This is a genomic window from Streptomyces luteosporeus, from assembly GCF_039532865.1.
Lineage (GTDB): Bacteria > Actinomycetota > Actinomycetes > Streptomycetales > Streptomycetaceae > Streptomyces > Streptomyces luteosporeus.
Genome location: NZ_BAAASL010000001.1, coordinates 168,009 through 223,677 on the forward strand (window position 1 = coordinate 168,009; position 55,669 = coordinate 223,677).

Here is a 55,669-nt window from a genome sequence, read left to right on the forward strand (position 1 = left end):
CGCGCCCGTGATCAAGGGCGAGACGTCCAACGCCCAGCGCGAGAAGCTCTTCGACGCCTTCCGGGCGGGGGAGATCTCGGTGCTGGTCGTCTCCAAGGTCGCGAACTTCTCGATCGACCTGCCGGAGGCGACCGTCGCCATCCAGGTGTCGGGCACGTTCGGCTCCCGCCAGGAGGAGGCCCAGCGGCTCGGACGGGTGCTGCGGCCCAAGGCCGACGGGCACGAGGCGCGGTTCTACTCCGTCGTCGCCCGCGACACCATCGACCAGGACTTCGCGGCCCACCGCCAGCGCTTCCTGGCCGAGCAGGGCTACGCGTACCGCATCGTCGACGCCGACGAGCTGCGGGCAGGCGACGAGACCGGCTGAGCGCCCGCGTGTGCGCGGGTGCAGTCGCTACCCTGGCGGGTGAATTCCGCGGACGAATTCACGCCACGGCGCGCGGCGGTACGGCGAGGAGGGCGCTTTGCCTCATCAGGAGATCTACGAGGTGCTGTACACCGAGCCGGCGGCGCGCGACCGCGACCGGCTCGACCCGGTGCGCCGCGCCGCGTTCGACAAGGCCGTCGAGATCCTGGCGCGTGACCCCTACACCGAGCTCTCCCGGCCCATCGGGCTGGGGGAGCACGACCGCGAGGTGCGGCTGACCTCGCAGATCGTCGCGGAGTACATGGTCTCGCGCGGGCGGCTGCTGCTGGTGGTGCTGCGCATCTTCGACGACGCGGACGTGCTGCTGCCGGAGTCGTAGGCCCGGCTGCTGCGCGTCAGCCGTCAGCCGTTCGGCAGGTTGGCCAGGACGGCGAAGGTCAGCACGCCGGCGGCCAGGGAGAGCGCGGCCATGGTCGTACGGGCCGAGGAGAAGCGGGTGCGCGAGGGCAGCGCCCAGGAGGCGATCAGCAGGACGACGGCCGTCAGCCACAGGACGGGGGCGGCCGCCAGGGCGTTTGTCAGCTCCTGGGAGCAGTGGTCGGGGCCGCAGCTGTCGGTCGCCATGGGCGACAGGCCGATGAACACGAAGTCCAGGGCCAGCAGCGGCAGCATCACGAGGGTGGTCAGGGAGCGGACCAGCCAGGCCCGCCCGTCCCTCGTGGAGTTCGCGGAGTTCGTGTTGTTCATGTCCCCAGCCAACCGGCCGGCAGGCCGCCGGAACACCGCCGGCGTACTCAGCTCCCGCCCGGTGCACGTACTTACAGGGCGGGGCGCTCCTCCGCGTGGCGGCCCAGGAGGACGACGCTGACGGCTGCGCCGGCGAAGGCCTTGAGGGCGCGGAGAGCGGCGTTGAATGGTGTGGTCGTGTTCATGCCCTCCATGATGGTTTCCGCGCGCCCGTGCGGCATCGGCCTGCCGGTGTAACTGCGCAGGTCCGGGCGTACGACTTGAGCAGCACGGCGTCCCCTACGGGAGAGGGACGGCGCCCCCGGGGGCGTCCCCGAGGGCGCGCCGGGGGCGCGGAAAAATGCTTCGCGCGCCCAGGGGACGGGTGACTACAATCCCCCCTTCTCGCCGCCTCCCGCCCCTCTCGTCGCGGGTGCGCTGCCGTCCGGACGGAAACCGGCGGCCGACCGCTCTTCCGCCGTACGTCTGGAGGCTCCGCCGTGCCCGCACAGCAAGTGACCACCCACGCCGACGACCCGCTGGAGCGCGAGCGCACCCACCTGGCCGCCTCCCGGGCGGCCCTGCGGGCGATGCGGGCCGACGTCGAGGCGCTCGACATCAAGGACGTCGCCGCCAACTGGGTCAACGCCCAGGTGCTGGAGCGGCAGATCGAGGAGCGCATCGCGGCGCTGGCGGACCTGGCGCACACCCCGCTGTTCTTCGGGCGCCTGGACTATCTGCACGCGCCCGGCGCGGACCTCGCGGAGGGCGCCGGCGGGGAGCAGTTCTACATCGGGCGGCGGCACGTGCACGACGCCGACGGCTACCCCATGGTCATCGACTGGCGCGCGCCGGTCTCCCAGCCGTTCTACCGGGCGTCGAAGAAGGAACCGATGGACGTGCGGCTGCGCCGCCGCTTCGGCTACACGGGCGGGGAGTTGACGGCGTACGAGGACGAGGACCTCACGGACGCGGAGCCGGCCGCCGGCGAGCGGCCCGGGGCCCTGCTGCAGGCCGAGATCGAGCGGCCGCGCGTCGGCCCCATGCGGGACATCGTGGCCACCATCCAGCCGGAGCAGGACGAGATCGTACGCGCCGGGATCGCCGGCACCGTGTGCGTGCAGGGCGCCCCCGGCACCGGCAAGACGGCGGTGGGCCTGCACCGCGTCGCGTACCTCCTCTACGCCCACCGCGAGCGGCTCGCGCGCACCGGCACGCTCGTCGTCGGGCCGAACCGCTCCTTCCTGCGCTACATCGAACAAGTACTTCCCGCACTGGGCGAGTTGAACGTCGCCCAGGCCACCGTCGACGATCTGGTGGCCCATGTCGAGGTACGCGGCACCGACACCCCCGCCGCCGCCCGCATCAAGGGCGACGCGCGCATGGCCGAGGTGCTGCGGCGCGCGGTGCGCTCCGGCGTGACGATGCCGGCCGAACCGGTCGTCGTCGTGCGCGGCGCCCGGCGCTGGCGGGTGCCGGCGTACGAGATCGAGGAGATGGTGCGCGAGCTGCTGGCCCGCGACATCCGCCACGGCGCCGCGCGCGAGGCGCTGCCGCAGCGCATCGCGCACGCGGTGCTCGTCCGCATGGAGGAGTCCGGCGAGGCCCCCGACGACCGGGTGCAGGACGCGGTCGCCCGCAACCCCGCGGTGAAGGCGGCGGTCAAGGCGATCTGGCCGGCGGTCGACCCGGCGAAGCTCGTGCTGCGCCTGCTGTCCGACGCGCAATTCCTTGCGGAGCAGGCGGCCGGGCTGCTCGACGAGGACGAGCAGCGGCAGATCCTGTGGGACCGCCCGCCGCGCTCGGTGCGCTCGGCCAAGTGGTCCGCGGCGGACGCGGTGCTGATCGACGAGGCGGCCGACCTCGTGACCCGTACGCCCTCGCTCGGGCACGTGGTGCTCGACGAGGCCCAGGACCTCTCGCCCATGCAGTACCGCGCGGTCGGCCGGCGCTGCACCACGGGCTCGGCGACGATCCTCGGCGACCTGGCGCAGGGCACGACGCCGTGGGCCACGCGCACCTGGCAGGAGGCGCTGGCCCACCTCGGCAAGGCCGACGCGGTCGTCACGGAGCTCACGCAGGGCTTCCGCGTGCCCCGCCAGGTGATCGCCTACGCGTCCCGGCTGCTGCCGGCGATCGCGCCCGGCCTGAAGGAGGCCACCTCGGTGCGCGAGTCGCCCGGCGACTTCGCGGTGCGCGCGGTGGGTGCGGAGGCGCTCGACGAGGCGGTGGTGGCGGCCTGCCGGCAGGCCCTGGGCCACGAGGGCTCGATCGGCCTCATCGCCGCCGACGCGCGCGTACCGGAGCTGGCCCGGGCCCTGGACCGGGCGGGCCTGGCGTACCTCGCCCCGGGCGAGGAGACGAGCGAGGGCGCCCGCCTGACCCTGGTGCCGGCGACGCTGGCCAAGGGCCTGGAGTACGACTACGTGGTCCTGGACGAGCCGGCGGCGGTCGTGGCCGGCGAACCGGACGAACGGACGGGCCTGCGGCGCCTGTACGTGGCGCTGACCCGAGCGGTGTCGGGCCTGACGGTGCTGCACGCGCAGCCGCTGCCGGCGGAACTGGAGCGGGTCGAGGGCTGAGGACCGCCGACCGGCAGCGGCGCCCCGTAGGGGCGCGGGGAACTGCGCGATCAGCCACCGACGGCCCGCAGCCGACGCGCCACCGGCAGGGCCCGGGCGAAGCACGACACCCTGTCTGCGGGCGCGTCGTGGCTTGTCGCGCAGTTCCCCGCGCCCCTTTGGGGCGCCGTGGCGCCGCTGCCGCGCCGGAGCCGGCGGAGGCCGGCGGACGCCGTTGCCGGTCGGCGAGTCCGTGCCCACCCGGGCCGGCGCGTGAGGCCATTGGGCGGGCCGGGCCGGCGTGCGGAGCCGCCGGGTTCCGGGGCGGTCCGGGCGGGGCGGGGCCGCCGGGATCCGGTGTTGTTCGAGGGGCGGCCCGCCGCAGGCGTTACGCGTCGAGCGCCTCGCGCCAGACGCGGACCGCGGCCGGGTCGACCGGGGACGTCCAGCCCGCCGGGCGGGCCGCGGAGCCGATGTGGAAGGCCGAGATGCCCGCCGCCCGCAGCGGCGGCACGTGCTTGAGCTGCAGTCCGCCGCCGGCCATGATGCGCGGCTCGTAGCCCGGCTCGTCCGCGCGGCCGGCCTCGGCCAGGAGCGTGGGCAGGCCGTCGTCGACGCCGGAGGGGGAGCCGGCGGTGAGGTAGGTGTCCAGGCCCGGCTGGTCGGCGAGCTGCTTGCGCAGCGCGTCGCGGTCGGCCGCGCGGTCGACGGCGCGGTGGAAGGTCCAGCGGGCGGCCGGGCCGGCGGCCTCGACGAGGGCGCCGACGGCGGCGAGGTCGGCGCGGCCGTCGTCGGTGAGGAAGCCGAGGACGTACTCCCGCGCCCCCGCGGCCCGCAGGGCGGCGGCCCGGGCGCACAGGGCGTCCAGCGCGGCGGCGTCGCCCGCGGCGAAGCCGTCCGTGGCGCGCAGCATGACGCGGACGGGGATGTCGACGGCGTCCCGTACGGCGGCGAAGGTCTCAAGGGGAGGGGTGAGGCCGTCGGCCGCCATGTCGCAGACCAGTTCCAGCCGGTCCGCACCTCCGGCCTGCGCGGCCGCCGCGTCCTCGGCGTCGAGGGCGATCACCTCAAGAATTGGTCTAGACATGTAGTCAAGCGTGCCACACGCCGCGCCCGCCCGTCGACGGGGCCTCGCCGGGGGCGGGCGCGGCGGCGCGCGTGACGGCGGCGGTCAGCAGGTGATCAGGCTCTTCGCGTCGGTGACGCCGCCGAGCGAGTAGTACGTCTCGGTGCGCGACTGGTGGGCGGGAACCGGGTAGCACGTGCTGCCCGGACCGTTGGTATAGACCACCTTCACCTGAACGGTCTCCGCGCACCCGTTGGTGATCGTGAACTTCCGCCAGCTCGTGAAAGGGCTCCACGGCGCGTCGAACGACACGCAACTCGGCACCGCGCCGCCCGCCGCCGGGGCGGCCGAGGCGGTGCCCGCCCCGGCGACGGTCAGGGCCACGCCGCCCAGCACCGCCGCGGTCACCAGTGTCTTCTTCGCGGATGTCTTCTTCATGAGTGTCTCCTTGACGGCGGGTCTCAGCAGGCGACGAGGCTCTTGGGGCCCCAGCCGAAGCCGAGGGACCAGTACTCCTCGACGACGCTCTTCTGCGGCTCGACCGCGTGACAGGTGCTGCCGGGGCCGTTGGGGTAGACGAGCTTCACGCGCACCGTCTGCCCGCAGTTGTTGGTGACCGTGGCCTTCACCATGCCCCCGAACATCGAGTACGGGGCGTCGAGCACGACGCAGCTCGGGACCGTCCCGTCCGCCGCGGCGGGTGCGGCCTGGGCGGCGCCCTGGGCCGCGCCGAACAGGGCGACCGCGCCCACGGCCACCGCAGCGGCCCTCTTCATCGTCTTCACGTCGTCTCCCGGCATCCGTGGACGCACCGCCGACCGGCACGTCCGTTCGCGAGGCCCAGACAAGTCGGCGCCGGCGGCAATGCACAGGCGCGATCGAGGAATTCCATACCGACCCACCGAATCCGGCCAGGCGAGTGCCTCACATGAGTGCCCCCCATGAGTGCCCCACAATGGGCACCATGGCCCTCAAGTCCGAGCACGATGCCCTGCGCGCCCGCTGGCGGCAGACCGTCGAGCGGGTGCGGCCCGGCCAGGGCCCCGATCCCGACCGTTACGCGGACGACCTGCTGGCCCGCTGGGCCGAGCCGCAGCGGCGGTACCACACCGTCGACCACCTCTCCGCCGTCCTCGCCCACCTCGACGCGCTGGAGCCGTACGCCGACGACATCGACGCCGTCCGCCTGGCCGCCTGGTTCCACGACGCCGTCTACCGCCCGGACCGCTCCGAGAACGAGGAGCGCTCCGCCCACCTCGCCGAGCGCGCCCTGCCCGAGCTGGGCCTGGACCCCGCCCGTACCGCCGAGGTCGCCCGCCTCGTCCGGCTCACCACCACCCACGACCCCGACCCGGGCGACCGCGACGGCGAGGCGCTGTGCGACGCCGACCTGGCGGTGCTCGGCGGTTCCCCGCGCGCGTACGCGGCGTACGCGGCCGCCGTCCGCGAGGAGTACGCCTTCGTGCCGGACGACGCCTTCCGCGAGGGGCGCGCCGAGGTGCTGCGCCAACTCCTCGCCCTGCCCCGGCTCTTCCGCACCCCGCTCGGCCACGACCGGTGGGAACTGCTGGCACGACGCAACCTCGCCACCGAACTGGAGTTGCTCACCGGGGAATAGTGATCCGGTCGTTCGCGCTGGTCATGAATATGCCGAACGCCAGTCCCTCCCGCACGCCCATGCCCGTCGCCGTCCATGTGCTCGGCTTGTCCGTCTTCGCCCTCGGCACCTCCGAGTTCATGCTGTCCGGGCTGCTGCAGCCGATCGCCCGCGACATGGACGTCTCCATACCGCAGGCCGGACTGCTTGTGTCCGCCTTCGCGATCGGCATGGTCGTCGGCGCGCCCCTGCTCGCCGCCGCGACCCTGCGGCTGCCGCGCCGTACGACGCTCGTCGCGCTGCTCGCCGTCTTCGGCCTCGGCCAGGTGGCGGGGGCGCTCGCGCCCACGTACGGGGTGCTGTTCGCCTCCCGGGTGGTGAGCGCACTGGCGTGCGCCGGGTTCTGGGCCGTGGGCGCGGCGGTGGCCGTCTCGCTCGTGCCCGTGGACGCCCGCGCCCGCGCCATGGCCATCATGGTCGGCGGCCTGTCCATCGCCAACATCGCCGGCGTACCGGCCGGCGCCCTCCTCGGCCAGCACGCCGGCTGGCGCGCCGCGTTCTGGGCGGTGGCCGCGCTCTCGGCCGTGGGGCTGGTGGGCGTCCTCGCGCTCGTCCCCGCCACCCAGCCGCCCACCGGCGCCGACGCGCCGCGCCTGCGCACCGAACTCGCCATCTACCGCGACCGGCAGGTCTGGCTCGCACTGATCACCACCGCGCTCAACGCCGCCGCCGTCTTCTGCCTCTTCTCCTACCTCGCCCCGCTGCTCACCGAGACGGCCGGCCTGCCGGAGAGCTGGGTGCCGACCGTCCTCGCCCTGTTCGGGGTCGGCGCACTGATCGGCACGACCATCGGCGGACGCGTCGCCGACGCGCACCTCTTCGGCACCATGTACGGCGGCATCGGCGCCGCGGCCGTCGTCATGGCGGTCCTCGCCCTGACCGCCCACACGGCCGCCGCGGCCATCGGCATGGCCGTGCTGCTCGGCGTCGCCGCGTTCACGACGGCGCCCGCGCTCAACGCCCGCATGTTCAACGTCGCGAACGCCGCACCGACCCTCGCGGGCGCGACCACGACGTCGGCGTTCAACCTCGGCAACACGATCGGGCCGTGGCTCGGCGGACTCGTCATCGGCGCGGGGTGGGGCTACCCGGCCGTGGCCTGGCTGGGGGCGGGCCTGGCGGCACTGGCGCTGCTGACGACGGTGGTGGCGGGGCGCGTGCACGGATCCGCGTCGCGGGTGGTGGCACGCTCGGCGGTGCCGCAGCACGAGCGCGAGCCGGTGGGGTAGGCGGCGCCCCATTCAGCCCGTCCGGCGTTTGAGGACACCGGGCGGAGCCCGGTCCGGGGGTGCTAGGGGGCGGAGCCCCGCTAGGAGACGGGGAGAGGGCGGGGCTGGGGAACGGCCCGCCGCAGGCGCACCCCTACGGCGCCCGCCGCTTCGGCCGGCGCAGGCCGGACTCGCGGAGCAGCCGTACCAGCTCGCGGCTGCTGATCCGCGTCGCCCCCATCCCCACCGCCGTCTCGTACGACGACGCCGGAATGTCGTAGTGGTCGCCGTCGAACGCCCGCGGCGGCGCGCCGAGGGCCGCCGCGAAGGCGTGGAGCTCGGCGTAGGACTCGTCGCTGACCAGGTGGGACCACATCCGTCCGTGTCCCGGCCAGGTCGGCGGATCGATGTAGAGCATCAGTGCACCGTGGCGAGGGAGCCGATGGGGGCGACGAGCACCGCCTGCTTGGTGCAGGCCCAGTGCGGGTCGGGGCCGAGTTCGGGTTCGACTTCGAGGGCGTGGGGGTCGCCGGAGCCGGTGCAGACGGGGCACAGGGGCCAGCGGCCGTGTCGTTCGAGGAGGGCGTCCTGGACGTCCTGGGCGACGAGCCCGGGCAGGTACTCGGCGCCCTGCGGCCACTGCTCGACCCACCACCGCCGGTGGGCGACCGCGTCCTCGACGAGGTTGACGACGTCGGCCTCGGCGACGCCGCCGGCCACCAGGTCGGCGAGGACGAGCGCACGCGCCGCGTGCAGTGCCTGTTCGAGCTCCATGTGCACCATTGTCCCGGGCGTACGGGGTTGACGGCGCGCCGGGCCGAAAATACCTTTCGGAACGTGAGCGGCACCGTGAAGGAAACCTTCGGGGCGCGCCCCACTCCGCCCGCGGCGCTGGCCGCGAAGGTGCGTACGCTCGCCCCGACCATGACCCGCTCGATGCAGCGCGTGGCCGAGGCGGTGGCCGGGGATCCGGCCGGTTCCGCGGCGCTGACCGTGACGGGGCTCGCCGAGCGCACCGGCACCAGCGAGGCGACCGTCGTGCGCACGGCCCGTCTCCTCGGCTATCCCGGCTACCGCGACCTGCGCCTGGCCCTGGCGGCGCTGGCCGCCGAGCAGGCGGCCGGCCGGGCCCCGGCCGTGACGGCCGACATCGCCGTGGACGACCCCATGGCCAGCGTCGTCGCCAAGCTGGCGCAGGAGGAGGCGCAGTGCCTGGCGGACACCGCCGCCGGCCTGGACACGGCCGTCTTGGAGGCCGCCGTCGCGGCGCTCGCCGCGGCCCGCCGCATCGACGTCTACGGCAGCGGCGCCTCCCACCTCGTCGGCCAGGACCTCGTGCAGAAGCTGCTGCGCATCGGCCTGCTGGCGCACACCCACGCCGACCCCCACCTGGCCGTGACGACGGCCGTGCAGCTCGGCGCGGGCGACGTGGCCCTGGCCCTGACGCACTCCGGCAGCACCACCGACGTCGTCGAGCCGCTGCGCGTCGCCTTCGAGCACGGGGCGACGACGATCGCGGTCACGGGCCGGCCGGGCGGGGAGATCGCCCAGTACGCCGATCACGTCCTCGTCACGTCCTCCGCCCGGGAGAGCGAGCTGCGCCCCGCGGCCATGTCGAGCCGTACGAGCCAGCTGCTCGTGGTGGACTGCCTGTTCATCGGCGTCGCCCAGGCCACGTACGACCGGGCGGCACCGGCGCTGGCCGCCTCGTACGAGGCGCTGGCGCACCGGCACGCCCCGCACGACCGGCGCGACCGGCGCTGATGGCATCCCGTTCCCCCGAGCCGGAGGAGAGGCCCCGCCAGATGTCCGAGCCGGTGCCCGAGGCCGCGGCCATGAGCGCCCTGCGGGCGCAGCTGGCGGGGCTGACCACGGAGGCGTTCCGCCCCGACCTGGCCGACATCGACCGGCTGCCCACCCGGGAGATCGCCAGGATCATGAACGCGGAGGACGCGACCGTGGCCGGCGCGGTCGCCGACCGGCTGCCGCAGATCGCGGCGGCCATCGACGCGACCGCCGAGCGCATGGCCCGCGGCGGCCGGCTGGTCTACGCCGGCGCGGGCACGGCGGGCCGGCTGGGCGTGCTGGACGCCAGCGAGTGCCCGCCCACCTTCAACACCGGCCCCGACCGGGTCGTCGGCCTGATCGCCGGCGGCCCGGGGGCGCTGGTCGCCGCGGTCGAGGGCGCGGAGGACAGCGAGGAGCTGGCCGCCGCCGACCTCGACGCCCTGGGCGTCGGCCCCGGCGACACCGTGGTCGGCGTCTCCGCCTCCGGCCGTACGCCCTACGCCCTCGGCGCCGTCCGGCACGCCCGCGCCGCGGGCGCCCTGACCGTCGGGCTGGCCTGCAACGCCGGCTCGGCGCTGGGCCGGGCCGCCGAGCACGCGATCGAGGTCGTCGTGGGGCCGGAGCTGGTGACGGGCTCGACCCGGCTGAAGGCGGGCACGGCGCAGAAGCTCGTCCTCAACATGATCTCGACGATCACCATGATCCGGCTGGGCAAGACGTACGGGAACCTGATGGTCGACGTCCGCGCCTCCAACGACAAGCTGCGCGCCCGCTCCCTGCACATCGTCGCCCTCGCGACGGGGGCGCCGGACGCCGAGGTGGAGGCGGCGCTCGCCGAGACCGGTGGCGAGGCGAAGAACGCCATCCTGGTGCTGCTCGCCGGCGTCGACGGGGCCACGGCGGCGCGGTTGCTGACGGAGTCGGGCGGGCACCTGCGCGCCGCGCTGCGGGAGGCGTCGGGCTGACGTAGCGTCATGTGCTGGTGAAGCACGCATGACACAGGACGCCCGGCCGACCCACGACGCGCCCGGTACGCCCGGTACTCCCGGTACGGGCGCGGCGCTCCTCGCGCTGCTCGGCGGCGCCGCGAACGTCCGCTCCGTCGCCGACTGCATGACCCGCCTGCGCGTCGACGTCCACGACCCCGCCGCCGTGGACGGCGCGGCCCTGCGGGCCCGGCCCGGCGTCCTGGGCGTGGTCGCCGACGGCCCGGCCTGGCAGATCGTGCTCGGCCCCGGCACGGTCGGCCGGGTCGCCCGCGAACTGCAGCTCCTCCTCGCACCGCCGCCCGCCCCGCTCCCCGACCGCGGGCGGCTGCTCCTGCGCCGCATCGCGCAGATCTTCGTACCGCTCATCCCCGCCCTCGTCGGCTGCGGCATCATCGCCGGCCTCGCCGGACTCCTCGCCAACCTGCACCTGCTGCCCGCGCTCGTCCCCGCGCTCACCGCGGTCTCCGGCGGCTTCATGTCCCTGATCGCGGTGCTCGTCGGGTACGGCACGGCCAAGGAGTTCGGCGGCACGCCGATCCTCGGCGCGGCCGTGGGCGCCGTCGTCGTGTACCCCGGCGTCACCCGCGTCGACGCCTTCGGGCTGTCCCTGACCCCCGGCCAGGGCGGCGTCCTCGGCGCCCTGGCCGCCGCCCTGCTGGCCACCGGCGTCGAACGCACGTGCCGGCGCGTCGTCCCCGAAGCCCTGGACACCCTCGTCACCCCCTTCCTCGCCGTGCTGCTGCCGGGGCTGATCACCCTGTACGGGCTGATGTTCGCGGCCGGCGAGGTCTCCTCCGCCACCGGCCACCTGGCCGACTGGCTGCTCACCAACGGCGGCGCCGCCGCGGGCTTCGTCCTCGGCGCGCTCTTCCTGCCCCTGGTCATGCTCGGCCTCCACCAGGCCCTGATCCCCCTGCACACCACGCTCATCACCGAGACCGGCTCGACGGTCCTGCTGCCGATCCTCGCCATGGCGGGCGCCGGCCAGGTCGGCGCCGCCCTGGCCGTCCACATCCGCCTCCGCGACGACGCGGACCTGCGCAGAACCATCCGCTCGGCCCTCCCGGCCGGCCTCCTCGGCATCGGCGAACCCCTCGTCTACGGCGTCTCCCTCCCCCTCGGCCGCCCCTTCCTGACGGCCTGCGCCGGCGGCGCCTGCGGCGGCGGAGTGGTCGGCCTCCTCCACCAACTCGGCCACACGTGCGGCGCAACGGCGATCGGCCCGTCGGGGTGGGCCCTCTTCCCCCTCCTGCGCGGCAGCGACGGCCTGCTCGGGGCGGCGGCGGTGTACGGGGCGGGACTGCTGACGGGGTACGCGGCGGGCTTCGCGGCGACGTACGCGTTCGGGCTGAACCGTGTCCTGCGGGCCGATGGCCGTGCGCCCGTGTCCTGATCGAGCCCGTCCGGCGATTGAGGGCGTCTACCCCACGTCCTCCGCCAGTTCGGCCACGCCCGTGATCCGGTGGAGGGCGAACGTGCGGACCTCCTCCGCCGTGTGGTCGAACGCCGTCACGTAGCCGCCCTCCACCCGTACCGGGGCGATCACGCGCTGGCTCGCCGCGCCCTCCGCGTTGACGTAGCCGATCCACACGGGGGTGCCCGTCAGGACGGCCGCCTGCATCGTGGCGAGGGTTTCCGCCGACGTCGTGCGGGGGAGGCCGCCGCCGGTGGTCGTGGCGGGGGAGGGTTTGCGGGGGGCCGTCGAGGCGCGGTCGCCGGCGCGGACGGCGCGGACCGCCGCGCCCAGGAGCGTGGCGTCGGGGACGGGCGGGCCCTCCGGTACGGGCGCGGGGGGTGTGCGCGGGGGCGTGCGGTGGGCGTCGGCGCGGGTGACGACGACGTCGCCCTCCGCCGATTCGGCGGCGGGCGCGTAGCCGAGGGCGCGCAGGCCCTCCAGCAGGGCGTCCGGCGGGACCTGGGCGGCCAGGACGGTGCCGGCGAGGCGGCGCAGCCGCAGGGCGGCCGAGCGGCGGTCGGCGAGGATCTCGCCGAGGACGGCCTCGTCGTCGCAGCGGACGTACGAGGAGGCGGCGCCCACGCGCAGGTGGCCGTGGCGGCGGGCGACGTCGTCGACGAGGTAGGTCAGCGGCTGGGGCACCGGGGTGCGGGAGTGCGCCGCGAGGAAGGCGTGCAAGTCGGCGGCGGTGCGCCCGGCGTCGAGGGCGCGCCGTACGGAGCCGGGGGTGAAGCGGTAGACGGTGGCGCCGCCCTTGGACTCGACGTCGGCCAGCAGCGCGAGTTCCTGGGCGAGGGGCCGGCGCAGGGGGCCGGGGGCGACGGCGGTGAGGTCGGCCTGCAGCAGCACGTGGTCGAGGGGTTCGGGCAGCAGCGGGGCGAGCAGGGCGGGGGCCGCGGCGGGGTCGGTGAGCAGGGCGCGGCCGTGGCCGGCGAGGGCGCCGCGGCCGGTGACGCCGAGGAGTTCGGCTTCGGCGAGGGTCCAGCGGGCGAGCCGTTCGCGGAGGTCTTCGGTGCTGGTGCGCGGGGGGCGTTCCCAGCGGAGCCGGGCGAGGAGGGCGTCGTGGGGCACGGCGGTGCCGGCGGGCAGGGAGGCGAGCAGTTCCAGGACCCGGCGGCGGACCTCGGGCGCGGCGGACCGGTCGAGGTCGGGGCCGAGGGCGGCCAGCGTGCGGCCCTTGGCGTCCTTGCCGCCGACGAGGCCGGGGGTGCGGGTGGCGGCCAGCCAGGCGGTGGCGAGGTGGGCCCAGCGCTGTTCGGCGGGCAGGCGCAGCCAGTCGTCGTAGGCGGGGGTGGGGGCGTAGCGTTCGTCGACGTCGCCGTCGGAGGCCAGCAGCCCGGCGGCGTAGGCGAGTTCGGCCCAGAAGGCGGCCGTCTCCTCGGTGGTGTCGAGGGCGGTGGCGGTGCGCTTGAGGTCGCGTACGCTCAGGCCGCCGGCGCGCAGGACGAGGGGGCCGTCGGTCTCCCAGGAGCCGAGGAGTTCCTCGACGGTGGCCAGCGCGGTGAAGGCGGCGCCGGCGGCGGTGGCGTCGGTGGTGTGCTCGGAGTGCTCGGTGGTGGGCGCGAGTTCGGGGGCGAGCGGCTCGGGCGTGCGGTGGGCGCGCCCGCCGCGCAGGTGGAGGGCGGCCTCGCGGGGCAGGACGACGCTGCCGGGTGCGGTGGGCAGCAGCAGTCCGCGGTCGAGCAGCCAGCGCAGGTGCGGGGCGGGGTCGGCGGTGACGGTGCCGTAGGGCGGGCCCCAGGCGAGCCGGCCGAGGACGGCGGTGGCCTCGGCGGGGGCGTCGGCCAGGAGGGCGGTCATGCGGGTGCGGTCGCCGAAAAGGGCGGTCAGGGAGGCGACGGCCGTGACCGGATCGTGGGTGCCGGGCAGCCCGGCCGTGGTGATGATCTGCTGCAGCCGGCCGGGCGACATGCCCGCGGTGATCTCGGCGACGGTGGGGCCCAGCCCGGTGGGGGAGGGGCGCGTGGGGGTGGGGGCGAGGAGTTCGCGGACGGTGCGCACGAGGTGCAGGCGGTCCTCGCCGCCCCAGACGAGGGCTTGTTCGCGCAGGGTGGCGACGGCGCGCGGCAGCTCTGCGGCGACGGCCGGGTCGGCGTCCTCGTCGCCCGTCATCAGGGCGGCCAGCCCCTCGTACGGGCACGGGTCCGCGGCGACGGCCAGGGCCTCGGCGACCTGCAGCGCGAACCGGTCCAGCCGGTCGAGGGCGCGCACGACCGAGGCCCGGGTGGCGGCCCGCGTGGCGAGCTGGGTGAGGTCGCCCGGGACGGGGCTCAGCAGGTCCGGCCGGGCGCGCAGCAGCGCGGCGAGGGCCTCGTCGGGACGGGCGCGCAGCTCCTCGGCGAGGGTGCGCGGGGCGCCGCCGGTGCTGCCTGTCTCCCGCGAAGTGGTCATTCTGTTTACGGTACCGGGTCCGTGCGGATCGGCCCCGGCTTCGCCCGGGCTACCGGGACGCGGGACGGGGAACCGGTACCGTCGGGGAAGGCGACGGCTCGTGCGGCCTTGGGGGCTTCGGTGGGGATCGAGAGCGATCAGCTGGTTTACGACTATCTGAGCAAGGTCGGCGACCTCGCGCAGAGACAGTCGCTGACCTCCGCGGACCGCATGCGCCTGGTCTCCCGCCTGCGTACCGAGATCGAGCGCCGCCGGGCCGCGGAGGGCGCCGAGACGCCCACGGCCGTGCAGCGCATCCTCGACGGCCTGGGCACGCCCTCGGAGGCCGTGGCGGGCGCGGACGGGCTGCTGGCCGGGGACGGGCCGGGCGTGCCGGTGGCGCCCGTGGCGCCGGCGGCGCCGGACGCCGGGCGGGTGCCCGAGCAGCGCCGGGAGGCCCTGCCGCCGCACCTCGCGCCCGAGGAGCAGCTGCGGCCCGCGGGCGGCCGCCGCGAGGCCGACTGGTGGCGCGTCGAGCGCATCGAACCGGTGCCGCTCGGCGGGGGCGGTGACGCCGCCCGCGGGGCCGCGGAGGCGGGCGGGGACGCGGTGTACGGCTTCACCGGCGGCATCGAGATCGCGGACATGCTCAGGCCCCCGCCGCCGCGCCTGCCCGAGCCGCAGGTGCCGGCGGCCGCGAAGACCGCCGAGGCGGCGGACGCGCAGCCCGCGGGGCCCGCGGGGCCGGGCCCGGAGGGCGAGGCGGCGGCCGACGAACCCCGCTTCAGCCTGTGGCGCTCGCGGGCCGGGGTGCCCATGAGCCCGCTGCTCCTGCTGGTGGCCGTGCTGCTGGTCGCGGGCGCCGTGCTCGGCAACTGGCTGGTGCTGGTCGCCGGCTGGGCCCTGGCGTACGTCACCCGGAGGCTGACGCAGACCGAGTCGAAGTGGGCGGTGCTGGGCGTGCCCGGACTGGTGGCGGCGGCCGGCGTGGTGTGGCTGTGGGGCCGGGCCAACGGACGCTGGGGTGAGCCGATACCGCAGGGCGGGATGGCGGCGGTGCTGTCCGACACGTGGCCGGTGGTCGTCAAGGCGGCGGCGGTGGCGTCGGCGGCGTTCGTCCTGTGGCGGGCGCGCCGCCCCGGCTGACGCCGGCCCTGCGGGCGGCTGGGCCCCGTCCCCGCCCTTTCTCCGTTTCCGAAGGGGCTGCCGCCCCCTCGTACCCCCGCGGACCGGGCAGCGCCCCGTAGGGGCGCGGGGAACTGCGCGACAAGCCACGACGCGCCCGCAGATGCCGGGGCCGTGCGTCGGCTGCGGGCCGTCGGTGGTCGCTCGCGCAGTTCCCCGCGCCCCTACGGGGCGCCCGGCGGGTTACTTGATGCCCAGCGCCTGCTCGATCGGGCTGAGCAGGAAGTAGACGAGGAAGCACAGCCCGACGGCGCCCAGCAGCCACGGGATCTCGCGGACGCGCCGCGTGGCGATGCGCAGCAGGATGAAGGCGAGCACGCCGATGCCGATGCCGTTGGTGATCGAGTACGTGAACGGCATGGAGACGATCGTCAGGAACGCGGGGATCGCGATCGTGAAGTCGTTCCAGTCGATCTCCTTGACGTTGGACGCCATGATCAGGAAGCCGACGACGAGCAGGGCCGGGGTGGCGGCCTGCGAGGGCACGACGGTGGCCAGCGGGGTGAAGATCAGGGCGAGCAGGAAGAGGCCGCCGGTCATCACGTTGGCCAGGCCCGTGCGGGCGCCCTCGCCGACGCCCGCGGTGGACTCCACGAAGCAGGTGTTGGCGGAGGCGGAGCCGGCGCCGCCGGCGGCGACCGCGATGCCGTCCATCATCAGGATCTTGCCCATGTTGGGCAGCTGGCCCTTGTCGTCGGTCAGCCCGGCCTCCTCGCCGACGCCGATGATCGTGCCCATGGCGTCGAAGAAGCCGGACAGCAGCACGGTGAAGACGAACAGGCAGCCGGTGAGCAGCCCCACCTCGTGGAATCCGCCGAAGAGGCTCACCTTGCCGACGAGGCCGAAGTCGGGGGTGGCGACGATCCGGTCCGGCCAGGTGGGCACGGACAGGCCCCAGTTCTTGCCGGGGAGGTCGGCGAGGGAGTTGATGACGATGGCGACGAGCGTCATCACGACGATGCCGATGAGGATGGCGCCGGAGGTCTTGCGCACGACGAGCACGAAGGTCAGTGCGAGGCCGAGGACGAAGACGAGGACGGGCCAGCCCTGCAGCTGACCGCCCTGGCCGAGGCCGAGCGGGACGGTGGTGTGCGCGGCGTCGGGGTTGCGGGTGACGAAGCCGGAGTCGACGAGGCCGATGAGCGAGATGAACAGGCCGATGCCGATGGCGATGGCCCGGCGCAGCCCGGCGGGGATGGCGTCCATGACGCGCTGCCGCAGGCCGGAGGCGACGAGGATCATCAGGACGAGGCCGGCGAGGACCACCATGCCCATCGCGTCCGGCCAGCTCATCTTGGGGGCGAGCTGCAGCGAGACGACGGCGTTGATGCCGAGGCCGGCGGCGCAGGCGATGGGCACGTTTCCGACGATGCCCATGAGGAGGGTGGACAGGCCGGCCATCAGCGCGGTCGCGGTGACCAGCTGGCCGTTGTCCAGGTGGTGCCCGAACTTGTCCTGGCCGGCGCCAAGGATGATCGGGTTCAGCACGATGATGTACGCCATCGCAAAGAACGTGGCCAGACCGCCGCGCAGTTCGCGGGCGACGGACGAGCCGCGTTCGGTGATCCGGAAGTACCGGTCCACGGCGCCGCGGCCGGCGGTGGGGGACGGGCCGGACGGCTGCTGGGCGCGGGCCGCGTCGGTGGCCGAGGTGGGCATGCGGAACCTCAGTCGTATGGGCCGGGAAGGGCCGGGAAACAAACAAAAAAGGATCTTGAATGCCCGCCGATTCGCCACCGATTCGCCATCGTTTGGCTGATCAAACAAAAGCGAGCAGTCAAATTCCGTTCGATTCAGTATGAATAAACAAGGCCCGATTGGCTATCTCCGCGCGTAGACCCCTGCGGCGCAAGGCCTCCCCTCCCGGCCGCCCCCTCCGGACGCACTAGGCTGGCCGCCATGAAGAAGTGGACACCCACGCACGAGGCGCCCGAGCCCCTGGAGGGGCCCGTCGTCGCCACGATCACGGGCGGCACGATCGCGTGGTTCGTCCTCTTCCTGGCCCAGCTGCCGTTCTACGGGTGGTTCGACGACCACGGGCACCTGTGGTGGCTGTGGACGTGCCTGGCCGGCGCCGGCCTCGGCCTCATCGGCATCTGGTACGTCCGCAAGCGCGACGCCGCGCTCAAGCGGCACGCCGCCGCCACGGCGGCCACGGCCGCCGGTGCCCCGCCCGAAGGCCGCGACTGACACCCGGCCGAAGGCCGCGACCCGCCCTTTCGGCTACCGTCGGAACATGGGCGAACCGTCGCGGGCGACGGCAGTCGCTCGGCATCCCGGCCTCGGCGCCCGGGAGGTGGCCGAGCGGGTCGCGCGCGGCGAGGTCAACGACGTCCCCGTACGCTCCTCCAGGTCCCTGGCGGACATCGTCCGGGCCAACGTGTTCACCCGCTTCAACGCCATCATCGGCGTCCTCTTCCTGATCATCCTGGTCGTCGGGCCGATCCAGGACGGCCTCTTCGGCTTCGTCATCATCGCCAACACCGCCATCGGCATCGTCCAGGAGCTGCGCGCCAAGCGGACGCTGGACTCCCTGGCCGTCGTCGGCGAGGCCCGGCCCACCGTCCGCCGCGACGGGAAGCCCGTGCCCGTGGCCACCCACGAGATCGTCCTCGGCGACGTCATCGAGCTCGGGCCCGGCGACAAGTGCGTCGTCGACGGCGAGGTGGTCGAGGCCGACGGGCTGGAGATCGACGAGTCCCTGCTGACCGGCGAGGCCGATCCCGTCCTCAAGCGCCCCGGCGACGCGGTCATGTCCGGCTCGTTCGTCGTCGCCGGCAGCGGCGCGCACACCGCCACCAAGGTCGGCCGCGAGGCGTACGCGGCCCGGCTCGCCGAGGAGGCGTCCCGCTTCACCCTCGTCCACTCCGAACTGCGCACCGGCATCAGCCGGATCCTCAAGTACGTGACGTGGATGATGCTGCCCGCCGCCATCGGCCTGGTCGCCAGCCAGCTGTTCGTGCAGCGGCACGACTGGCGCGAGGCCGTGCGGCGCATGGTCGCCGGCATCGTGCCCATGGTCCCCGAGGGGCTGGTGCTGCTCACCTCCGTCGCCTTCGCCATCGGCGTCGTCCGCCTCGGCCGCCGGCAGTGCCTGGTGCAGGAGCTGCCCGCCATCGAGGGCCTGGCCCGCGTCGACGTCGTCTGCCTGGACAAGACCGGCACCCTCACCGAGGGCGGCATGGACGTGGCCGAGCTGCGCCTGCTGCCCCGCGCCCCCGTCGAGGACGAGCAGGCGCGCCAGGTGCTCGGCGCGCTCGGCGAGGCCGACCCCCGGCCCAACCCCAGCCTGCAGGCCGTCATCGACGCCTTCCCCGCCCGCCCCGGCTGGCGCTGCACGCAGGCGCTGCCCTTCTCCTCCGCCCGCAAGTACAGCGGGGCCGCCCTCAACGGCCCCGACGGCGAGAGCGGCACCTGGCTGCTCGGCGCGCCCGACGTGCTGCTGCCCGAGGGGGACGGCGCCCTCGCCGAGGCGGAGGACCTGGGCGCCAAGGGCATGCGCGTGCTGCTGCTCGCCCGCGCCCCGTACGACCTCGACGACCCCCGCGCCACGCAGGACCTGCAGCCCACCGCCCTGGTCGTCCTCGCCCAGCGGCTGCGCTCCGACGCCGCGCAGACCCTGCGCTACTTCGCCGAGCAGGACGTCGCGGCCAAGGTCATCTCCGGCGACAACGCCGTCTCCGTCGGCGCCGTCGCCGCCCAGCTCGGGCTGCCCGGCGCCGACGGGCCCGTGGACGCCCGCCGGCTGCCCGCCGACCGCGACCGCATGGCCGGCGTCCTCGACCGCGCCACCGTCTTCGGCCGGGTCACCCCCCGGCAGAAGCGGGACATGGTCGGCGCCCTGCAGGCGCGCGGGCACACCGTCGCCATGACGGGCGACGGCGTCAACGACGTCCTCGCCCTGAAGGACGCCGACATCGGCGTCGCCATGGGCTCCGGCTCCGAGGCCACCCGGGCCGTCGCCCAGATCGTGCTGCTGAACAACGGCTTCGACGCGCTGCCGTCCGTCGTCGCGGAGGGCCGGCGCGTCATCGGCAACATCACCCGCGTCGCCACGCTCTTCCTGACCAAGACCGCCTACTCGGTGCTGCTGGCGATCCTCGTCGTCGCCACCCGCGTGCCCTATCCGTTCCTGCCGCGCCACCTGACCCTGCTGTCCACGCTGACCATCGGCGTACCGGCGTTCTTCCTGGCCCTCGCCCCCAACAAGGAACGGGCCCGGCCGCACTTCGTGCGCCGGGTCATGCGCTACGCCGTGCCGTCCGGGCTGATCGCGGGCCTGGCCACCTTCGCCGCGTACCTGCTGGCCCGCGCCCACTACAGCGGGCCGGGCTCGCTGCAGGCGCAGACCAGCGCGGCCACGCTCACGCTGTTCCTGATCTCGTTGTGGGTGCTGGCGATCATCGCCCGGCCGTGGACGTGGTGGCGCGTGGCGCTGGTGGTGGCCATGGGGGTGGGCTTCCTGGCCGTCCTGGCGGTGCCGTGGCTGCAGCACTTCTTCGCGCTGAAGCTGGTCGGCACGGTGATGCCGTGGGCGGCCGTCGCCATCGCCACCGCGGCGGCGGTGGTGCTGGAGCTCACGTGGCGCTGGATCGGCCGCCGCTTCCCGGCCTGAGCCGCAGCGCCCCGCAGGGGCGCGGGGCCGTGTCGATCTGCGGCTCCGCCGCGTGGGCGCGATCGGCCACCGACGGCCTGCGGCCGAGGCGGGGCGAAGCGTGGCACTTCGTCTGCGGGCCCGTCGTGGCTTGTCGCGCAGTTCCCCGCGCCCCTACGGGGCACGCGCCCTAGGTCCCCTGCGGGGCGTCCTCCAGCATGCCGCGGATCTGTTCGCGCAGCTCCGGGCTGTCCTCGTGCTGGTGGACGGAGACGGCGTGCTCGGTGGCGGCGCGCAGGACCTCGTCCTCCTCACCCGTGATCGTCAGCGTGCAGTTCGACTCGCTCGGGTACTTGCGGCAGTCGGCTGTCTTCCTGGTCATGACGGCCTCCTGGTCGTTACGTCGTACGGGACCGCTACGACCAGGGTAGGCACCGTCAGTCGAACCAGCGGGCCCGCGCCAGCTCCTGCGTCCGCGTCGGGTCCTCCAGCAGCGCCGCCGCCTCGAAGCGGCGCGACCACGCGCCGGCCGCCCAGGCCAGGCCGGCCGCCAGGCCCTCCAGCGTGGTCGCGTGCAGGACGCCGTCCGGGCCCAGGCGCCAGTCCAGCTCGACGCCGCCGACGACCAGCTCCTCGTGCTCGACGTACGTCTGCGGCGCGCCCGGCAGCAGGGCCAGCAGCCCCGCCGGGACCCGGTGCACCTCCCCGTCGCCCGCGGGCACGGTCACCGGGAACACCTCGCTCACCCGCCGCACCTGCAGCAGCTCGGCGAGTGCCGCGGCCCGGTCCGGGCGGACGGGCAGCAGCGGGTGGCCCGCCGCGAGGGGCATCAGGTCGGGGGCGTCGGCGACCAGTGCCTCGGCCGCGTCCACCACCCGTACCTCGCCGTCGACGACGGCCCGCAGCTCGTCCGGGAGGGTGACCTCCTCCGGGTCGAGGGCCGCGAGCGCCCCGTACAGCCCGTGCAGCTGGGCCTCGTGCACCGGGCGGGCCGCATCCGCGAGCCGGGCCAGCAGCTCGGCGGCGCCGCCGGGCTCGTCCAGCAGGGCGGCGAGCGTGGTGCGCACGCCGAGCGCCCGCAGCACCTGCTCGTCCGCGAGGCCGCCCGCGTCCGCCGCCTCGTACAGGCCCGCCAGCAGCGGGTCGCCGCCGGCCGCCCGCAGGCCCGCCGGGCGGCGGCCGTCCAGGACGGGGTGGCCGCGCAGCCACCACGCGGTGTACGGGCGGACGGACTCGGTGGTGCCGTCCGGCAGCAGCACGCGCACCGGCGTGGTCAGCGCGTCGCGCAGCGGCGGCTGCGCGAGCAGGGCCAGCGCCTGCGGCCAGGCGTCGTCGTCGACGAGCTCCAGGTCGCGCACGGCCGTGACCTCGGTGGCGACGGGCGGCACGGGCGTGCCGGGGAAGCGGTCGAGGACGTCCTCGCACCAGACGTCGACGGCGTCCAGCAGGCCCACGTCGTCCGGCTCGGCGTAGTCGCCGTCGCGCGGCTCCAGCTCGTCGGGGTCGAGGACGACGTCGGTGGCGCGCACGAGCGCGAAGGTCGCGAGGACGCCGACGGCGGTCAGCGGCTGCTCGCCCCAGCGCGTCGCCAGCTCGGCGTCGACGGCGGCGAGCTCGCCGGGCCTGATCACCTGCTCGAAGGGGCTGCCGGGCAGGACGAGTTCGCCCGCGGGCGCGAGCTCGCCGTCCTCGTCGGGCAGGGCGAGGGCGCCCAGCCAGGGCTCGTCGCCGGGGGCGAGCTCGGCGTCGCGCACGAGGGAGAGGACGACCTCGGCGAGGGCGTCGGCGTCCAGCGTCCCCTCCTCGTCCCACACCTCCTCGGCGTCCAGGGAGTTCGCGACGGCCGCCCGCACCTGGGGGGTCGTCAGGATCGCGCGGGGCGAGGACGGGGTGGCGCCGAGCTTCTCCAGCAGCGGGTGCGCGGCGTCGGGGTGGGCGATCCGCAGGCCCAGCCGGGAGAGCCGCTCGGAGCCGGTGGTGTCGGAGGGCGGCAGCAGCACCTGCCGGGGGCCGACGGCGGTCCGGCCGTCGGCCAGCGGTACGGGCAGGCCGGTCAGCCGGTCCGGGTCGACCCCGGCCAGGCTGTCGTACAGCCGCCACCACCACGACGGGTCGCGCTCCACGCCCGCCAGCCGGTCGACGACCTCGCCCAGCGGGACGCGGGCCACGCCCAGGGCGCGCAGCTCGGGGCGGCGCTCCAGCCCGGCGGGCAGCAGCGTGGGGAACAGCTCGGCGAGCACCGCCACGGTCTCGGCGCCCGCCCCCTCGACGAGCTCGGCGTCCAGCGGGCGGATGGCCACGGGCTCGCCGGCCTCGGCGAACGGGTCGTCCCAGGCCGGGCGCTCGGCCTCGGCCGGCGCCGCCCCCTGCGCGGTGTGCGTGGCCGCGTCGGGGCCCTCGGTCCAGGGGATGCCCTCCACGCCGGTGCCCGGCGCCGGCGCCGGCTCCTCCGGCAGGGTGCCGGCCGCCCCGGGCAGGAACGGCACGCGCGGCAGGTGCTCCAGCACCAGCCGGCGCAGCTCGGCGTCCACGGCCCCGGTGGCCAGCGGTGCCGGTACGAGGCCGAGGGTGCCGGTGGAGACCGGGTGCCAGTCGCGCAGCAGCGCCGTGTACGTCTCGGCGGCGCGCGCGGTCAGGAAGTCGGTCAGCGGGCCCGGCGCGGTGTGCCGCCGGGTGGGCTCCAGCGGGAAGCTCGCGATCAGCAGCGCGGGCAGCCGCAGCGGCTCGTCGGTGGGGGTCGGCGCATGCACGACGGGCGCGGTCGCGGGGCGCACGGGCTCGCCGGCCGGGCCCACCGGCACCGCCCAGGTGACGGACCAGTACGGGCGGTGGCGCTCCTCGACGGGACGGTCGGCCAGCAGCGCGGTGTCCAGGCGGCCGCCGGTGCTCTCCACCCGCCAGCGCGTGGCACCGGCCCGGGCGGAGTCCTCGACGACCGTGTACGGGCCCTCCCGGCGCCGGGTCAGGGTGCGCACCCCGCCCTCCGGCGTCTCGATCACGACCTCGGCCAGACCGGGCAGCGTCAGCAGCAGGGCGTCGTCGATCCCGGCGAGCAGACGCCGGGTCAGCTCCTCGGCGGCGACGTCGCGCAGGGGCAGCACGACGACCGTGTCGTACCCGGCGGGCGCGGCGCCCTCCGCGGGCAGCGGCAGCCGCAGCAGCGGGACGTGGCCCTCGCGGCGGCGGATCTCCTCGGCCAGGCCGTCCGCGCCCTTCGCCGCGGCCTCCGCCAGCGCCCGGCCCTCGGCCAGGGACCAGCGCACGCCCCCGGTGCGGCCGAGCACGGCCGGCTCGTCGGTGACGGCGAGGACGGCGGCGAAGCCGACGCCGAAGCGGCCCACCGGAGCGCCGGGCCCGTCCGGCCCGGCATCGCGCTTGGCGGAGGCCCGCAGGGTGGCCAGGGACTCGACGCCGGCGGCGTCCAGCGGCGCACCGGTGTTGGCGGCGGCGAGGGTGGCGGGCGCGCCGGCGCCGCCGGCGTGCAGGGTCAGCCGCAGCCGGCCGGGGACGCCGGCGCGGGCGGCGGCGTCGGCGGCGTTCTGGGCGAGCTCGACCACGAGGCGGTCGCGGTAGCCGCCGAGGGCGAGGTCCTCCTCGGCGTTGGCGTCCTCCCGGAACCGTGCGGGCGAGGCCGCCCACGCGTCCAGCACGCCCTGCCGCAGCCGCGCGGTCCCGAACGGATCCATCACGCTCGTCGCTCCCCTCACAGGTGTGTATGGGGCGACGGTACAGCTCGGTTGTGGGCAGGCGTCCCGCAGGGCACGACCCACCCACCGGCCCGCACCGTCCGGACGGTCAGGAGTGCCCGAGGTCCTCCTCGGCCGTCGCCGCCTCTTCGGCGGCCTCCCGCAACGGCATCTCGTCGACGAGCGTCTCGTCGACGACCGGCGGCGCCGGCCGCGGCGGCTTCGGCATGACCGCCGCCTCGGAGTGCCCGCCGCACCCGTAGGACAGGGAGACCACGTGCCCGTCCGCCGGCCCGAACTCGTTCGCGCAGATGCCGAACGCCTGGCCGAGGGAGCCGCCGATCGGCACGAGGAAGCCGCAGCTGACGCAGGAGGCGGGGGCGGCCTGGGCCATGGGCGTCTTGGAGCCGTGGGTCTCGTCCCAGCGGTCGGCGGCGGTGTGCAGCCCGTAGCGGGACAGGACCCGGGCGCGGCGCATGCCGAGTTCCTCGGCGAGGGCGGAGATCGAGCCGCGCCGGGGGGCGACGGGCTGGGCGGCGGGCGGGCCGGCCGTGACCTCGGCGTCCTCGGCCTCGACGAGCTCGCTCATCTCCTGGGAGACCGCGGAGTTCGCCGGGGGCTCCTCGGCGCCGGTCCAGCCGGGCTCCAGGCGCAGGTCGTCGGCCTCGGTGGGCAGCAGGTCCCCGGGGCCCATGTCGCCGGGGCGCAGCCGCTCGCTCCAGGGCACCCATTCGGGGGCGAGGAGGGCGTCGGGGCCGGGCAGCAGGACGGTCTCGTCGACGGTGACGAGCTTGGCGCGGGAGGCGCGGGCGACGGTGACGGCCCAGTGCCAGCCGCGGTAGCCGGGGTCGTGGCACGCGAAGTGGTGGGTGACGACGCGGTCCCCGTCGGCGGTGACCTGGACGTGGTCGCCCACCGTGCCCGGTGCGGCGGCCTCCTCGGCGGCCGCCCGGGCGAGTTCGACCGCCTCGGCGCACAGGCGGTCCGGGGTACGGCTTCGCATCGCAGCACTCACAAGAATCGATTCTCTCTTCCACGCCGTCTCACGAGTGCGCCGACCGGGCTGCCGGGGGCGACGGACGGAGCGGACCGATGGACCGCGTCGACGTCCGCGCCCGGACGGCCCGGGCACACCTGTCACCCCCCATTCTGCGGGATGGCGACCCGGGGTGCGGCCGAAGCGGACGGCCGGTGGCGCGCTGTGCACGCTACCCCGCGCGGCCACCTCGGGCATACCCGGGCGTCACCGTCGCGCCGGTCGCGGGGCGTGCCGGGGCCGGGCGGCCCCCGAAAGTGCCATCGTGGGTGCCAGTTGGGGCAGTATGGCGTGGTGGGAGCCATCCGGTCGGCCGAGGGCGGCCCGCTGCGCCGTACGGCCAGCCGGGCCGCGCGCGTCGTGCGCGCTCCTTTCCGGGCGGCGGCCCGGGGCATCCGCCGGGCGACGCACGCGCACGGCGCCGGCGAGTCGGGGCTGGCGAAGCTGATCGAGCTGCACGCGGTGAACTCGGCGGGCGACATGCTGATCACGGTGGCGCTGGCGTCGACCGTGTTCTTCTCGGTGCCCACCGATCAGGCGCGCGGCCGGGTGGCGCTGTACCTGGCGGTGACGATGGCGCCGTTCACGCTGCTGGCACCGGTCATCGGCCCCTTGCTGGACCGGCTGCCGCACGGCCGGCGGGCGGCGATGGCGGGCGCGATGCTGACGCGGGCGGTGCTGGCGGTGATGATGTCGGGCGCCGTGGCGACCGGCGGGCTGGAGCTGTATCCGGCGGCGCTGGGGGTGCTGGTGGCGTCCAAGGCGTACGGGGTGGTGCGCTCGGCCGTGGTGCCGCGGCTGCTGCCACCGCGGATCGCGCTGGTCAAGGCGAATTCGCGGGTGACCCTGGGCGGCCTGCTGGCGACGGGGCTGGCGGCCCCGGTGGGGGCGGCCCTGCACCAGGTGGGGCCGCAGTGGCCGTTGTACGGGGCGTGCGCGGTGTTCGCCTTCGGTACGTACTTGTCGTTGTCGTTGCCGGCCATGGTGGACTCGGCCAAGGGCGAGGTGCGTGCGCTGCTGCACGCGCCGGAGCAGCGCGGCCGCGCCCGGCGCGGGCGGCAGCGCGCGACCCGGCGGCCCAAGGGGCCGGGGCTGCGCACGGTGGGCGCCTCGGTGCTGCACGGGCTGCAGGCCAACGGCGCGCTGCGCATGCTGTCGGGCTTCCTGACGTTCTTTCTGGCGTTCCTGCTGCGGGTGCATCCGCTGGACGGGCTGGGCCCGGCGCTGTCGCTGGGCGTGGTGGCGGTGGCGGCCGGCGGCGGCAACGCGCTGGGCACGGCCATGGGGGCGCTGCTGCGCTCGCGCGGCCCCGAGAAGACGATCGCGCTGGTGCTGACGGTGGCGCTGGCCTCGGCGGTGCTGACGGCGGCCCTGTACAACGCGGTGTTCGTGGTGCTCGTCGCGGCGGTCGCCGGGATCGCGCAGGCGCTGGGCAAGCAGTCGCTGGACTCGCTGATCCAGCGGGACGTGCCCGAGCAGGTGCGCACCTCGGCGTTCGCCCGTTCGGAGACGCTGCTGCAGATGTGCTGGGTGGTGGGTGGCGCGATCGGGATCGTGCTGCCGCTCAATGGGGTGGTCGGCATGTCGGTGGCGGCGGCGTTCCTGGCGCTGGGGGCGGCCACTGCCGTACGGGGGCTGCTGGCGGCCGCCCGGCGCGGCTCGCCGCACCCGCGCGTGGCCTGATCGAACGGGCCCGATAGCCTGCCCGCATGACCGCTGCGATTATCCGGGGCAAGCGCCGCCGCGCCGCTGCCGCCGTCGGTGCCGTGACCTTCGGGCTCGTCGCCCTTTCCGCCTGCGACAAGCCGACGCCGCTGGCGACCGTGACCGTCGGATCGACGACGATCACCGCCGAGGCCGCCTGCTACAACGACGGCGAGGCCATCGCCAACGACAAGGTCCTCGGGTGCATGAAGGGCGACTCGGGCAAGACCGTCAAGGCGTCCATGGAGGACAAGATCCGCTTCGGCGTCGACCCGAAGATCGCGGACGAGGGCTGGACGATCTTCATCAACAACACGCCTGCCGAGCAGGAGGCGAACAAGAAGACGTACCGGACCATCCCGGCCAGCGCCTTCTTCGCCGGCGGCCAGGGCGGCGCGGCCCAGAAGACGCAGGTCAGCATCGTCGAGGCGGCGACCGGCAAGGCCCTGGGCGTCTGGAACTTCACCCTTGAGCGTCAGTCCTGACCGCCGCATGACATCCCGCCGGCGCGCCCTGATCGTCGCCGCCGTCGCGGTCGAGCGGGACGCCGTGACCGCCGCCGGGCCGCTCCTGCCCCCCTCGGGGCCCGAGGAGCGCACGCTGCCCGGCGGCCTCGTGCTGCACCGGCTGCACGCGGGCGGCGCGGTGCTCGACGTCCTGGCGGGCGGTGTGGGGCCTGCGGCCGCGGCCGCCTCCACGGCCACGGCCCTGACCGCGGCCGCGCTGGCCGGCGAGCCGTACGACCTGGTGCTGAGCACGGGCATCGCGGGCGGTTTCGCGCCCGCGGCGCCGCTCGGGACCGTGGTGGCCGCCGAGACGATCGTGGCGGCCGACCTGGGCGCGCAGGCCGCGGACGGCTCCTTCGTGCCGGTGGCCGAGCTGGGCTTCGGCACGGGCGCCCACGTCGTGCCCGAGGAGATCGTCCGCACCCTGGCCGGCGCCACCGGCGCCGTGCGCGGTGACGTGCTGACCGTCTCGGCCACCACCGGCACCGCCGCCCGGGCCGCCGAGCTGGCGGAGCGTCATCCGCGGGCCGTCGCCGAGGCCATGGAGGGCTTCGGCGTCGCCGGCGCGGCCGCCGCCCACGGGGTGCCCGCGGGCGAGCTGAGGACGGTCTCCAACGCCGTCGGGCCGCGCGACCGCGAGTCCTGGCGCATCAAGGAGGCGCTCGGTGCGCTGACGGACGCCTTCGGCAAGCTGATCCCCGTCCTGGCCGAGCGAGCGGAGGTGGCCCGCTGATGTCCCAGCCGACCGAGCAGCCGTTGCAGGTGGCGTACTCCCCCTGCCCCAACGACACCTTCACCTTCCACGCCTGGGCGCACGGGCAGGTGCCCGGCGCGCCGCCGATCGACGTGACGTTCGCCGACATCGACGTCACCAACGGCATGGCGCAGCGCGGCGAGTTCGACGTGCTGAAGGTGTCCTACGCCGTGCTGCCGCACGTGCTGGACGAGTACGCGCTGCTGCCCTGCGGCGGGGCGCTGGGCCGCGGCTGCGGCCCGCTGGTGCTCACCAGGGACCGGGCGACGCCGGCCGACCTGGCCGGGCGGACGGTGGCCGTGCCCAGCGAGCTGTCCACCGCCTACCTGCTGTTCCGGCTGTGGGCGGCCGCGGAGGTGCCCGGCGGCGTCGGCGAGGTCGTCGTCCTGCCCTTCCACGAGATCATGCCCGCCGTGCGGGACGGCAAGGTGGACGCCGGCCTGGTCATCCACGAGGCCCGCTTCACCTACCGCGCCTTCGGCCTGACCTGCCTGGCCGACATGGGCGCGCACTGGGAGGACACCACGAGCCTGCCCATCCCGCTGGGCGCGATCATCGCCAAGCGGTCCCTGGGCGCCCCGCTGCTGCGGCGGCTGGCCGAGGCGGCCCGCACCTCGGTGCGCATGGCCTGGGACGACCCCACGGCCTCGCGGGAGTACGTGCTGGCCCACGCGCAGGAGATGGACCCGGCCGTGACCGACCAGCACATCGGGCTGTACGTCACCGAGTTCACCGCCGACCTGGGCGAGGCCGGCTACGCCGCGGTGCGCGGCCTGCTGACCCGCGCCGCGGCCGAGGGACTCGTACCACCCCTCGGCCGGGACGCGCTGGTCTTCCCGGCCTAGAGCCGGGGCATCCGTCAGACGTCGAGCTGGTCGGCGACCGCGCGCAGCATGTTCGCGATCTTGGCGCCGTGGGCCTTGTCGGGGTAGCGGCCGCGCTCGAGCTGCTGGGTGACGTTCTCCAGGAGGGTCGTCAGGTCCTGCACGATGGAGGCGAGCTCGTCCGGCTTGCGGCGCTGCGCGGCGGCGACCGACGGGGTCGGGTCGAGGACGGTCACGGAGAGCGCCTGGTCGCCGCGCTGGCCGGCGACGACCCCGAATTCGACCCGCTGGCCGGGCTTGAGGGCGTCGACTCCGTCAGGGAGCACCGAGGAGTGCACGAAGACGTCTCCGCCGTCGTCGCGGGAGAGAAAGCCGAAGCCCTTCTCGCTGTTGAACCACTTGACCTTGCCGGTAGGCACGTCTTGTCCTCGTCCTCGTGTCTCGTCGAAATATGCTAAATATGCCGTAAATCAACAGAAAAACAGCAAAAAACAGCTCTGGATAGCATTACAGCGGGTCGCAAGGGCCCGCTACCCCCAAGGCTAATGGTCCCCGGCCCCGTGACAAGACGTCCTTGGGTCGTACCCCTACCCTGGTCGGGTGAGTGATGAAACGCCCCGGGCCGGGGATCTGCTGGTGCGCGCCGGCGCCGTCGTCTTCCTCGTCGGGGCGGTGGCCACCCTGGTCACGGTCGCCCCGCTGTTCCTCGGCTGGGACCCGCTGCCCTCCATCGCGTACGCCGTGTGCATGTTGATGGGCGTCGGCTTCCTGATCGCCGCCGCCGGAGTGCTGCGTTCCGTCGCCGACCAGCGGCGCCGGGCCCGGGCTCAGGCGGCGCCCGCGCCGCCGGCGTAGTCGCGCAGCCAGGCGGGGAAGTCCGCGAGCCCCCCTTCCAGCACCACGTCCGCCCCCGCCGCGCGCAGCGCGGCCGCGTCGTACGGTCCGGTGGGCACCGCGACCGCCAGCGCACCGGCCTCGTGCGCCCCGCGCACGTCGCCGACGTGGTCGCCGACGTAGACCTGCGCCCCGTGCGCGCGCAGCGCGACCGCCTTGCGCTCGGCCCACAGGTCGCCGATCAGGTCGTCCGCCGCGATGCCCAGGTGCTCCAGGTGCAGCCGGGCGTTGCGCGGGTTCTTCGCGGTGACCACGACGGCCCGGCCGCCCAGCGCGCGCACGGCGGCCACGGACTCCAGGGCGCCCGGCATGGCGGGCGAGGGGGTGATGCCGTGCCGGGGGTAGGCGTCGAGGTAGATCGCGTGGGCCTTCGCCAGCTCCTCGCGGGGGAACCAGTTGCCGAGCTCCTCCAGCAGGGGCGGGCCGATCCGGCTGATGACCAGGTCCACGTCGATGTACGTGCCGGTGGTGGCGGCCAGCGCCGTATAGGCGGCTCGTATGCCGGGCCGGGAGTCGACGAGCGTGAGGTCGAGGTCGAAGCCCACGGTGGGGCCCGGGCGGGGAGCCGATCGCAGCGTCATGCGTTCATCGTACTTTCATTAGCTCAGGTAATGAGTTAATCTAAAGAACATGCCGGATCTGTCCAGCAATCCCGACGACATGGCCGCCGTCAACGCACTGCGGTCCGGAGTCATGCGCATGTCGCGCAGGCTCAAGCACCAGCGGGTGGACGAGTCGCTGAGCCCCACCGAGATGTCGGTGCTCGGCACGCTCGCCCGCTGCGGCTCCGCCACCCCGGGCGAGCTCGCCCGCAAGGAGCACGTCCAGCCGCCGTCGATGACCCGCATCGTGGCGCTGCTGGAGAGCAAGGGACTGGTCAGGCTCGAACCGCACCCCGAGGACCGCCGCCAGAAGGTGGTCCGCCAGACGGAGCGGGCCGAGGCCATGCTCGAGGAGAGCCGGCGCAAGCGCAACGCCTGGCTGGCCGACCTGGCCGGGCAACTGGACGAGGACGAGTGGGCGACGCTGCGCGCCGCCGCGCCCGTGCTGGAGAAGCTCGCGCACCTGTAAGGACGCACAGAAGGAGGCGAACCCATCTTGAGTTCGGGAACCGGAGCAGACTCCGCACCCGCACCGAACCGCCACCACGACGACACCCGCACCACCTCCCTGCCGCGCACGCGGTCCAAGGGAAGCACCTTCAGCTCACTGCGGAACCGCAACTACCGCCTCTTCGCCGCCGGCCAGGTCGTCTCCAACACCGGCACCTGGATGCAGCGCATCGCCCAGGACTGGCTGGTCCTCGGCCTCACGGGCTCCTCCGCCGCCGTCGGCATCACCACGGCGATGCAGTTCCTGCCCCTGCTGTTCCTCGGCCTGTACGGCGGCGTGATCGCCGACCGGCTCCCCAAGCGCAGGCTGCTGCTGGTCACCCAGGCCGCCATGGGCACGACCGGGCTCTTCCTGGCCGTGCTCACCCTCACCGGCCAGGTCCGGGTCTGGCACGTCTACCTCACCGCCCTGGTGCTCGGCATCGTCACCGTCGTCGACAACCCCGCCCGGCAGGCCTTCGTCGTCGAGATGGTCGGCCCGGCCGACCTGCGCAACGCCGTCAGCCTGAACTCCGCCAACTTCCAGACCGCCCGCCTGGTCGGCCCCGCCGTCGCCGGCGTGCTGATCACCGCGGTCGGCAGCGGCTGGGCGTTCCTGCTCAACGGGCTCTCCTTCGCCGCGCCGATCGCCGGCCTGCTGCTGATGCGTACGAGCGAGCTGCACAAGGTCGACCGCGCCCCGCGCGGCAAGGGCCAGATGCGCGAGGGCCTGGCCTACGTCGCCGGGCGCCCCGAGCTGATCTGGCCGATCGTGCTCGTCGGCTTCATCGGCACCTTCGGCTTCAACTTCCCCATCTGGCTCACGGCCTACGTCAACGACGTCTTCCACTCCGACGCCAGCACGTACGGCCTGCTCAACACCCTCATGGCCACGGGCTCCCTCGCCGGCGCCCTGCTGGCCGCCCGCCGCGGCAGCTCCCGCATGCGGCTGCTCGTCGGCGCCGCGGCCGCCTTCGGCCTGCTGGAGGTCGCCGCCGCGCTCGCCCCCTCCTTCTGGGCCTTCGCGCTGCTGCTGGTCCCGATCGGCATGTGCGGCCTGACGATCAACGTCACCGCCAACTCGGGGCTGCAGATGGCCTCCGACCCCGCCCTGCGGGGCCGGGTGATGAGCCTGTTCCTGATGGTCTTCATGGGCGGTACGCCCCTGGGCGCCCCCCTGGTCGGCTGGATCACCGACACCTACGGCCCCCGCACCGGCTTCGTCGCCGGCGGCGCCGTCTCCGCCCTCGCGGCGGCCGGCGTCGGCCTCGCCCTGGCCCGCGCGGGCGGCCTCCGCCTGAAGATCGACCTGCGCCCGGGCCGCCCGCACGTGGCGTTCGTGCCGCGCCAGCGGCAGCCCGAGGCGACGGTGGCGGCGTAGGGAGCGCCCCGCCCCGTAGGGGCGCGGGGAACTGCGCGCCAAGCCACGACGCGCCCGCAGACGAAGCACGGCACTCCGTCTGCGGGCGCGTCGTGGCTTGGCGCGCCCACGCGGCGGCAGCCGCAGATCGACACTGCCCCGCGCCCCTACGGGGCGCCGTGGTCCCCCTCCGGGGAAACTTCCGGGGGAGACTGGAGCCATGCGACTGTTCGCAGCAGTGGTCCCGCCCGCCCCGGCCGTCGACGAACTCGCCGCCGAAGTGGCGCAGCTGCGCGCCGCGCTCCCCGAACGGGGGCGCGGCCGGCTGCGCTGGACCGAGCCGCCCCTGTGGCACTTCACCCTCGCCTTCCTCGGCGAGGTCGACGAGGCCCTGCTGCCGGACCTGGACGAGCGCCTCTCCCGCGCCGCCCACCGGCACCCCGTGCACGAGCTGCGGTTCGACGGCGGGGGCCGGTTCGGCGACCGCGTCCTGTGGGTCGGCGCCACCGGCTCCGTGGCGACCCTGGGCGCCCTGGCCCGCTCCACCGTCGCCGGCGCCCGGCGGGCCGGGGTGCGCCTGGAAGGGGTCAAGCCGTTCCGCCCGCACCTCACCCTCGCCCGCACCACCGGGCACGTGGACCTGCGGCCGTACGCGCAGGAGCTCGCCGACTTCCACGGCCGCAAGTGGTGGGTCGAGCGACTGGAACTCGTCCGCAGCCACCTGCCCGCCTCCGGCGTGGCCGGCGAGCGCCCCCGCTACGAGACGGTGGCCGCCTGGCCCCTGGGCACCAGGCGGGCCGGCTGACCGGTCCGGTTACGCTCGTGGGGTGGACCCGAAGACCAGGAACCGGATCATGACCGGTGCGCTCGCCCTCATGCTCGTCGTCGTCGCCGTGGTGGCCGCGGTGAGGTAGGCACGCGCACGCCGCCGGCTCACCAGGCGAACGCCTCGGGAGCCGGCCCCGGGCCGGGGAAGATCTCCTCAAGCGAGGTCAGCAGTTCCTCCGGCAGCACCAGGTCCACCGCCCGCAGTGCCGACTCCAGCTGCTCCGCCGTGCGCGGCCCGACGATCGGACCGGTCACCCCGGGCCGGGACAGCAGCCAGGCCAGGGCCACCTCGCCGGGCACCAGCCCGTGCTTGTCGACCACGTCCTCGTACGCCTGGACCTGCTCGCGCACCGCCGTGTTCGCCAGCGCCTGCGCGGAGCGGCCCGCGGCGGCCCCCCGCTTGATCACCCCGCCGAGCAGCCCGCCCTGCAACGGGGCCCAGGGGATCACCCCCAGGCCGTAGGCCTGCGCGGCCGGGATCACCTCCATCTCCGCCCGCCGCTCGGCCAGGTTGTACAGGCACTGCTCGCTCACCAGCCCCAGCGAGCCCCGCCGCTGGGCGGTCTCGTTGGCGCGGGCGATGTGCCAGCCGGCGTGGTTGGAGGAGCCGACGTAGAGCACCTTGCCCTGCTGGACCAGGACGTCCATCGCCTGCCAGATCTCCTCCCACGGCGTCCTGCGGTCGACGTGGTGGAACTGGTACAGGTCGATGTGGTCGGTGCGCAGCCGCCGCAGACTGCCCTCGACCGACCGCCGGATGTTCAGCGCGGACAGCCGGTCCTCGTTGGGCCACGGCTTGCCGCGCAGGTTCATCGCGCCGAACACCTTCGTCGCGACGACCACCTTCTCCCGCCGCCCGCCCCCACGCGCGAACCAGCTCCCGATGATCTCCTCGGTGCGCCCCTTGTCCTCGCCCCAGCCGTAGACATTGGCGGTGTCGAAGAAGTTCACCCCGGCGCCGAGCGCCGCCTCCATGATCGCGTGACTGTCCGCCTCGTCGGTCTCGGGCCCGAAGTTCATGGTCCCCAGCACGATCCGGCTGACCTTCAACCCGGTACGCCCCAGCTGCGTGTACTCCATGCCGCCCAGCCAACGCCCCGGAGCACCCCCGAAGCAAGGACGCCGGGAGGGGCGGTCGGGAGCGTGTCGGAGCACCCTCCGGCGGCGGTTCCGCAGTGCGGAGCTCGACCGGTCGTGGGACGTGATGCGCGGCGCCCGGCGGCAGCGCGTGCCGGCGTTCTTCCTCAGTGCGCTGTGAGGACCGCGCTCAGCTGCTCGGCGAACTCCTTCGGGTGTTCGACGGCGCCGAGGTGGCCGCCGGGGAACTCGGTCAGCGGCCGGTCGAGGAGTTCCGCGAGCCGGGCGGCCGGGCCGTACAGCGGCAGCTGGTGGCGCGATTGGCGTCCCGCCGCCGGGATCAGCTTGTCCGCCGCGGCCCGCAGCGCGGCCAGGTCCGGCGTGGAGGAGGAGAAGGGGCACAGGATGTGCTCCAGGAAGACGGGGAGGTTGGCGTGCATGCGCGGCGCCATTTCCACGATTTCGGGCGGCAGTTCCGTCGCCTGTTCCGCCGCCTCTTCCGCCGGGCGCTCGCCGAGGGCCTCGCTGAAGCGGGCCATCGCGGGGCCCGCGCCCCGGGCCCGGAACACCTCGCGGACGTCGGCGAAGAGCGCCAGGTGCGGGGCCGGGTCCTCCAGGAGGTTCAGCAGCGGCGGCTCGTGGGCGACGAGCCGGTCGATCCGCTCCGGGTGGCGGGCCAGCAGGCCGAGCGCCGTGATGGCGCCGGAGCTGCAGCCCAGGACCGAGGCAGGCTGCTCCGGGGAGAGGTGGTCGATCAACAGGCGCGCGTCGTCGGCCCATTCGTCGACCTGCTGGTCGCCGAGGGGGCCGTGCAGGCGGCTGCGCGAGAGCGGGCGCGGGTCGAAGGAGGCGACCGTGCGGGTGGTGGCCAGGGTGCGGGCCATGGCCGCGTACAGACCGGCGTCGCCCGCGCCGCCGGGTATCAGCAGGAGCAGCGGTCCGCTGCCGCGCACCTCGTAGTGCAGGGTGGCGCCGGGTGCCTCGATGGTGTTGGTCTGCGTCATTTCTCCCCCTGGTGTGAAGACGGCTGGTGCCGGGACGGCCAGTTCTCCAGGAGCTGGTGGAGGGCGTCGAGCGAGCGGGCCCACGAGTCGGCCACCGGGCGGGAGTGGCCGAAGCCGCCGCCGAGTTCGAGGTGGACGTAGCCGTGGAAGGTGCTGCGCAGCAGCCGGCCGGCGTCGGTGAGGTCGGGTTCGGTGAGGCCGTAGGCGCGCAGCATGCCGTAGGTCAGCTCGACGCTGCGCAGGAATCCGGGGGCGTCCCCGACCTCCTCCGGGGCGAGCTGTTGCTGCGTCGCGGCGTACCGGCCGGGGTGCGCGAGGGCGTAGTCGCGGTACGCGTCGGCGAAGGCGACGAGCGCTTCCTTGCCGGAGCGTCCGGCGACGGCCGCCGCGATGCGGTCGGTCATCTCGCCGGCGGCGAGCAGGGCGATCCGTACGCGCAGTTCCCGCAGGTTCTTGACGTGCGAGTACAGGCTGGCGTCCTTGACGCCGAAGTGCCGGGCGAGGGCGGAGAGGGTGACCTTCTCCAGCCCGGCCTCGTCGGCGAGGGCCGCGGCCGCGGCCGTCAGCTTCTCCGCGGTGAGTCCTGCGCGCACCATGGGTCTCTTCCCTCCCGTTCCTAGGGCTCCTAGGAAGAAACCTAACTGATCTAGGTTTGCTGCGCCAGTCGTCACTCTCCGTTGAAATGCCCTGCGCCGATGGTGCAAGATGGCGCGCCAGGGGGGTGGGGCACTGCGGTATGCGCCACGACAGACATCAGGGGACCGAATTCAGCAGATGCCCGGTTTGGGGGCATGAGATCACCGTGACCACACGACAGATCCGCAAGACGTGCGAGGCATTGGTCGACCGGTTGCACCTGCCGGTCCCGTTTTCGACGGCGGCGCTCATCGAGGAGCTCTCCGCCGTGCGCGGCCGCCCCATTCGTATTCACACGCTGCCCACGTCGCTCGCCGGAACCGCCTGTGGTCTGTGGATCGCCACCGACACCAGTGACGAGATCTACGTCGAGGAACACACGACCCAGTTCCACCGGGACCACATCATCCTCCACGAGATCGGGCACATCCTGCTGGAGCACGGCACCGCCGAAGAGGTGGACCCGCGCAGCGCGTTGGCCCAGTTGTTCCCGCACGTCAGCCCCACGCTCATCAACCGGCTCCTGGCGCGCAACAACTACACGTCGGAGCAGGAGCAGGAAGCGGAGCTCGTCGCCAGCCTCATTCACGCGGCCGCCGAGAGGCTCACGCCCTCGTCGCCGTCCGGAGTCTCCGGGGAACTGAAGGCCGCGCTCGGGATCCAGGGCTGAGCCAGGGCCGAGTCAGGACTGGGCCGGGCCCGAACAGGACCGAACGGGGCGAGGAGGACGAGGGGCGGAGCATGGACAACGCGTCTGTATACGAGCTGGGTTCGCGCGTGGAGCTGATCGGCGCGCTGTGCCTGTGGGTGGCGATCTTCCTGCGGATACCGGCAGCCCGGCACTCCCAGCAGCAGAAGAGACTGCTGATGTCGGTGGTCGGCATCGCCGGCTCGATCACCGTCTACCTCGACCCGGTCACCGCGGCCATCAACCGCAACCTCGTCTTCGCCCAGAGCTGCGGCATGTTCATGAACGCCTGGGGCGTCCTGAGCTCGGCCCTCATCCTGGACTTCACCCTCGCCGCGGTCTCCCGCCGGCGCCCCTGGCTCGTCTACGGCCTGATGGCCGCCACGGTCGCGGTGCTGGTCGCCCTCGACGAGACGGTCTCCCCGGATTCCGGCTGCGTGACCGCGCAGTACGTCCCCTGGTACAGCCCGTTCTGGTGGATCCTGATCGCCTCCCACCTCATCGGCACGATCCCCTGCGTCGTGCTGTGCGTGCGCTACGCCCGCCAGACGAAGGAGGATCGTTCCCTCAGGGCCGGACTGCTGCTGCTCGCCGGCGGGTTCACCTCCTCCACCGTCTTCTGGACGATCGTGCTGGGCTACCTCCTGGCCCGGCCCTCCTGGCTGGGCGCCCTCTTCCCGCTCAACATCGGCATCACCGCCTGGCTGATGGTCGCGGGCGTCCTGCTGCCCCTGGTCCTGACCGCGCGCCGCTGGGCCGGCGACGCCTTCGCGCTGCGCCGCCTGCGACCCCTGTGGCTGGAGCTCACGGCGGCCGTCCCGCACGTGGCCCTGGACGCACCGCGCCCCATCCTGCGCGACCTGATGGCGACACCGCGCTCGGTGCACCTGCGCCTGTACCGCCAGGTGGTGGAGATCCGCGACGCCATGCTCGCCCTGCGCGACCTGGTCACCCCCGAGACCGTCGAGCAGGCACGCCGCCACGTGCACGCGCACGGGCTGCCGGAGGCCGAGGTCGAGCCCGCCGTCGTGGCCTGCTGGCTGGGGGCCGCCCTGCGGGCGCAGGCCGACCACGTTCCGGCCCGGGCGAGCTCGCTGGCGCTCGTCAACCCCGGCGGGCACGGGCTGCAGAGCGAGGTGGCCTTCCTCAAGGACGTCGCCCGGGCCCGCGGCACCGCGCCCGTACGCGCGTTCCGGATCCCGCAGGCCGCCGCGGCGGCCCCGCCGCCCCTCCCGACCGAGCGAACGATCACGGAAACCGAGGCTTCAGAGAAATCATGAGCACCGACCGATCCGCTTCCGTCGCCGCGCGCGGCACCGGCAGGCTTGCCCGGGACTCCTCCGGGGAGCAGGGCCGCCTGGAGTCGATCCAGCGCAGCGTGGACGCCTTCACCACCGGGATCATCGAGCGGCTGCCCGTCCGGCCGGACTGGAACTGCCTGGAACTGGGCGCCGGCGCCGGCTCGATCGCGTACTGGCTCGCCGACCGCTGCCCGCAGGGCAGGGTCGTCGCCGCCGACATCGACACCCGGTACCTGGACGCGGACCGCGCCGCCAACCTGGAGGTGCAGCAGGCCGACGTCACCCGCGAGGACTACGCGCCGGGCCGCTTCGACTTCATTCACGCCCGGTTCCTGCTGTGCCACCTGCCCGAGCGGGACGAGGTCCTCGCCCGGGCGGCCGGCTGGCTCGCCCCCGGCGGCTGGCTGCTCGTCGAGGAGCCCTACCACCTGCCGGCGCAGGACTCGCCGTTCCCGGCGGTCCGCCGGATCCTGGCCGGATACCAGCAGAAGTACCGCGACCTGGGCGCCGACATGACGTGGGCGCGCGGCATCCCCGCCCTGCTCGCCGGCAGCGGCCTGCAGGACGTCTCCTTCACCGGCAACCTCGGCTGCATGGGCGGCCTGGAGAAGGACCGCTGGGCCCCGCTCATCGGCCAGGCCGGGCCCGCCCTGGTCGCGGACGGCCTCGTGGCCCAGGAGGACCTCGACGAGTTCGCGGCCCTCCTGAAGGACCCGGCCTTCCTCGACATCCCCCAGGTGACCATCTCCGCCTGGGGCCGTGCCGGGGACGTCAGCAGGGCCTGACGTACCAGATCGGGTCCCAGTTGTAGACCGCCTGCCACGACTCCGCGCCGGCCGTGACCGTGACGACGTCGTGGTTGCGGCCCAGCAGCCTGGCCTGCGTGCCCGGGGTCTGGCGGTTCCACCAGGAGCCGTTGCCGGTCCAGTTGGTCAGGCCCTGGTCCCGGCAGTAGTACAGGTTGAGCTGGTCACCGGTGTAGTACGTGCCCCGGAACATGCAGAAGTTCTCGTACGGGCAGTCGGCGAACTTCGCGTCCGCCTTCCCCAGGTCGCGCGCCTGCTTCTCGCCGGGGAGGGCGACGACCACGGTGCCGCCCTCGAACTCGACCTTGTTGGCGGCCACCTGCCGGCCGCCGAGCCGGGCGAGGTAGTCGTCGACCTTGTGCTGCAGCTCCTCGGCCCGGGAGCCGCTCAGGCCCGCGGAGGCCGCCTGGGCGGCGAAGTCCGGCCGGGCGGCGGTCGCGGCAGGGGCGGCGGAGGCGGTGCCATTTGCACCGATCAGGGAGGCGGCCAGAGCCGCGGCCGCGGCCGCCGTTGCCCATGTGCGCAGTGCCATTCGAAGATCCCCCCTCGGGGTCTCGCACCGATGCCCTCCACGCCGTCGCGGGGGACATGTGCGCCAGTGTCCTCAGGGGGGCCGGTGCGGGCCACCGGGTTCAGGGGTGTTCGAAAGCGGCTGGTCAGTGTTCGTACGGTGCCTCGGTGTTCGTACGGGCCTCAGTGTTCGTACGGCGCCGGGCGCAGGGCGTCGTCGACCAGGGCCGTCCACTGGCCGACCACACGGGAGCGCCGGGCACCGTCGTCCGTCAGCAGGTTCGCCAGGCCCAGGCCGCGCGCCATGTCCAGAAAGCCCTGCACGGTCTCGCGCACCCCCGGCCGGGCCTCGTCCGCGCCCAGCAGTTCCACGGCCATGCGGTGCACGTCCCGGCCCACGCGCGCCTCCAGCGCCACGACCCGTTCCCGCAGCGGCTCCTCGTAGGCGGCCGCCACCCACAGCTGCAGGGCCGCGCGGAACAGGGGGCCGGTGAACAGCCCGACGAGCGCGTCCAGCACGGCGTACGTCCGCGCCGGCCCCACGATCATCCGCGCCGGGGACAACAGGGTGCGCAACGCCGCCGAGCGCTCCTCCGCCACGTACTCCACCGCCGCCGTGAACAGGTCCTCGCGGGTGGGGAAGTGGTGCTGCGCGGCGCCGCGGGAGACCCCGGCCCGCTCGGCCACCACCCCCACGGTCGAACCCGCCCAGCCACGCTCGGCCAGGCAGGCCACGGCCGCCTCCAGCAGCCGGCGGCGCGTGGCCCGGCTGCGGTCCTGCTTGGGGACGGGAGTGCTTCCGGCCGTTCTCATGCGTGCGTGCACCTTCGCCTTTCACCCTGTGCGGATCAGTACGACTTCGGCAGGCCCAGCGTCCGGTGGGAGACGTAGTTGAGGATCATCTCCCGGCTCACCGGTGCCACACGCGTCACCCGCGCCGCCGTGATCAGCGAGGCCAGCCCGTACTCGGTGCTCAGCCCGTTGCCCCCGAGGGTGTGCACCGCCCGGTCCACCGCCCGCACCGCCGCCTCCGCGGCCGCGTACTTGGCCATGTTCGCCGCCTCGCCCGCACCGGCGTCGTCCCCCGCGTCGTACAGGCCCGCCGCCTTGTACAGCATCAGCCGGGCCAGCTCGATCTCGATGTGCGACTGCGCCAGCGGATGCGCGACCGCCTGGTGCGCGCCGATCGGCACGTCCCACACCTGCCGCGTCCGGGCGTACGCGACGGCCCGCCCGATCGCGTACCGCCCCATCCCCGTCGCGAACGCCGCCGTCATGATGCGCTCGGGATTCAGACCCGCGAAGAGCTGCTGCAGGCCGGCGTCCTCCTCGCCGACCAGCGCGTCCGCCGGCAGCCGCACCTCGTCCAGCACCAGCTCGAACTGCTTCTCCGGCGACGCCACTTCCATGGGAATGCGGCGGTACGTGAAGCCCGGCGCGTCGCGCGGCACGACGAACAGCGCGGGCCGCAGCCGCCCCGTACGAGCTTCCTCCGTACGGCCCACGACGAGCGTGGCGTCGGCGGTGTCCACGCCCGAGATGAACACCTTGCGGCCGGTCAGGAGCCAGTCGCCGCTGCCGTCGGCGGCGCGGCGGGCGGTCGTCGCCAGACGGTGCGCGTTCGAGCCCGCGTCGGGCTCGGTGATCCCGAACGCCATCCTCGCCGTGCCCGCCGCCAGCCCCGGCAACCAGGCGCGCTTCTGCACCCCGGTGCCAAAGCGGGCGATGACCGTGCCGCAGATGGCCGGCGAGACCACGAGGAGCAGGAGCGGGCGGCCCGCGGTGGCCAGCTCCTCCAGGACGACGGCCAGTTCGGTGATGCCGGCGCCCCCGCCGCCGTACTCGGCGGGCAGGTTCACCCCCAGGTAGCCGAGCTTGCCGGCCTCCGCCCACAACTCGTCGGCGTCCGGGCCGCAGCGTGCGGCCAGGGCCGCCACCGCGGAACGCAGTTCCTGGTGCTCGTGCGCGTCGGTGCTCATGGCTCGTCCTCCTGAACCACTGCCAGTAGGTGCCCGGTCTCCACCTGCCGGCCCGGTGCCACGTGCAGCTCCGTGACGACGCCGGTGGCCGGGGCCGTGACGCGGTGCTCCATCTTCATCGCCTCCAGCCACAGCAGGGGCTGGCCCGCGCGTACGGTGGCGCCGACGGTGACGCCGTCCGCGAGCCGGACGACCGTGCCGGGCATGGGGGCCCGCAGCGAGCCGGGTACGGCCGGTGCGGTGGTGGGATCGGCGAAACGGGGCAGCGCGGTGAACGTGAACCGGCCCACGTGGACGCGGCCGTCGCCGTACGCGGCGACCGGGTACGCGCGCGCGACGCCGTCGGAGGTCTCCAGGACGACGCGGGTCGCGGCGGCGGAGACGACGCGGACGCCGGGGAAGTCGTGGGGGCGCGGTGCGCCGTGCCGGGCGTGCCAGTACGCGACCTCGACCTCGCCGCCGTCGGGCTCACAGCGGTACCGCTTGCGCTGCGGGTGCGCGGGAACGTTGCGCCAGGCGCCCGGCGCTGCGGCCGCCTCGGCGAGCGCGGCGGCGAGGGCTGCCAGGCGAGCCCCGTCGGGGTCGGGGCGGGTCAGCGCGGGCAGCTCCCGCTCCAGGAACCCGGTGTCCGGGGGACCGGCGGCGAAGACGCCGTGCCGCAGCACGCCGACCAGCAGATCGCGATTGGTGACCGGCCCGTGGAACTCGGCGCGCTCCAGCGCGTGCGCGAGCAGCCGCACGGCGGCGGGGCGGGTGGGGGCGTGGGCGACGACCTTGGCGATGAGCGGGTCGTAGTGCGCGGTGACGAGGTCGCCGGCGGCGTAGCCGGCGTCGATGCGGAGGCCACCCCGCCGGTTTGTGGGCAATCGTTCCGCTGGGGGTCCCCCCAGCGGTAGCTGGGGGAGGGACGGGTGGGCACAAACCGGCCCACCGGGCGGTACCGCCCCCGGGTCCACCCACAGGCGCCGCACGCGCCCCGTCTGCGGCGCGAACCCGCGCCCCGGCGCCTCCGCATAGACGCGCGCCTCCACCGCATGCCCGCGAGGGCCCGGCACGGCGTCCGGCAGCGCCCCGCCCTCCGCCACGTGGATCTGCAGGGCCACCAGGTCGACCCCGTACACCGCTTCCGTCACCGCGTGCTCCACCTGCAGCCGCGTGTTCATCTCCAGAAACACGGGCTCCGCCCGCTCCGCCGGCCCCGGCCGCAGCAGGAACTCCACCGTCCCCGCCCCCACGTACGCGATCGCCCGCGCCGCCGCCTCCGCCGCCCGGCGCAGGGCGGCCTCGACGGCCGCGTCGAGTCCGGGCGCCGGCGCCTCCTCGATCACCTTCTGGTGGCGGCGCTGGACGGAGCAGTCGCGGGTGCCCAGCGTCCACACGGTGCCGTGGGTGTCGGCCAGGATCTGGACCTCCACGTGCCGGGCGCCCTCCAGGTACGGCTCGGCGAAGACCTCGTCGTCGCCGAAGGCGGCCGCCGCTTCGGCGCGCGCGGAGGCGAGTTCGGCGGGGAGATCCGGCAGCCGGCGGACGATGCGCATGCCGCGTCCGCCTCCGCCCGCCGCCGCCTTGAGCAGCAGCGGCAGGTCGGCCGCGGTGACCGCCGCGAGATCGACGGGTGCCGGCAGCGGCACGCCCGCCTGCGCCATGAGGCGTTTGGCGCGCGTCTTGGAGGCCATGGCCTCGATGGCTTCCGGGGGCGGCCCGATCCACACCAGCCCGGCCTCGACGACGGCCCGCGCGAAGCCGGCGTCCTCGGAGAGGAACCCGTACCCGGGGTGCACGGCGTCGGCCCCGGCCGCGCGGGCGGCGCGGACGAGCAGGTCGCCGCGCAGGTACGTGTCGGCGGGCGCCGCGCCCGGCAGTCGTACGGCGGCGTCGGCCTGGCGTACGTGCAGGGCGCCGGCGTCGGGGTCGGAGTGCACGGCCACGGTCGCGATGCCGAGCTCCCGGCAGGTGCGGAAGACGCGGACGGCGATCTCGCCGCGGTTGGCGACCAGTACGCAACCGATCACTGCCACTCCTCACCTCTCACATCCGGAAGACGCCGAAGCCGCCGCGCACGCCGCGTACGGGCGCGTTGTGCACGGCGGACAGGCACAGGCCCAGCACCGTGCGGGTGTCGCGGGGGTCGATGACCCCGTCGTCGTACAGCCGGCCGGAGAGGAACATGGGCAGGGACTCGGCTTCGATCTGCTGCTCGACCATGGCGCGCAGGGTGGCGTCGGCGTCCTCGTCGTACGTCCGTCCCTTGGCCTCGGCGGAGGCGCGGGCGACGAGGGAGAGCACGCCGGCGAGCTGCTGCGGGCCCATGACGGCCGACTTGGCGCTCGGCCAGGTGAACAGGAAGCGCGGGTCGAAGGCGCGCCCGCACATGCCGTAGTGGCCGGCGCCGTAGGAGGCGCCGAGGAGGACGGACAGGTGCGGCACGGTGGAGTTGGCCACGGCGTTGATCATCATGGCGCCGTGTTTGACGATGCCGCCCTGCTCGTAGTCCCGGCCGACCATGTAGCCGGTGGTGTTGTGCAGGAAGACCAGGGGGATGTCGCGCTGGTTGGCGAGCTGGACGAACTGCGCGGCCTTCTGCGACTCGGCGCTGAACAGGACGCCCCGGGCGTTGGCGAGGACGCCGACGGGGTACCCGTGCAGCCGGGCCCAGCCGGTGACGAGGCTGGGCCCGTACAGCGGCTTGAACTCGTCGAAGTCGGAGCCGTCGACGATGCGGGCGAGGACCTCGCGCGGGTCGAAGGGCGCCTTGAGGTCGCCGGGGACGATGCCGAGCAGGTCCTCCGCGTCGTGCAGCGGCGGGTCGAAGGCCGCCGGGGCGGCGTGCGCCCTGCGGTGGTTCAGGCGGGCGACGACGCGCCGTGCCTGGCGCAGGGCGTCGGCCTCGTCGACGGCGAAGTGGTCGGCGAGGCCGGAGACGCGGGCGTGCATCTCGGCGCCTCCGAGGGACTCGTCGTCGCTCTCCTCGCCGGTGGCCATGCGCACGAGCGGCGGGCCGCCGAGGAAGACCTTGGCCTGTTCCTTCACCATGACCACGTGGTCGGACATGCCGGGCACGTACGCGCCGCCGGCCGTGGAGTTGCCGAGGACGACGGTCACGGTGGGGATGCCGGCGGCGGAGAGCCGGGTCAGGTCGCGGAAGAGGGCGCCGCCGGGGATGAAGACGTCCTTCTGACTGGGCAGATCGGCGCCGCCGGACTCGACGAGCGAGATCAGCGGCAGCCGGTTGGCGAGGGCGATCTCGTTGGCGCGCAGGGCCTTCTTCAGCGTCCAGGGGTTGCTGGCGCCGCCGCGGACGGTGGGGTCGTTGGCGGTGACCACGCACTCGGTGCCCTCGACGACGCCGATGCCGGTGACGAGGGAGGCGCCGACGGCGTGGTCGGTGCCCCAGGCGGCCAGCGGGGAGAGTTCGAGGAAGGGCGTGTCGGGGTCGACGAGCAGCTCCACGCGCTCGCGGGCGGTGAGCCGGCCGCGGGCGCGGTGCCGGGCGGTGTACTTCTCGCCGCCGCCCGCGACGGCCCGTGCGTGTGCGGCCTCGACCTCGGCGAGCCGCTCCAGCATGGCGGAACGGTTCTGCGCGCAGGCGGGCGACGCCGGGTCGAGGGCGGGGACGAGAACGGTCACAGCGGCCCCTCCGCTCGCGCCAGCAGACCGACGGGGATGTCGACGTGCCGGGAGCGCAGCCACTCGCCGACGGCCTTGGCCTGGGGGTCGAAGCGGGCCTGGGAGGCGGCGCCCTCCCCGAGCAGGCCGTCGACGACGAAGTTCAGGGCGCGCAGGCGCGGCAGGACGTGCCGTTCGACGGTGAAGCCGACCGTCTCCGGCAGCAGTTCGCGGAAGCGCTCCACGGTCAGTTCGTGGGCGAGCCAGCGCCAGGCCGCCTCGTCGCGCACCCAGACGCCGACGTTCGCGCTGCCGCCCTTGTCGCCGCTGCGGGCCCCCGCCACCAGCCCCAGCGGCGCCCGGCGCACCGGGCCGGGCGGCAGCGGGTCGGGCAGCAGCACCCGGGGCCGGCCCGTGGCCGCGCCCCGCCCGCCGCTGCGGCGCGGGGGCGGCAGGACGGGCACGCGGGTGCCGTCCGGCAGGACGGCGGTGTGCCGCACGTCCTCGGGCGCCATGGACGCCGCCTCGAACACCCCGTAGGGCGTGCCCTTCCCGGGCGGCGCGGCCAGGTGGAAGCCGGGGTAGCTGGCCAGGGCCAGCTCCACGCAGGCCGCGTGCACGGCCCGGCCGGTGTCCGGGTCGCCGTCGCGCACCACCAGGCGCAGCAGCGCGCCGGCCTCCTCCTGCACCGGGGCGTCGGGCCGGTCCGTACGGGCCAGGGACCAGCGCACCTCGGCGGGGCGGCGGGCGGTGAGCACCCCGTCGAGCTGGGCGCGCACCAGGCGGGCCTTGGCCTCGACGTCGAGGCCGGTCAGGACGAAGACGACCTCCGTGCGGTGGCCGCCCATGCGGGTCAGGCCCACCTTGAGGTCGTTCGGGGGGAGTTCGCCGCGCACTCCGTCGATGCGCACCCGGTCGGGGCCGTCGGCGGTCAGCCGGACGGTGTCGAGGCGGGCGGTGACGTCCGGCCCGGGGTAGCGGGCGCCGGCGGTCTCGTACAGCAGCTGGGCGGTGACCGTGGAGACGGTGACGGCGCCGCCGGTGCCGGGGTGCTTGGTGATGACGGCGGAGCCGTCGGGGTGGATCTCGGCCAGCGGGAAGCCGGGCCGGCGCACGTCGTGCTCGCCGAAGAAGGCGTAGTTGCCGCCGGTGGCCTGGGCCCCGCACTCCAGGACGTGCCCGGCGACGACCGCGCCGGCCAGCGGGTCGAGGTCGTCGGCGCTCCAGCCGAAGTGGGCGGCGGCCGGGCCGGAGACGAGGGCGGCGTCGGTGACGCGGCCGGTGACCACGACGTCGGCGCCGGCGCGCAGGCACTCGGCGATGCCTGCGCCGCCGAGGTAGGCGTTGGCGGTCAGCACACCGCTTCCCCAGTCGCGGTCGCGCAGCACGTCGTCGCCGGTGACGTACGCGACGCGGGCGGGGACGCCGAGGCGGTCGGCGAGGGCGGTGATGCGCGCGGCGAGGCCGGCGGGGTTGAGGCCGCCGGCGTTGGTGACGAGCTTGACGCCGTGGTCGACCGCCAGGCCCAGGCCCTCCTCCAGCTGGGCGAGGTAGGTGCGGGCCCAGCCGGCGGAGGGGTCCTTCAGCCGGTCGCGGCCGAGGATCAGCGTGGTCAGCTCGGCGAGGTAGTCACCCGTCAGGACGTCCAGGGGGCCGCCGGTGAGCATCTCGCGCAGGGCGTCGAAGCGGTCGCCGTAGAAGCCGGAGGCGTTGCCGACGCGGAGGACGGGAGCGGCGGGGCGGGCGGAGGGCATGGCACGGGAGGGTGACAGCGGGCCCGGAAACAAGCAAGCGTGCTTGTGTCATTTTCGGCCGGTCCCACCAGCGCTCTTCAGGGCCTCGGACAGGACCTCGGCCAGGTGTTGCCCCTGAACACCGGCGAGTTGGGCGAGCTGCGTGCGACAAGAGAAGCCGTCGGCGAGGACGGCCGTGCCGTTCGGCGCCCGGCGCACGGACGGCAGCAGCTGCTCCTCGGCGCAGGCGACGGAGACGTCGAAGTGCCCCTTCTCGAAACCGAAGTTGCCCGCCAGCCCGCAGCAGCCGCCGCTGAGCTCGCCGGTGAGCCCGGCGCGCCGGCGCAGCTCGCGCTCGGCGGCGTCGCCGAGGACGGCGTGCTGGTGGCAGTGGGTCTGGCCGGCGACGGGCCGGTCCACGCGGGGCGGCTGCCAGTCGCGTTCGACAAGTACTTGCGCGAAGGTACGGACGCCAGCCGCCAGTTGCGCGGCCCGCGGGTCGTCGGGGAGCAGCTGCGGCAGGTCGGCGCGCAGGGCGGCCGTGCAGCTCGGTTCGAGCCCGACGACGGGCAGCCCCGCGGCGAGCGCCGGGGCCAGCACGTCCAGGGTGCGGCGGGCGACGGCCCGGGCACGGGTGAGCTGGCCCGTGGAGATCCACGTCAGGCCGCAGCACACCGGCCGGGGCGGTACGAGCACGCGCAGGCCGGCGTCCTCCAGCACGGCCACGGCGGCGCGGCCGACAGCGGGGGAGAAGTGGGTGGTGAAGGTGTCCGGCCACAGCACGACGGCCGGGCGGCCCGTACGCCCCTGACCCGCCGCGTTGCCGCCGCGCGCCCGCCACCAGCGGGTGAACGGCTCGCGGGCCGGCACCGGCAGGTCCCGCCGGGCGTCGACGCCCGCCAGGCGCTTGGCCACGGCCGCCAGCGGGGGCAGCCGGGCCGGGCCGCCGAGCAGCGCTCCGGCGCGCAGCGCGGCGGCCGCGCGGAGCCATACCGGCAGCCAGCCCATCGCGTAGTGCGCGGCCGGGCGGAGCCGGCCGGCGTAGTGGTGGTGCAGGAACTCCGCCTTGTACGTGGCCATGTCGACGCCCACCGGGCAGTCGCTGCGGCAGCCCTTGCAGGCCAGGCACAGATCGAGCGCCTCGTGGACCTCCGGCGAGCGCCAGCCGTCCGTGACCACCTCCCCGGCCAGCATCTCGTGCAGCAGCCGCGCCCGGCCCCGCGTCGAGTGCTGCTCCTGCCCGGTGACCCGGTACGACGGGCACATCACGCCGTCACCGTTGCCGTCGCTGTCGCCGTCGCCCGCCGACGTCTGCCGGCACTTGGCGACGCCGACGCAGCGCCGTACGGCCACCGCGAAGTCGCCCCGGTCGTCGGGATAGGCGAACTCCACGTCCACGGGCCGCCGCGGCAGGACGGCGAAGCGCAGGTTCCGGTCCAGGCGGTAGGGGCGCACGAGCATGCCCGGGTTGAGGCCGCCCGCCGGGTCCCACAGGTCCTTGAAGCGCTCGAAGAGCCGCACCACGTCGTCGCCGTACATCCGGGGCAGCAGCTCCGCCCGCGCCTGGCCGTCGCCGTGCTCGCCGGAGAGCGAGCCACCGTGGGAGACGACCAGGTCGGCCATGTCGCGGGAGAACTCCCGGTAGCGGCGCACCCCTTCGGCGCTGGTCAGGTCGGTGCTCAGGCGCACGTGCACACACCCCTCGCCGAAGTGGCCGAAGGGCGCGCCCCGCAGGCCGTACGCCGCCAGCAGGGCCCGGAAGTCGCGCAGGTACGCACCCAGGCGCTGCGGCGGCACCGCGCAGTCCTCCCAGCCGGGCCACGCCTCGCCGCCGTCGGGCAGCCGGGTCGCGGTGCCCGCCGCGTCCTCCCGTACGCGCCACAGGGCCCGCTGCCCGGCGGTGTCGGCGACCAGGGCGTGGCCGCCGGCACCGGCGACCCGGCGCAGCTCCTCGGCGCGGGCGGCCGCCTCTGCGGTGCTCGCGCCGCCGGCCTCCACGAACAGCCAGGCGCCGCCCGGCGGCAGCAGCGCGGCGGCCGGGCCTGCCACGAGGTCGGCGGCCATGCCCTCCACGGTCAGCGGGGCCAGGGGCAGCAGCGCCCGGGCCGCGTCGGCCGCGGTGCTCTCGTCCGGGTAGCCGAGCACGAGCAGGACGCGGGCGGCCGGCACCTCCACCAGGCGCACCGTCGCCCGCGTGAGGACGCCGAGGGTGCCCTCGCTGCCGGTGAAGGCCCGCGTCAGGTCCCGGCCGCGCTCGGGCAGCAGCGCGTCGAGGGCGTAGCCGGACATGCGCCGGGGCAGCGCGGGGAAACCGGTGCGCAGCAGCGCCAAGTGGCCCTCCACCAGGGCCGTCACGCCCTCGGCGAGGTCCGCCGGCAACCCGTCGGGGCCGGCGCCGCGGGTGAGGCGGGCCGATCGGCCGTCGTACGTGAGGACGTCCAGTGCCCGCACGTTGTCGGCGGTCGTGCCCCAGGCCACCGTGTGGGAGCCGCACGCGTTGTTGCCGATCATCCCGCCGAGCGTGCAGCGGCCGTGCGTCGACGGGTCCGGGCCGAACGTCAGCCCGTGCGGCGCGGCCGCCTCCCGCAGCCGGTCCAGGACCACGCCCGGCTGCACGACGGCCGTCCGGGTGGCGGGGTCGACGTCCACGATGCGGTGCATGTGGCGGGTGAAGTCCAGCACGACGCCCTCGCCCGTGGCCTGCCCCGCCACCGACGTCCCGCCCCCGCGCGCCACCACCGGCACGCCGTGCTCCCGGCACACGGCGAGCGCCGCCGCCACGTCCTCCGCGTCCCGCGGGGCGACGACCCCGGCCGGGACCCGGCGGTAGTTGGAGGCGTCCATGGTCACCAGGGCGCGGCCGGAGGCGGAGAAGTCCACTTCCCCCTGCACGGCCGCGCGCAGGGCCTGCTGCAGTTCCCGAATCACAGCCATACGGCCATGGTGCAAGGTGGTGATCCTCAGCGCCGGGAGATCGACGTCAGGATGCCGAGGAGGGTCAGGGTGCCGACGTAGACGCCGAAGCCGGTGAGCGAGGCGATCAGCATCCCGTCGTCAGTGCGGGTCAGGTGCAGGGCGAAGTACATCACCCCGTTCGTGACGGCGGCCGCGGGAGCGGTGGCTTCCATGACCTTCGGCCGTTGCTCCGCCGAGAAGATGCCGGACGCCACGGCCGCCAGTACGAACCCGGCGACGAGCACGCCCAGACCGGTGAGCAGACCCGCCCACCAGGGCGACGGGCCGAAGACGGAGAACGTGCCCAGCGTTGCGCCGATCAGCCCCAACGCGGTCAGGCCGGCCAGCGTCTCGTGTTCGTCGCCCGCCGCCAGCCCGCCGGTGACCAGCGCCGCCACACCCGTAGTGAGCAGGGACAGCAGCACCACCATGCCCGCGCTCAAAGACGTCAGCGCGGCGAGCGAGGTGGCCACCCCCGCGACCGTGGTGCCCGTGCACAGGACGACGGGCCGCAGGACGGACCCCTGCCCGGTGACCTGCGGCGGGGCCAGGGGCTCGGTGGCCGCGGGCGCGGCCACCGGCGACGCCACGGCCGTGGGCGTCGCGACCGCCACCGGCGGCTCGCTGCCGTGCACGGCGAGCACCCGCTCGTCCAGGCGCCGCGCGACCTCCCGCGCGTCCGCCGGCCGCCGCTTCGGGTCCTTGTGCAGCAGGTCCAGGACGAGCCGGTCGAGGTGGCGGGGTATGCCGGGCCGCCGCCGGGACGGGGGCTCGGGCTGCTTGTCGAGGTGCTGGCGCAGCAGCGCGTACGGCGACGCGCCCGTGAAGGGCGGCTCCCCGCACAGCAGTGCGTAGAGCAGGCAGCCGAACGAGTAGAGGTCGGACGCCGCCCCGATCTCCCGGGAACCCTCGAACTGTTCGGGCGACATGTACGCGGGCGTGCCCACCGCCGAGTTCGTGGCGGTGAGCGTGGTCAAGGAGGCCGTCTCGCCGACGAAGCGGGCGATGCCGAAGTCCAGGACCTTGATTCTCCCCTCGTCGGTCACCATCACGTTCGCCGGCTTGATGTCGCGGTGCACGAGCCCCGTGCGGTGGGCGGCCTCCAGGGCCCGGCATATCTGCCTGCCCCAGGCCAGCGCCGTCTCCACGTCGGGCCGGCCCTTCGCCAGGACGCTGCTCAGGGACTGCCCCCGGAGCCGCTCCATCACCAGGAAGAGCGTCTGCCGGCCGCCCAGGTCGCCCTCCCCGTAGTCGTGCACGGTGACGACGTGCGGACTGGACAGCCCGCCCGCCGCGCGCGCCTCCCGCTCGAAACGCGCCACGACGACCGGGTCCGTGGCGTCGATGCTGTCGGAGAGCAGCTTGACGGCCACGTCCCGGCGCATCCGCTCGTCGAACGCGGCCCACACCTGCCCCATGCCGCCGCTCCCGATGCGTTCCACCAGGCGGTACCGGCCGTCGAGCAAAGCACCTTGCATAGGGTTCGACTCCCCCCATCGGCTGGTTCTGGCCACGAGCCTACGAGCATGAGCCGTATCTCATCCGATGGACGACGCACCTCGGGGCCGCCTTTCTCGGATTAGGCTGCGCCCGTGGCTGACATCCAGATCCCCGCTGACATCAAGCCCGCCGACGGTCGCTTCGGTGCGGGCCCCTCCAAGGTGCGCACGGAGGCGCTCGACGCCCTGGCCGCCACCGGAACCTCCCTCCTCGGCACCTCCCACCGCCAGGCCCCGGTGAAGAACCTCGTCGGCTCGGTGCGCGACGGCATCCGGCAGCTGTTCTCCCTGCCCGACGGCTACGAGGTGATCCTCGGCAACGGCGGTTCCACCGCGTTCTGGGACGTCGCCACCCATGGCCTGATCGAGTCGAAGTCCCAGCACCTGAGCTTCGGCGAATTCTCCTCGAAGTTCGCCAAGGCCGCCCAGGCCGCCCCCTGGCTGGCCGAGCCCACCGTCATCTCCTCCGAGCCCGGCACCCACCCCGAGCCGCGCGCCGAGGCGGGCGTGGACGTCTACGCCCTCACGCACAACGAGACCTCCACCGGCGTCGCCGCCCCGGTCCGCCGCGTCGCCGGCGCCGACGAGGGCGCGCTCGTCCTGGTCGACGCCACCTCCGGCGCGGGCGGCCTGCCCGTCGACATCACCGAGAGCGACGTCTACTACTTCGCGCCGCAGAAGTCCTTCGCCGCCGACGGCGGCCTGTGGATCGCCGTCTTCTCCCCGGCCGCCCTGGAGCGCGCCGCACGCGTGCACGCCTCCGGGCGCCACGTCCCGGAGTTCTTCTCGCTGCCGACGGCGATCGACAACTCCCTGAAGAACCAGACCTACAACACCCCGTCCCTCGCCACCCTCTTCCTGCTCAACGAGCAGCTGCAGTGGCTCAACTCCCAGGGCGGCCTGGACTGGGCCGTGCGCCGCACCGCCACGTCGGCGCGCACGCTCTACGGCTGGGCCGAGGCCTCCAAGCACGCCCAGCCGTTCGTCGCCGACCCGGCCCAGCGCTCGCTCGTCATCGGCACCATCGACTTTTCCGACGACGTCGACGCGGCGGCGGTGGCCAAGGCGCTGCGCGCCAACGGCATCGTCGACACGGAGCCGTACCGCAAGCTGGGCCGCAACCAGCTGCGGGTGGCGATGTTCCCGGCGATCGACCCGTCCGACATCGAGGCCCTGACGGCCTGCATCGACTACGTGATCGAGCGCCTGGCCTGAGGCCGGCCGGCCCGGCCCCACCCTCTGCAGCGAAGCCCCCCGGACACCTCGTCCGGGGGGCTTTCGTCGCTGTGCGGACCGGTACCGGCAGGGCCGCCTCACTGTGCAAGGAAGAACTTCTGCGTCACCCGTCCCGGCAATAGATTCCGGAGCGAAGTCCTTCCGAACGAGAGGTCATTCATGTCGAAGAAGCGCGCAGGAAAGGCCCTGGGAGTCGCACTCGCGATCCCCGCCCTGCTGATGTGCACGTCCGGGTCGGCCTCGGCCAAGGACAACATACGCTGGACGAACGAAGCCACCGACGGATGTCTCGCGGCCTTCCCCACAAAGAACGGCGGCTTCACCGTCAAGACGGTCGTGCCCAATTACATGAAGGGCTTCCGCTGCGGCACCGGCCTGGACAACACAGAGAAGATGTGGGCGGACACGCAGGACAACCTGGAGAACCCCGACGGCGCCTGGGCGCAGCACCCCATGGCGAACAAGGGCTACTGCCTCGCCATGTGGCCGGACGGTCCCGAGCAGGGGCACGTCTACCTGGAGCCGTGCTCCAGCCCCGTGAACTACTACCAGCAGTGGTACGAGAACTGGGACGGCAAGAAGTTCAACCTGGTGAACCGGCAGACCGGCATGTGCCTCGACAGCAATGGCGACGGCGACGTCTACGCCCTGAAGTGCAACGGCGGCGACTACCAGCGCTGGCGCTGACAACCGCCTCCGGCACCACCACCCCCGGCTACCCCCGCCGCCGCAGCAGGCGGCGCAGGCCCAGCGCGAGGGCCGTCGCGGCGGCGAGTGCTCCCGCGCCCAGGGCCAGCGTCCGGTTGCCGCCGTCGCTGCCGGCGTCCGTCGTCCCCGCCCGGTCCGGGGCGGCGGACGGGGCGCTCTTCGCCGCCTCGTCCGGTACCTGCGTTCCCGTCAGGGCCACCGGTGTGACGCGGCTGCGCGCGCCCTCCGTGCCGTACATCAGGGTGCGCCCGTCGGGGGTGAAGGTCACCGATTCGCCCTGGCGCTGCAGGGGGACGGTCGGGCGGGGGAGTTCCTCGACGGGGCGGCCGTCGCGCCAGCGGTAGGCGCGGGCCTCGAAGTAGCCGCGGACGACCAGGCGCGTGCCGTCGGGGGAGATCGCGCCGTCCGTGGCCCAGATGCCGATGTCGGCGACCCGCCGGAAGGTGTTCACCCCGTCCGGCGACAGTTTCTGCGGCCCCTCGTACAGGGCGCCCTTGCCCGACTTCTTCTTGCTGACGATGTAGGCGCGGCCCGTTTTGGGGTCGATCATCAGCGACTCCGCGTCGCGCGGGCCGTCGTCGTAGCGGACGGTGTAGCGCACGGGGGTGACGGTGATCTCGTCGGTGAGCCGTTTCGGTTCGGGGAAGCGGTAGAGGTGCACCTCCGGCCAGCTGCCGCCGAGGTTGTCGCCGATGTCGCCGAGGTAGAGGTCGCCGTCGGGGCCGAGGGAGATGGCCTCGACGTCCCGGGCGGTGATGCCGGCGAGGGTCACGCGGGCGACGGTGCGGCCGGTGCGGCTGTCGACGGCGTACGCGTACGGTCCGTCGCCGCTGTCGTTGTGCGTCCAGTAGATGCCGGGGTGGGCGCGGCTGGCGGCCAGGCCGCTGGACTCCGTGATGCGCGGGTCCTCGATGGTGAAGCCGGAGGGCGTGGAGTCCGCGGGGGCCGCGGTGGCGGGGGCGCAGGGCAGCGCCAGGAGGGCGACGGCGGCGGTGCCGGCGATGAGGCCGGCGGCGAGGCGGTGCGGGCGCATGCCTCCAGCCTGCCATCCGGGGACGGCAGGCCGGAGGAGGCGGCGCGGCGTCAGTTGGCGACGCGGCCGATGTCGGCGTAGCCCTCGACCTCGCGCGGGTTGCGCGGGCCGGGGCCCACGTAGCGCGCGGAGGGGCGCACGAGGCGGCCCGTGCGCTTCTGTTCGAGGATGTGCGCGCTCCAGCCGGCGGTGCGGGCGCACGTGAACATGGAGGTGAACATGTGCGCGGGCACCTCCGCGAAGTCCAGCATGATCGCGGCCCAGAACTCCACGTTGGTGGCCAGCACCCGGTCGGGACGGCGGTTGTGCAGCTCCTCCAGCGCCGCCTTCTCCAGCGCCTCCGCCACCTCGAAGCGCGGCGCGCCCAGCTCGCGCGCCGTGCGCCGCAGGACGCGGGCGCGCGGGTCCTCGGCGCGGTAGACGCGGTGGCCGAAGCCCATGAGGCGCTCGCCCTTGTCGAGGGTGCGCCGGACGTACGCGGCGGCGTCGCCGGTGCGTTCGATCTCCTCGATCATGCCGAGGACGCGGGAGGGGGCGCCGCCGTGCAGCGGGCCGGACATGGCGCCGACGGCGCCGGAGAGGGCGGCCGCCACGTCGGCGCCGGTGGAGGCGATGACGCGGGCGGTGAAGGTGGAGGCGTTCATGCCGTGCTCGGCGGCCGAGGTCCAGTACGCGTCGACGGCCTTGACGTGCTTGGGGTCCGGCTCGCCGCGCCAGCGGATCATGAAGCGCTCGACGACCGTCTCCGCCTTGTCGATCTCGCGCTGCGGCACCATGGGCAGCCCCTGGCCGCGGGCGGACTGGGCGACGTAGGACAGGGCCATGACGGCGGCGCGGGCGAGGTTGTCGCGGGCGGTGGCCTCGTCGATGTCGAGGAGCGGTTTGAGGCCCCACACGGGGGCGAGCATGGCGAGCGCCGACTGCACGTCCACCCGGATGTCGCCGGAGTGGACCGGGATGGGGAAGGGCTCGGCGGGCGGCAGCCCGGGGTTGAACGCGCCGTCGACTAGCAGGCCCCACACGTTCCCGAAGGAGACGCTGCCGACCAGGTCCTCGATGTCGACACCGCGGTAGCGGAGCGCGCCGCCTTCCTTGTCGGGTTCGGCGATCTCCGTTTCGAACGCGACGACTCCTTCGAGTCCGGGGACGAAGTCGGACATCAGGCGGCTCCTTGAGGACGTGTTCGACAGGCGGCTGCCGACCGGCCGTGCCGGCTTCCGGGGTCACCGGTTCCGGCCGGATGGGTCGGGGGAGGGCCACACGGGTGGCCACGGTGGCTTCCGTTGCGGCTCCGCGGCAGCATCTGCGGCTCGCGGTCCGTTCCGGTCTACCCGGTCATGCCCCGCGCGGAGGTACTTCACCCGGGACTTCACCCGGCCTCCGCAGAAGGACGGGTCCGTGCGCCGCACGGCCGTCCGCCTGGTGATTCTGCGGGATCACGGGGGAGTTCGGCCCGGACGGGCGAGGTGATGTCCGGCACACCGGTCTTTTACCGGCGGAGAGGATTGGGAACGAGGCGTACGGGGCAGGGGACATGGTCGGCCCGCGCGCGGGAGGCCGTGCGGCGCCCGCCCCCGTGCCCCGGCGGCCGCCCGGCATCCTGCAAGATGTGGCCGTGTCCCACGCTGACGACTTCGACGCCGCCGACTACGCGCTCGCCCACGACCTGGCCGCCATGCGGCGGCAGTACCGGTTCGCCGGGCTGTCCGAGGAGGAGCTGCCGGCCGAGCCCTACGCGCAGTTCGCGCACTGGTTCGACGAGGCGGTCGCGGCCGAGCTGCACGAGCCCAACGCCATGGTGGTCTCCACCGCCGACGCCTCCGGCCGGCCCAGTTCGCGCACCGTGCTGCTCAAGGGCTACGACCGGCGGGGATTCGTCTTCTACACCAACTACGGCTCCCGGAAGGCCCGGGAGATCGCCGAGAACCCGCACGTCGGCCTGCTCTTCCCGTGGTACCCGCTGGCCCGCCAGGTGGTCGTCACCGGTACGGCCGAGCGGGTGTCGCGCGAGGAGACGGCAAGCTACTTCAGGGCCCGGCCCTACGGCTCGCAGATCGGGGCCTGGGCCAGCGAGCAGTCGTCCGTGGCCGCCTCGCGGGCCGAACTGGACGCGGCGTACGCACGCATGACCGCCCGCTTCCCCGAGGGCAGCGAGGTGCCGGTGCCGCCGCACTGGGGCGGCTTCCGGGTGACGGCGCAGGTCGTGGAGTTCTGGCAGGGGCGGGAGAACCGGCTGCACGACCGGCTG

Annotated in this window: 51 protein-coding genes (2 of these 51 only partly in view); 25 read left to right on the top strand and 26 right to left on the bottom strand. The window is 74.6% G+C overall.

Features of this window, described 5'->3' with window-relative positions; genetic code table 11:
• Both ABD361_RS00805 and ABD361_RS00810 read left to right on the top strand, forming a co-directional pair.
• Positions 1–367, top strand: partial view of a DNA repair helicase XPB gene (locus tag ABD361_RS00805; RefSeq protein ID WP_344432607.1) — the end only. It extends 1,286 nt beyond the left edge of the window; the window shows 367 of its 1,653 coding nt (coding positions 1,287–1,653); the start codon falls outside the window, past its left edge; it ends in the stop codon at positions 365–367.
• A 97-nt stretch (positions 368–464) separates the two neighbouring features.
• Positions 465–746, top strand: a complete 282-nt coding sequence (locus tag ABD361_RS00810; RefSeq protein ID WP_344432608.1) for a type II toxin-antitoxin system RelE family toxin — start codon at positions 465–467, stop codon at positions 744–746.
• 23 nt (positions 747–769) lie between these two features.
• Here the strand turns inward: ABD361_RS00810 and ABD361_RS00815 are convergent, their stop codons facing one another.
• A complete protein-coding gene (locus ABD361_RS00815; RefSeq protein ID WP_344432609.1) occupies positions 770–1,114 on the bottom strand; it encodes a hypothetical protein in 345 nt (114 codons plus the stop codon).
• Between the two features lie 479 nt (positions 1,115–1,593).
• On the opposite strand from ABD361_RS00815, the gene ABD361_RS00820 reads away from it, so the two are divergent.
• The gene (locus tag ABD361_RS00820) at positions 1,594–3,675 is read left to right on the top strand and encodes a HelD family protein (RefSeq protein ID WP_344432610.1); all 2,082 of its coding nucleotides are present in this window, start codon (positions 1,594–1,596) and stop codon (positions 3,673–3,675) included.
• Between the two features lie 367 nt (positions 3,676–4,042).
• On the opposite strand, the gene ABD361_RS00825 is transcribed toward ABD361_RS00820, so the two are convergent.
• The 3 genes from ABD361_RS00825 to ABD361_RS00835 all read right to left on the bottom strand — a co-directional run bounded on the left by ABD361_RS00825 (position 4,043) and on the right by ABD361_RS00835 (position 5,505).
• Positions 4,043–4,741 (bottom strand): copper homeostasis protein CutC, encoded by a 699-nt coding sequence (locus ABD361_RS00825; RefSeq protein ID WP_344432611.1) that lies wholly within the window; start codon positions 4,739–4,741, stop codon positions 4,043–4,045.
• Between the two features lie 84 nt (positions 4,742–4,825).
• Entirely contained in the window at positions 4,826–5,158 is a 333-nt protein-coding gene (locus ABD361_RS00830) for a hypothetical protein (protein ID WP_344432612.1), read from the bottom strand.
• Positions 5,159–5,181: 23 nt separating this feature from the next.
• Positions 5,182–5,505 carry a hypothetical protein gene (locus ABD361_RS00835; protein WP_344432613.1) on the bottom strand — a complete coding sequence of 108 codons (324 nt, stop codon included), beginning with the start codon at positions 5,503–5,505 and terminating at the stop codon, positions 5,182–5,184.
• Positions 5,506–5,684: 179 nt separating this feature from the next.
• Here ABD361_RS00835 and ABD361_RS00840 point away from each other — a divergent pair, with 179 nt between their 5' ends.
• Positions 5,685–6,338 carry an HD domain-containing protein gene (locus ABD361_RS00840; RefSeq protein ID WP_344432614.1) on the top strand — a complete coding sequence of 218 codons (654 nt, stop codon included), beginning with the start codon at positions 5,685–5,687 and terminating at the stop codon, positions 6,336–6,338.
• 59 nt (positions 6,339–6,397) lie between these two features.
• Positions 6,398–7,606, top strand: coding sequence for a Cmx/CmrA family chloramphenicol efflux MFS transporter (locus tag ABD361_RS00845; protein WP_425583118.1), 1,209 nt, complete (start codon positions 6,398–6,400; stop codon positions 7,604–7,606).
• 133 nt (positions 7,607–7,739) lie between these two features.
• Here the strand turns inward: ABD361_RS00845 and ABD361_RS00850 are convergent, their stop codons facing one another.
• Together ABD361_RS00850 and ABD361_RS00855 are read right to left on the bottom strand one after the other, a co-directional pair.
• Complete coding sequence (locus ABD361_RS00850) at positions 7,740–8,006, bottom strand: DUF4031 domain-containing protein (protein WP_344432868.1); 267 nt, start codon at positions 8,004–8,006, stop codon at positions 7,740–7,742.
• A complete protein-coding gene (locus ABD361_RS00855; protein WP_344432616.1) occupies positions 8,003–8,359 on the bottom strand; it encodes a hypothetical protein in 357 nt (118 codons plus the stop codon). The genes ABD361_RS00850 and ABD361_RS00855 overlap by 4 nt, the downstream gene beginning before the upstream one ends.
• 75 nt (positions 8,360–8,434) lie before the next feature.
• Between ABD361_RS00855 and ABD361_RS00860 the strand changes: the two genes are divergently transcribed.
• From ABD361_RS00860 to ABD361_RS00870, 3 genes are read left to right on the top strand one after another with little or no spacing between them, the layout of a single operon-like run.
• Positions 8,435–9,349, top strand: coding sequence for a MurR/RpiR family transcriptional regulator (locus ABD361_RS00860; RefSeq protein ID WP_344432869.1), 915 nt, complete (start codon positions 8,435–8,437; stop codon positions 9,347–9,349).
• Positions 9,350–9,390: 41 nt separating this feature from the next.
• The gene (gene murQ / locus ABD361_RS00865) at positions 9,391–10,338 is read left to right on the top strand and encodes an N-acetylmuramic acid 6-phosphate etherase (RefSeq protein ID WP_344432617.1); all 948 of its coding nucleotides are present in this window, start codon (positions 9,391–9,393) and stop codon (positions 10,336–10,338) included.
• A gap of 28 nt (positions 10,339–10,366) precedes the next feature.
• Positions 10,367–11,755, top strand: a complete 1,389-nt coding sequence (locus ABD361_RS00870) for a PTS transporter subunit EIIC (RefSeq protein WP_344432618.1) — start codon at positions 10,367–10,369, stop codon at positions 11,753–11,755.
• A gap of 27 nt (positions 11,756–11,782) precedes the next feature.
• Here the strand turns inward: ABD361_RS00870 and ABD361_RS00875 are convergent, their stop codons facing one another.
• Positions 11,783–14,209, bottom strand: coding sequence for a helicase-associated domain-containing protein (locus tag ABD361_RS00875; protein ID WP_344432619.1), 2,427 nt, complete (start codon positions 14,207–14,209; stop codon positions 11,783–11,785).
• Between the two features lie 120 nt (positions 14,210–14,329).
• Here ABD361_RS00875 and ABD361_RS00880 point away from each other — a divergent pair, with 120 nt between their 5' ends.
• Entirely contained in the window at positions 14,330–15,334 is a 1,005-nt protein-coding gene (locus ABD361_RS00880) for a hypothetical protein (RefSeq protein WP_344432620.1), read from the top strand.
• A gap of 222 nt (positions 15,335–15,556) precedes the next feature.
• On the opposite strand, the gene ABD361_RS00885 is transcribed toward ABD361_RS00880, so the two are convergent.
• Entirely contained in the window at positions 15,557–17,032 is a 1,476-nt protein-coding gene (locus tag ABD361_RS00885; protein WP_344432621.1) for an NCS2 family permease, read from the bottom strand.
• Positions 17,033–17,272: 240 nt separating this feature from the next.
• Between ABD361_RS00885 and ABD361_RS00890 the strand changes: the two genes are divergently transcribed.
• Both ABD361_RS00890 and ABD361_RS00895 read left to right on the top strand, forming a co-directional pair.
• Positions 17,273–17,563, top strand: a complete 291-nt coding sequence (locus tag ABD361_RS00890; RefSeq protein WP_344432622.1) for a DUF2530 domain-containing protein — start codon at positions 17,273–17,275, stop codon at positions 17,561–17,563.
• A 46-nt stretch (positions 17,564–17,609) separates the two neighbouring features.
• Positions 17,610–19,988, top strand: a complete 2,379-nt coding sequence (locus ABD361_RS00895; RefSeq protein WP_344432624.1) for a cation-translocating P-type ATPase — start codon at positions 17,610–17,612, stop codon at positions 19,986–19,988.
• A gap of 169 nt (positions 19,989–20,157) precedes the next feature.
• Here ABD361_RS00895 and ABD361_RS00900 read toward each other — a convergent pair whose 3' ends face one another.
• The 3 genes from ABD361_RS00900 to ABD361_RS00910 all read right to left on the bottom strand — a co-directional run bounded on the left by ABD361_RS00900 (position 20,158) and on the right by ABD361_RS00910 (position 24,656).
• Positions 20,158–20,349 carry a DUF1059 domain-containing protein gene (locus tag ABD361_RS00900; protein WP_344432625.1) on the bottom strand — a complete coding sequence of 64 codons (192 nt, stop codon included), beginning with the start codon at positions 20,347–20,349 and terminating at the stop codon, positions 20,158–20,160.
• 55 nt (positions 20,350–20,404) lie between these two features.
• Complete coding sequence (locus tag ABD361_RS00905; protein WP_344432626.1) at positions 20,405–23,653, bottom strand: sacsin N-terminal ATP-binding-like domain-containing protein; 3,249 nt, start codon at positions 23,651–23,653, stop codon at positions 20,405–20,407.
• A gap of 109 nt (positions 23,654–23,762) precedes the next feature.
• Positions 23,763–24,656: a DUF3027 domain-containing protein gene (locus ABD361_RS00910; protein WP_344432627.1), complete on the bottom strand. Its 894-nt coding sequence runs from the start codon at positions 24,654–24,656 to the stop codon at positions 23,763–23,765.
• Positions 24,657–24,983: 327 nt separating this feature from the next.
• On the opposite strand from ABD361_RS00910, the gene ABD361_RS00915 reads away from it, so the two are divergent.
• The 4 genes from ABD361_RS00915 to ABD361_RS00930 are packed head-to-tail and all read left to right on the top strand — an operon-like array spanning position 24,984 to position 28,498.
• Positions 24,984–26,372: an MFS transporter gene (locus tag ABD361_RS00915; protein WP_344432628.1), complete on the top strand. Its 1,389-nt coding sequence runs from the start codon at positions 24,984–24,986 to the stop codon at positions 26,370–26,372.
• 26 nt (positions 26,373–26,398) lie between these two features.
• Complete coding sequence (locus ABD361_RS00920; RefSeq protein WP_344432629.1) at positions 26,399–26,878, top strand: DUF2771 domain-containing protein; 480 nt, start codon at positions 26,399–26,401, stop codon at positions 26,876–26,878.
• Between the two features lie 7 nt (positions 26,879–26,885).
• Positions 26,886–27,632, top strand: coding sequence for a futalosine hydrolase (locus tag ABD361_RS00925; protein ID WP_344432630.1), 747 nt, complete (start codon positions 26,886–26,888; stop codon positions 27,630–27,632).
• Entirely contained in the window at positions 27,632–28,498 is an 867-nt protein-coding gene (locus ABD361_RS00930; protein ID WP_344432631.1) for a 1,4-dihydroxy-6-naphtoate synthase, read from the top strand. The genes ABD361_RS00925 and ABD361_RS00930 overlap by 1 nt, the downstream gene beginning before the upstream one ends.
• A 14-nt stretch (positions 28,499–28,512) precedes the next feature.
• Here the strand turns inward: ABD361_RS00930 and ABD361_RS00935 are convergent, their stop codons facing one another.
• On the bottom strand, positions 28,513–28,896 hold the full coding sequence (locus ABD361_RS00935; RefSeq protein ID WP_344432632.1) for a cold-shock protein: 384 nt from the start codon (positions 28,894–28,896) through the stop codon (positions 28,513–28,515).
• Positions 28,897–29,077: 181 nt separating this feature from the next.
• Between ABD361_RS00935 and ABD361_RS00940 the strand changes: the two genes are divergently transcribed.
• On the top strand, positions 29,078–29,332 hold the full coding sequence (locus ABD361_RS00940; protein ID WP_344432633.1) for a hypothetical protein: 255 nt from the start codon (positions 29,078–29,080) through the stop codon (positions 29,330–29,332).
• On the opposite strand, the gene ABD361_RS00945 is transcribed toward ABD361_RS00940, so the two are convergent.
• Positions 29,305–29,952 carry an HAD family hydrolase gene (locus ABD361_RS00945; protein ID WP_344432634.1) on the bottom strand — a complete coding sequence of 216 codons (648 nt, stop codon included), beginning with the start codon at positions 29,950–29,952 and terminating at the stop codon, positions 29,305–29,307. The genes ABD361_RS00940 and ABD361_RS00945 overlap by 28 nt on opposite strands.
• A 49-nt stretch (positions 29,953–30,001) precedes the next feature.
• Between ABD361_RS00945 and ABD361_RS00950 the strand changes: the two genes are divergently transcribed.
• The 3 genes from ABD361_RS00950 to thpR all read left to right on the top strand — a co-directional run bounded on the left by ABD361_RS00950 (position 30,002) and on the right by thpR (position 32,627).
• Positions 30,002–30,442, top strand: coding sequence for a MarR family winged helix-turn-helix transcriptional regulator (locus ABD361_RS00950; protein ID WP_344432635.1), 441 nt, complete (start codon positions 30,002–30,004; stop codon positions 30,440–30,442).
• 27 nt (positions 30,443–30,469) lie between these two features.
• Complete coding sequence (locus ABD361_RS00955; protein ID WP_344432636.1) at positions 30,470–31,843, top strand: MFS transporter; 1,374 nt, start codon at positions 30,470–30,472, stop codon at positions 31,841–31,843.
• 199 nt (positions 31,844–32,042) lie between these two features.
• Positions 32,043–32,627: an RNA 2',3'-cyclic phosphodiesterase gene (thpR, locus tag ABD361_RS00960; protein ID WP_344432637.1), complete on the top strand. Its 585-nt coding sequence runs from the start codon at positions 32,043–32,045 to the stop codon at positions 32,625–32,627.
• A gap of 128 nt (positions 32,628–32,755) precedes the next feature.
• Here the strand turns inward: thpR and ABD361_RS00965 are convergent, their stop codons facing one another.
• From ABD361_RS00965 to ABD361_RS00975, 3 genes are all read right to left on the bottom strand, one after another.
• Positions 32,756–33,730: an aldo/keto reductase gene (locus tag ABD361_RS00965; protein WP_344432638.1), complete on the bottom strand. Its 975-nt coding sequence runs from the start codon at positions 33,728–33,730 to the stop codon at positions 32,756–32,758.
• A 164-nt stretch (positions 33,731–33,894) separates the two neighbouring features.
• Positions 33,895–34,731: an alpha/beta fold hydrolase gene (locus ABD361_RS00970; RefSeq protein WP_344432639.1), complete on the bottom strand. Its 837-nt coding sequence runs from the start codon at positions 34,729–34,731 to the stop codon at positions 33,895–33,897.
• Positions 34,728–35,327, bottom strand: coding sequence for a TetR/AcrR family transcriptional regulator (locus ABD361_RS00975; protein ID WP_344432640.1), 600 nt, complete (start codon positions 35,325–35,327; stop codon positions 34,728–34,730). Before ABD361_RS00975 ends, ABD361_RS00970 begins: the two co-directional genes overlap by 4 nt.
• A gap of 206 nt (positions 35,328–35,533) precedes the next feature.
• On the opposite strand from ABD361_RS00975, the gene ABD361_RS00980 reads away from it, so the two are divergent.
• The 3 genes from ABD361_RS00980 to ABD361_RS00990 all read left to right on the top strand — a co-directional run bounded on the left by ABD361_RS00980 (position 35,534) and on the right by ABD361_RS00990 (position 38,141).
• The gene (locus ABD361_RS00980; protein WP_344432641.1) at positions 35,534–36,037 is read left to right on the top strand and encodes a hypothetical protein; all 504 of its coding nucleotides are present in this window, start codon (positions 35,534–35,536) and stop codon (positions 36,035–36,037) included.
• A 71-nt stretch (positions 36,038–36,108) separates the two neighbouring features.
• A complete protein-coding gene (locus ABD361_RS00985) occupies positions 36,109–37,335 on the top strand; it encodes an MAB_1171c family putative transporter (protein WP_344432642.1) in 1,227 nt (408 codons plus the stop codon).
• A complete protein-coding gene (locus ABD361_RS00990) occupies positions 37,332–38,141 on the top strand; it encodes a class I SAM-dependent methyltransferase (protein WP_344432643.1) in 810 nt (269 codons plus the stop codon). Before ABD361_RS00985 ends, ABD361_RS00990 begins: the two co-directional genes overlap by 4 nt.
• On the opposite strand, the gene ABD361_RS00995 is transcribed toward ABD361_RS00990, so the two are convergent.
• The 8 genes from ABD361_RS00995 to ABD361_RS01030 all read right to left on the bottom strand — a co-directional run bounded on the left by ABD361_RS00995 (position 38,128) and on the right by ABD361_RS01030 (position 50,423).
• Positions 38,128–38,694, bottom strand: a complete 567-nt coding sequence (locus ABD361_RS00995) for a peptidase inhibitor family I36 protein (protein WP_344432644.1) — start codon at positions 38,692–38,694, stop codon at positions 38,128–38,130. The genes ABD361_RS00990 and ABD361_RS00995 overlap by 14 nt on opposite strands.
• Before the next feature lie 161 nt (positions 38,695–38,855).
• Entirely contained in the window at positions 38,856–39,485 is a 630-nt protein-coding gene (locus tag ABD361_RS01000; protein WP_344432645.1) for a TetR/AcrR family transcriptional regulator, read from the bottom strand.
• 35 nt (positions 39,486–39,520) lie between these two features.
• A complete protein-coding gene (locus ABD361_RS01005) occupies positions 39,521–40,651 on the bottom strand; it encodes an acyl-CoA dehydrogenase family protein (RefSeq protein WP_344432646.1) in 1,131 nt (376 codons plus the stop codon).
• Positions 40,648–42,663 (bottom strand): acetyl/propionyl/methylcrotonyl-CoA carboxylase subunit alpha, encoded by a 2,016-nt coding sequence (locus ABD361_RS01010; protein WP_344432647.1) that lies wholly within the window; start codon positions 42,661–42,663, stop codon positions 40,648–40,650. Before ABD361_RS01010 ends, ABD361_RS01005 begins: the two co-directional genes overlap by 4 nt.
• A 16-nt stretch (positions 42,664–42,679) precedes the next feature.
• Complete coding sequence (locus ABD361_RS01015; protein ID WP_344432648.1) at positions 42,680–44,278, bottom strand: acyl-CoA carboxylase subunit beta; 1,599 nt, start codon at positions 44,276–44,278, stop codon at positions 42,680–42,682.
• On the bottom strand, positions 44,275–46,011 hold the full coding sequence (locus ABD361_RS01020) for an acyclic terpene utilization AtuA family protein (RefSeq protein ID WP_344432649.1): 1,737 nt from the start codon (positions 46,009–46,011) through the stop codon (positions 44,275–44,277). Before ABD361_RS01020 ends, ABD361_RS01015 begins: the two co-directional genes overlap by 4 nt.
• Before the next feature lie 48 nt (positions 46,012–46,059).
• A complete protein-coding gene (locus ABD361_RS01025) occupies positions 46,060–48,924 on the bottom strand; it encodes an FAD-binding and (Fe-S)-binding domain-containing protein (RefSeq protein WP_344432650.1) in 2,865 nt (954 codons plus the stop codon).
• Between the two features lie 26 nt (positions 48,925–48,950).
• Positions 48,951–50,423, bottom strand: coding sequence for a serine/threonine-protein kinase (locus ABD361_RS01030; RefSeq protein ID WP_344432651.1), 1,473 nt, complete (start codon positions 50,421–50,423; stop codon positions 48,951–48,953).
• A 114-nt stretch (positions 50,424–50,537) separates the two neighbouring features.
• Here ABD361_RS01030 and serC point away from each other — a divergent pair, with 114 nt between their 5' ends.
• The gene (gene serC, locus ABD361_RS01035) at positions 50,538–51,659 is read left to right on the top strand and encodes a phosphoserine transaminase (protein WP_344432652.1); all 1,122 of its coding nucleotides are present in this window, start codon (positions 50,538–50,540) and stop codon (positions 51,657–51,659) included.
• 180 nt (positions 51,660–51,839) lie between these two features.
• The gene (locus ABD361_RS01040) at positions 51,840–52,367 is read left to right on the top strand and encodes an RICIN domain-containing protein (RefSeq protein WP_344432653.1); all 528 of its coding nucleotides are present in this window, start codon (positions 51,840–51,842) and stop codon (positions 52,365–52,367) included.
• A gap of 28 nt (positions 52,368–52,395) precedes the next feature.
• On the opposite strand, the gene ABD361_RS01045 is transcribed toward ABD361_RS01040, so the two are convergent.
• Both ABD361_RS01045 and ABD361_RS01050 read right to left on the bottom strand, forming a co-directional pair.
• The gene (locus ABD361_RS01045) at positions 52,396–53,421 is read right to left on the bottom strand and encodes a hypothetical protein (protein WP_344432654.1); all 1,026 of its coding nucleotides are present in this window, start codon (positions 53,419–53,421) and stop codon (positions 52,396–52,398) included.
• 50 nt (positions 53,422–53,471) lie between these two features.
• Complete coding sequence (locus ABD361_RS01050; RefSeq protein ID WP_344432655.1) at positions 53,472–54,581, bottom strand: citrate synthase 2; 1,110 nt, start codon at positions 54,579–54,581, stop codon at positions 53,472–53,474.
• 449 nt (positions 54,582–55,030) lie between these two features.
• Here ABD361_RS01050 and pdxH point away from each other — a divergent pair, with 449 nt between their 5' ends.
• Positions 55,031–55,669: the 5' portion of a pyridoxamine 5'-phosphate oxidase gene (pdxH, locus tag ABD361_RS01055; RefSeq protein WP_425583101.1), read on the top strand. It continues 51 nt past the right edge of the window; the window shows 639 of its 690 coding nt (coding positions 1–639); it begins with the start codon at positions 55,031–55,033; its stop codon lies off the right edge, out of view.

Bases quoted from the DNA above. Each gene is read 5' to 3' on its own strand.
- ABD361_RS00970 (WP_344432639.1), bottom strand. From the start codon at position 34,731: ATGACGCAGACCAACACCATCGAGGCACCCGGCGCCACCCTGCACTAC.
- ABD361_RS00920 (WP_344432629.1), top strand. From the start codon at position 26,399: ATGACCGCTGCGATTATCCGGGGCAAGCGCCGCCGCGCCGCTGCCGCC.
- ABD361_RS00825 (WP_344432611.1), bottom strand. From the start codon at position 4,741: ATGTCTAGACCAATTCTTGAGGTGATCGCCCTCGACGCCGAGGACGCG.
- ABD361_RS01025 (WP_344432650.1), bottom strand. From the start codon at position 48,924: ATGGCTGTGATTCGGGAACTGCAGCAGGCCCTGCGCGCGGCCGTGCAG.
- ABD361_RS01045 (WP_344432654.1), bottom strand. From the start codon at position 53,421: ATGCGCCCGCACCGCCTCGCCGCCGGCCTCATCGCCGGCACCGCCGCC.
- ABD361_RS00855 (WP_344432616.1), bottom strand. From the start codon at position 8,359: ATGGAGCTCGAACAGGCACTGCACGCGGCGCGTGCGCTCGTCCTCGCC.
- ABD361_RS01050 (WP_344432655.1), bottom strand. From the start codon at position 54,581: ATGTCCGACTTCGTCCCCGGACTCGAAGGAGTCGTCGCGTTCGAAACG.
- ABD361_RS00900 (WP_344432625.1), bottom strand. From the start codon at position 20,349: ATGACCAGGAAGACAGCCGACTGCCGCAAGTACCCGAGCGAGTCGAAC.
- ABD361_RS00885 (WP_344432621.1), bottom strand. From the start codon at position 17,032: ATGCCCACCTCGGCCACCGACGCGGCCCGCGCCCAGCAGCCGTCCGGC.
- ABD361_RS01020 (WP_344432649.1), bottom strand. From the start codon at position 46,011: ATGCCCTCCGCCCGCCCCGCCGCTCCCGTCCTCCGCGTCGGCAACGCC.
- ABD361_RS01030 (WP_344432651.1), bottom strand. From the start codon at position 50,423: ATGCAAGGTGCTTTGCTCGACGGCCGGTACCGCCTGGTGGAACGCATC.
- ABD361_RS00905 (WP_344432626.1), bottom strand. From the start codon at position 23,653: ATGGATCCGTTCGGGACCGCGCGGCTGCGGCAGGGCGTGCTGGACGCG.
- ABD361_RS00845 (WP_425583118.1), top strand. From the start codon at position 6,398: ATGCCCGTCGCCGTCCATGTGCTCGGCTTGTCCGTCTTCGCCCTCGGC.
- ABD361_RS00910 (WP_344432627.1), bottom strand. From the start codon at position 24,656: ATGCGAAGCCGTACCCCGGACCGCCTGTGCGCCGAGGCGGTCGAACTC.
- ABD361_RS00840 (WP_344432614.1), top strand. From the start codon at position 5,685: ATGGCCCTCAAGTCCGAGCACGATGCCCTGCGCGCCCGCTGGCGGCAG.
- ABD361_RS00895 (WP_344432624.1), top strand. From the start codon at position 17,610: ATGGGCGAACCGTCGCGGGCGACGGCAGTCGCTCGGCATCCCGGCCTC.
- ABD361_RS00875 (WP_344432619.1), bottom strand. From the start codon at position 14,209: ATGACCACTTCGCGGGAGACAGGCAGCACCGGCGGCGCCCCGCGCACC.
- ABD361_RS00965 (WP_344432638.1), bottom strand. From the start codon at position 33,730: ATGGAGTACACGCAGCTGGGGCGTACCGGGTTGAAGGTCAGCCGGATC.
- ABD361_RS00985 (WP_344432642.1), top strand. From the start codon at position 36,109: ATGGACAACGCGTCTGTATACGAGCTGGGTTCGCGCGTGGAGCTGATC.
- ABD361_RS00950 (WP_344432635.1), top strand. From the start codon at position 30,002: ATGCCGGATCTGTCCAGCAATCCCGACGACATGGCCGCCGTCAACGCA.
- ABD361_RS00890 (WP_344432622.1), top strand. From the start codon at position 17,273: ATGAAGAAGTGGACACCCACGCACGAGGCGCCCGAGCCCCTGGAGGGG.
- ABD361_RS00995 (WP_344432644.1), bottom strand. From the start codon at position 38,694: ATGGCACTGCGCACATGGGCAACGGCGGCCGCGGCCGCGGCTCTGGCC.
- ABD361_RS00990 (WP_344432643.1), top strand. From the start codon at position 37,332: ATGAGCACCGACCGATCCGCTTCCGTCGCCGCGCGCGGCACCGGCAGG.
- murQ (WP_344432617.1), top strand. From the start codon at position 9,391: ATGTCCGAGCCGGTGCCCGAGGCCGCGGCCATGAGCGCCCTGCGGGCG.
- ABD361_RS00815 (WP_344432609.1), bottom strand. From the start codon at position 1,114: ATGAACAACACGAACTCCGCGAACTCCACGAGGGACGGGCGGGCCTGG.
- ABD361_RS01005 (WP_344432646.1), bottom strand. From the start codon at position 40,651: ATGAGCACCGACGCGCACGAGCACCAGGAACTGCGTTCCGCGGTGGCG.
- ABD361_RS01040 (WP_344432653.1), top strand. From the start codon at position 51,840: ATGTCGAAGAAGCGCGCAGGAAAGGCCCTGGGAGTCGCACTCGCGATC.
- ABD361_RS00945 (WP_344432634.1), bottom strand. From the start codon at position 29,952: ATGACGCTGCGATCGGCTCCCCGCCCGGGCCCCACCGTGGGCTTCGAC.
- ABD361_RS00925 (WP_344432630.1), top strand. From the start codon at position 26,886: ATGACATCCCGCCGGCGCGCCCTGATCGTCGCCGCCGTCGCGGTCGAG.
- thpR (WP_344432637.1), top strand. From the start codon at position 32,043: ATGCGACTGTTCGCAGCAGTGGTCCCGCCCGCCCCGGCCGTCGACGAA.
- ABD361_RS00930 (WP_344432631.1), top strand. From the start codon at position 27,632: ATGTCCCAGCCGACCGAGCAGCCGTTGCAGGTGGCGTACTCCCCCTGC.
- ABD361_RS00870 (WP_344432618.1), top strand. From the start codon at position 10,367: ATGACACAGGACGCCCGGCCGACCCACGACGCGCCCGGTACGCCCGGT.
- ABD361_RS00830 (WP_344432612.1), bottom strand. From the start codon at position 5,158: ATGAAGAAGACATCCGCGAAGAAGACACTGGTGACCGCGGCGGTGCTG.
- ABD361_RS01000 (WP_344432645.1), bottom strand. From the start codon at position 39,485: ATGAGAACGGCCGGAAGCACTCCCGTCCCCAAGCAGGACCGCAGCCGG.
- ABD361_RS00975 (WP_344432640.1), bottom strand. From the start codon at position 35,327: ATGGTGCGCGCAGGACTCACCGCGGAGAAGCTGACGGCCGCGGCCGCG.